51 protein-coding genes (2 of these 51 running past the window's edge) are annotated in these 57,505 nt (G+C 68.1%); 32 read left to right on the top strand and 19 right to left on the bottom strand.

The genetic code is table 11. The annotated features are described in order from the left end of the window. From B7P44_RS03785 to aroG, 4 genes are all read left to right on the top strand, one after another. Positions 1-4,158, top strand: the 3' portion of a protein-coding gene (locus B7P44_RS03785; RefSeq protein ID WP_084900831.1) for a YhdP family phospholipid transporter. It extends 42 nt beyond the left edge of the window; the window shows 4,158 of its 4,200 coding nt (coding positions 43-4,200); its start codon lies off the left edge, out of view; the stop codon is at positions 4,156-4,158. Between the two features lie 42 nt (positions 4,159-4,200). Beyond that, entirely contained in the window at positions 4,201-5,028 is an 828-nt protein-coding gene (locus B7P44_RS03780) for a carbon-nitrogen hydrolase family protein (RefSeq protein WP_084900828.1), read from the top strand. A 110-nt stretch (positions 5,029-5,138) separates the two neighbouring features. After that, a complete protein-coding gene (gene tldD / locus B7P44_RS03775; protein ID WP_084900826.1) occupies positions 5,139-6,605 on the top strand; it encodes a metalloprotease TldD in 1,467 nt (488 codons plus the stop codon). A gap of 362 nt (positions 6,606-6,967) precedes the next feature. Further along, positions 6,968-8,041: a 3-deoxy-7-phosphoheptulonate synthase AroG gene (gene aroG / locus B7P44_RS03765; protein WP_084900823.1), complete on the top strand. Its 1,074-nt coding sequence runs from the start codon at positions 6,968-6,970 to the stop codon at positions 8,039-8,041. A 95-nt stretch (positions 8,042-8,136) separates the two neighbouring features. On the opposite strand, the gene hmpA is transcribed toward aroG, so the two are convergent. Together hmpA and B7P44_RS03755 are read right to left on the bottom strand one after the other, a co-directional pair. Next, positions 8,137-9,345, bottom strand: a complete 1,209-nt coding sequence (gene hmpA / locus B7P44_RS03760; protein ID WP_084900820.1) for an NO-inducible flavohemoprotein — start codon at positions 9,343-9,345, stop codon at positions 8,137-8,139. A gap of 112 nt (positions 9,346-9,457) precedes the next feature. Continuing rightward, on the bottom strand, positions 9,458-10,009 hold the full coding sequence (locus B7P44_RS03755) for a cob(I)yrinic acid a,c-diamide adenosyltransferase (RefSeq protein WP_084900817.1): 552 nt from the start codon (positions 10,007-10,009) through the stop codon (positions 9,458-9,460). Between the two features lie 263 nt (positions 10,010-10,272). Between B7P44_RS03755 and B7P44_RS03750 the strand changes: the two genes are divergently transcribed. From B7P44_RS03750 to proC, 6 genes are all read left to right on the top strand, one after another. Next, positions 10,273-11,691 (top strand): FAD-binding oxidoreductase, encoded by a 1,419-nt coding sequence (locus B7P44_RS03750; RefSeq protein ID WP_084900814.1) that lies wholly within the window; start codon positions 10,273-10,275, stop codon positions 11,689-11,691. Positions 11,692-11,713: 22 nt separating this feature from the next. After that, a complete protein-coding gene (locus B7P44_RS03745; protein WP_084900812.1) occupies positions 11,714-13,204 on the top strand; it encodes an FAD-linked oxidase C-terminal domain-containing protein in 1,491 nt (496 codons plus the stop codon). 164 nt (positions 13,205-13,368) lie between these two features. Then, the gene (glcE, locus tag B7P44_RS03740) at positions 13,369-14,457 is read left to right on the top strand and encodes a glycolate oxidase subunit GlcE (protein ID WP_084900809.1); all 1,089 of its coding nucleotides are present in this window, start codon (positions 13,369-13,371) and stop codon (positions 14,455-14,457) included. A gap of 321 nt (positions 14,458-14,778) precedes the next feature. Further along, positions 14,779-16,005 carry a glycolate oxidase subunit GlcF gene (gene glcF / locus B7P44_RS03735; protein WP_084900806.1) on the top strand — a complete coding sequence of 409 codons (1,227 nt, stop codon included), beginning with the start codon at positions 14,779-14,781 and terminating at the stop codon, positions 16,003-16,005. A gap of 85 nt (positions 16,006-16,090) precedes the next feature. Next, positions 16,091-16,789, top strand: a complete 699-nt coding sequence (locus B7P44_RS03730) for a YggS family pyridoxal phosphate-dependent enzyme (protein ID WP_084906380.1) — start codon at positions 16,091-16,093, stop codon at positions 16,787-16,789. A gap of 22 nt (positions 16,790-16,811) precedes the next feature. Continuing rightward, a complete protein-coding gene (proC, locus tag B7P44_RS03725) occupies positions 16,812-17,624 on the top strand; it encodes a pyrroline-5-carboxylate reductase (RefSeq protein ID WP_084900803.1) in 813 nt (270 codons plus the stop codon). 131 nt (positions 17,625-17,755) lie between these two features. Here proC and ubiA read toward each other — a convergent pair whose 3' ends face one another. The 5 genes from ubiA to recG all read right to left on the bottom strand — a co-directional run bounded on the left by ubiA (position 17,756) and on the right by recG (position 25,100). Beyond that, the gene (gene ubiA / locus B7P44_RS03720; protein WP_084900800.1) at positions 17,756-18,619 is read right to left on the bottom strand and encodes a 4-hydroxybenzoate octaprenyltransferase; all 864 of its coding nucleotides are present in this window, start codon (positions 18,617-18,619) and stop codon (positions 17,756-17,758) included. Between the two features lie 142 nt (positions 18,620-18,761). Further along, positions 18,762-18,926 carry a hypothetical protein gene (locus tag B7P44_RS37065; RefSeq protein WP_088511408.1) on the bottom strand — a complete coding sequence of 55 codons (165 nt, stop codon included), beginning with the start codon at positions 18,924-18,926 and terminating at the stop codon, positions 18,762-18,764. Between the two features lie 110 nt (positions 18,927-19,036). Further along, positions 19,037-21,223 carry a catalase/peroxidase HPI gene (katG, locus tag B7P44_RS03715; protein ID WP_084900797.1) on the bottom strand — a complete coding sequence of 729 codons (2,187 nt, stop codon included), beginning with the start codon at positions 21,221-21,223 and terminating at the stop codon, positions 19,037-19,039. 461 nt (positions 21,224-21,684) lie between these two features. Further along, positions 21,685-22,644, bottom strand: coding sequence for a LysR substrate-binding domain-containing protein (locus B7P44_RS03710; protein WP_084900794.1), 960 nt, complete (start codon positions 22,642-22,644; stop codon positions 21,685-21,687). A 125-nt stretch (positions 22,645-22,769) separates the two neighbouring features. Further along, a complete protein-coding gene (gene recG / locus B7P44_RS03705) occupies positions 22,770-25,100 on the bottom strand; it encodes an ATP-dependent DNA helicase RecG (protein ID WP_084900791.1) in 2,331 nt (776 codons plus the stop codon). Between the two features lie 160 nt (positions 25,101-25,260). On the opposite strand from recG, the gene queA reads away from it, so the two are divergent. The 5 genes from queA to secF all read left to right on the top strand — a co-directional run bounded on the left by queA (position 25,261) and on the right by secF (position 31,387). Next, complete coding sequence (gene queA / locus B7P44_RS03700; protein WP_084900788.1) at positions 25,261-26,325, top strand: tRNA preQ1(34) S-adenosylmethionine ribosyltransferase-isomerase QueA; 1,065 nt, start codon at positions 25,261-25,263, stop codon at positions 26,323-26,325. A gap of 197 nt (positions 26,326-26,522) precedes the next feature. Then, on the top strand, positions 26,523-27,719 hold the full coding sequence (gene tgt, locus B7P44_RS03695; RefSeq protein ID WP_084900786.1) for a tRNA guanosine(34) transglycosylase Tgt: 1,197 nt from the start codon (positions 26,523-26,525) through the stop codon (positions 27,717-27,719). 243 nt (positions 27,720-27,962) lie between these two features. Then, positions 27,963-28,289, top strand: coding sequence for a preprotein translocase subunit YajC (gene yajC, locus B7P44_RS03690; RefSeq protein ID WP_084900783.1), 327 nt, complete (start codon positions 27,963-27,965; stop codon positions 28,287-28,289). Between the two features lie 106 nt (positions 28,290-28,395). Further along, positions 28,396-30,420: a protein translocase subunit SecD gene (gene secD, locus B7P44_RS03685; protein ID WP_084900781.1), complete on the top strand. Its 2,025-nt coding sequence runs from the start codon at positions 28,396-28,398 to the stop codon at positions 30,418-30,420. Between the two features lie 16 nt (positions 30,421-30,436). After that, complete coding sequence (secF, locus tag B7P44_RS03680; protein WP_084900778.1) at positions 30,437-31,387, top strand: protein translocase subunit SecF; 951 nt, start codon at positions 30,437-30,439, stop codon at positions 31,385-31,387. Positions 31,388-31,496: 109 nt separating this feature from the next. Here secF and B7P44_RS03675 read toward each other — a convergent pair whose 3' ends face one another. The 4 genes from B7P44_RS03675 to B7P44_RS03660 form a co-directional block, all read right to left on the bottom strand. Continuing rightward, a complete protein-coding gene (locus B7P44_RS03675) occupies positions 31,497-32,777 on the bottom strand; it encodes an MFS transporter (protein WP_084900776.1) in 1,281 nt (426 codons plus the stop codon). Between the two features lie 204 nt (positions 32,778-32,981). Beyond that, a complete protein-coding gene (locus B7P44_RS03670; RefSeq protein ID WP_084900773.1) occupies positions 32,982-33,575 on the bottom strand; it encodes a YceI family protein in 594 nt (197 codons plus the stop codon). Positions 33,576-33,641: 66 nt separating this feature from the next. Further along, positions 33,642-34,202, bottom strand: coding sequence for a YceI family protein (locus tag B7P44_RS03665; protein ID WP_084906378.1), 561 nt, complete (start codon positions 34,200-34,202; stop codon positions 33,642-33,644). Positions 34,203-34,210: 8 nt separating this feature from the next. Continuing rightward, positions 34,211-34,771 (bottom strand): cytochrome b, encoded by a 561-nt coding sequence (locus tag B7P44_RS03660; protein ID WP_084900771.1) that lies wholly within the window; start codon positions 34,769-34,771, stop codon positions 34,211-34,213. Between the two features lie 253 nt (positions 34,772-35,024). Here B7P44_RS03660 and B7P44_RS03655 point away from each other — a divergent pair, with 253 nt between their 5' ends. The 6 genes from B7P44_RS03655 to B7P44_RS03630 all read left to right on the top strand — a co-directional run bounded on the left by B7P44_RS03655 (position 35,025) and on the right by B7P44_RS03630 (position 42,797). Then, a complete protein-coding gene (locus B7P44_RS03655) occupies positions 35,025-35,687 on the top strand; it encodes a paraquat-inducible protein A (RefSeq protein ID WP_084900768.1) in 663 nt (220 codons plus the stop codon). After that, positions 35,684-36,313 (top strand): paraquat-inducible protein A, encoded by a 630-nt coding sequence (locus B7P44_RS03650; RefSeq protein WP_084900765.1) that lies wholly within the window; start codon positions 35,684-35,686, stop codon positions 36,311-36,313. The genes B7P44_RS03655 and B7P44_RS03650 overlap by 4 nt, the downstream gene beginning before the upstream one ends. After that, positions 36,306-37,925 carry a PqiB family protein gene (locus B7P44_RS03645; protein ID WP_084900764.1) on the top strand — a complete coding sequence of 540 codons (1,620 nt, stop codon included), beginning with the start codon at positions 36,306-36,308 and terminating at the stop codon, positions 37,923-37,925. The genes B7P44_RS03650 and B7P44_RS03645 overlap by 8 nt, the downstream gene beginning before the upstream one ends. Beyond that, complete coding sequence (locus B7P44_RS03640) at positions 37,922-38,638, top strand: PqiC family protein (RefSeq protein ID WP_084900761.1); 717 nt, start codon at positions 37,922-37,924, stop codon at positions 38,636-38,638. Before B7P44_RS03645 ends, B7P44_RS03640 begins: the two co-directional genes overlap by 4 nt. Before the next feature lie 457 nt (positions 38,639-39,095). After that, positions 39,096-41,219, top strand: a complete 2,124-nt coding sequence (locus B7P44_RS03635; RefSeq protein ID WP_084900759.1) for a site-specific recombinase — start codon at positions 39,096-39,098, stop codon at positions 41,217-41,219. 279 nt (positions 41,220-41,498) lie between these two features. After that, positions 41,499-42,797 (top strand): THUMP domain-containing class I SAM-dependent RNA methyltransferase, encoded by a 1,299-nt coding sequence (locus B7P44_RS03630; RefSeq protein WP_084900756.1) that lies wholly within the window; start codon positions 41,499-41,501, stop codon positions 42,795-42,797. 242 nt (positions 42,798-43,039) lie between these two features. On the opposite strand, the gene B7P44_RS03625 is transcribed toward B7P44_RS03630, so the two are convergent. Beyond that, positions 43,040-44,161, bottom strand: coding sequence for an ISAs1 family transposase (locus tag B7P44_RS03625; protein WP_088511407.1), 1,122 nt, complete (start codon positions 44,159-44,161; stop codon positions 43,040-43,042). A 299-nt stretch (positions 44,162-44,460) separates the two neighbouring features. Here B7P44_RS03625 and B7P44_RS03620 point away from each other — a divergent pair, with 299 nt between their 5' ends. Together B7P44_RS03620 and B7P44_RS03615 are read left to right on the top strand one after the other, a co-directional pair. Further along, positions 44,461-44,952, top strand: coding sequence for a type VI secretion system amidase effector protein Tae4 (locus B7P44_RS03620; protein ID WP_084900754.1), 492 nt, complete (start codon positions 44,461-44,463; stop codon positions 44,950-44,952). Further along, complete coding sequence (locus tag B7P44_RS03615; RefSeq protein ID WP_205128703.1) at positions 44,937-45,344, top strand: T6SS amidase immunity protein Tai4 family protein; 408 nt, start codon at positions 44,937-44,939, stop codon at positions 45,342-45,344. The genes B7P44_RS03620 and B7P44_RS03615 overlap by 16 nt, the downstream gene beginning before the upstream one ends. A 53-nt stretch (positions 45,345-45,397) precedes the next feature. Here B7P44_RS03615 and B7P44_RS03610 read toward each other — a convergent pair whose 3' ends face one another. Together B7P44_RS03610 and B7P44_RS03605 are read right to left on the bottom strand one after the other, a co-directional pair. Next, a complete protein-coding gene (locus B7P44_RS03610) occupies positions 45,398-45,871 on the bottom strand; it encodes an SRPBCC family protein (RefSeq protein WP_084906372.1) in 474 nt (157 codons plus the stop codon). Next, positions 45,864-46,196 (bottom strand): ArsR/SmtB family transcription factor, encoded by a 333-nt coding sequence (locus tag B7P44_RS03605; protein ID WP_084900751.1) that lies wholly within the window; start codon positions 46,194-46,196, stop codon positions 45,864-45,866. The genes B7P44_RS03610 and B7P44_RS03605 overlap by 8 nt, the downstream gene beginning before the upstream one ends. Before the next feature lie 162 nt (positions 46,197-46,358). Here B7P44_RS03605 and B7P44_RS03600 point away from each other — a divergent pair, with 162 nt between their 5' ends. The 5 genes from B7P44_RS03600 (at position 46,359) to B7P44_RS36145 (ending at position 49,136) form a co-directional block, all read left to right on the top strand. Beyond that, complete coding sequence (locus tag B7P44_RS03600) at positions 46,359-46,757, top strand: VOC family protein (RefSeq protein ID WP_084900748.1); 399 nt, start codon at positions 46,359-46,361, stop codon at positions 46,755-46,757. Between the two features lie 73 nt (positions 46,758-46,830). Next, positions 46,831-47,517, top strand: a complete 687-nt coding sequence (locus B7P44_RS03595) for a helix-turn-helix transcriptional regulator (protein WP_059533437.1) — start codon at positions 46,831-46,833, stop codon at positions 47,515-47,517. Positions 47,518-47,655: 138 nt separating this feature from the next. Then, positions 47,656-48,240 carry a hypothetical protein gene (locus tag B7P44_RS03590; RefSeq protein ID WP_133118085.1) on the top strand — a complete coding sequence of 195 codons (585 nt, stop codon included), beginning with the start codon at positions 47,656-47,658 and terminating at the stop codon, positions 48,238-48,240. Between the two features lie 79 nt (positions 48,241-48,319). Beyond that, positions 48,320-48,763, top strand: coding sequence for a hypothetical protein (locus tag B7P44_RS36150; protein WP_157721044.1), 444 nt, complete (start codon positions 48,320-48,322; stop codon positions 48,761-48,763). Further along, positions 48,756-49,136: a DUF805 domain-containing protein gene (locus tag B7P44_RS36145; protein WP_157721043.1), complete on the top strand. Its 381-nt coding sequence runs from the start codon at positions 48,756-48,758 to the stop codon at positions 49,134-49,136. The genes B7P44_RS36150 and B7P44_RS36145 overlap by 8 nt, the downstream gene beginning before the upstream one ends. Before the next feature lie 180 nt (positions 49,137-49,316). On the opposite strand, the gene B7P44_RS03580 is transcribed toward B7P44_RS36145, so the two are convergent. The 3 genes from B7P44_RS03580 to B7P44_RS03570 are packed head-to-tail and all read right to left on the bottom strand — an operon-like array spanning position 49,317 to position 52,237. Then, the gene (locus B7P44_RS03580; protein ID WP_084900741.1) at positions 49,317-50,771 is read right to left on the bottom strand and encodes an NAD(P)(+) transhydrogenase (Re/Si-specific) subunit beta; all 1,455 of its coding nucleotides are present in this window, start codon (positions 50,769-50,771) and stop codon (positions 49,317-49,319) included. Continuing rightward, positions 50,768-51,085, bottom strand: a complete 318-nt coding sequence (locus B7P44_RS03575; RefSeq protein ID WP_084900738.1) for an NAD(P) transhydrogenase subunit alpha part 2 — start codon at positions 51,083-51,085, stop codon at positions 50,768-50,770. The genes B7P44_RS03580 and B7P44_RS03575 overlap by 4 nt, the downstream gene beginning before the upstream one ends. 12 nt (positions 51,086-51,097) lie before the next feature. Next, entirely contained in the window at positions 51,098-52,237 is a 1,140-nt protein-coding gene (locus B7P44_RS03570; RefSeq protein WP_084900736.1) for a Re/Si-specific NAD(P)(+) transhydrogenase subunit alpha, read from the bottom strand. 281 nt (positions 52,238-52,518) lie between these two features. Here B7P44_RS03570 and B7P44_RS03565 point away from each other — a divergent pair, with 281 nt between their 5' ends. Next, positions 52,519-53,028, top strand: coding sequence for an NUDIX hydrolase (locus B7P44_RS03565; protein WP_084900733.1), 510 nt, complete (start codon positions 52,519-52,521; stop codon positions 53,026-53,028). Next, entirely contained in the window at positions 53,025-54,173 is a 1,149-nt protein-coding gene (gene mnmA / locus B7P44_RS03560; RefSeq protein WP_084900731.1) for a tRNA 2-thiouridine(34) synthase MnmA, read from the top strand. Before B7P44_RS03565 ends, mnmA begins: the two co-directional genes overlap by 4 nt. A gap of 55 nt (positions 54,174-54,228) precedes the next feature. Here mnmA and B7P44_RS03555 read toward each other — a convergent pair whose 3' ends face one another. Next, entirely contained in the window at positions 54,229-54,603 is a 375-nt protein-coding gene (locus B7P44_RS03555; protein WP_084900728.1) for a winged helix-turn-helix transcriptional regulator, read from the bottom strand. A gap of 74 nt (positions 54,604-54,677) precedes the next feature. Between B7P44_RS03555 and B7P44_RS03550 the strand changes: the two genes are divergently transcribed. Both B7P44_RS03550 and B7P44_RS03545 read left to right on the top strand, forming a co-directional pair. Further along, on the top strand, positions 54,678-55,448 hold the full coding sequence (locus B7P44_RS03550; protein ID WP_084900726.1) for an NAD(P)H-dependent oxidoreductase: 771 nt from the start codon (positions 54,678-54,680) through the stop codon (positions 55,446-55,448). Between the two features lie 211 nt (positions 55,449-55,659). After that, positions 55,660-57,279: an FMN-binding glutamate synthase family protein gene (locus B7P44_RS03545; RefSeq protein ID WP_084900723.1), complete on the top strand. Its 1,620-nt coding sequence runs from the start codon at positions 55,660-55,662 to the stop codon at positions 57,277-57,279. A gap of 120 nt (positions 57,280-57,399) precedes the next feature. Here B7P44_RS03545 and B7P44_RS03540 read toward each other — a convergent pair whose 3' ends face one another. After that, on the bottom strand, positions 57,400-57,505 hold the 3' portion of the coding sequence (locus B7P44_RS03540; protein WP_084900720.1) for a glutathione S-transferase family protein. 509 nt of this gene lie beyond the right edge of the window; the window shows 106 of its 615 coding nt (coding positions 510-615); the start codon falls outside the window, past its right edge; its stop codon occupies positions 57,400-57,402.

Below are 57,505 nucleotides of genomic sequence, written 5' to 3'. Positions count from 1 at the left end.
GGACCTCCGAAGCACGATCATCCGGTATTGCGTCGTGTGTTCAAGGTGACGCTGGCAGTCGGGCTCGGCACCTACTTCGTCGCGTCGGGCGCATTCCTCGGGCTGCGCTATGTGCTGCTGCCCCGCATCGACAACTACCGCCCGGACATCGAGCGTTTCGTCTCCGCCAAGCTCCACGCGCAGCTTTCGATCGGCAAGCTTTCCCCCCATTGGTCCGGCATGCAGCCGGGCGTCGAGGTCGCCGGGCTGACGATCCGCGGCCATGACGGCCGGGTCGCGCTGTCGGTGCCGCACGCCACCGCCGCGCTGTCGTGGATGTCGATGTTGCGACTGAAGCCCGCGCTGTCGAGCCTGATCGTCGACCAGCCGGACCTGGTCGTCGAGCGCACCGCGGACGGCGCGCTGTTCATCGCGGGGGTCGGCGTGCCGACCACCCACGGCGGCAACGATACGTTCAGCACCTGGCTCCTCAAGCAGGAGGCGATCGTGCTGCGCGGCGGCACGCTGCGCTGGCGCGACGCGCGGCACGACGCGCCGGAGCTCGCGCTGTCCGGAATCCGGCTCGCGGTGCTCAACGACGGCCGCGTCCACAAGGCGGCGCTGCAGGCGCCCGCGAACGGCACGCTGCTGCGCGGCCCGCTGGATTTCCGCGCGCGCTTCACGCACAAGGCGCTCGGGCCGATCGGCAAGCCGGCGAACTGGACCGGCGACGCGTACCTGTCGACCGGCCCCGTCGACCTGCCGACCCTCGCCCGCTACCTGAACATGCCGTTCACGATGCACGCGGGCCAGATCGACAACGCGATCTGGGCGACCTTCCGCGACGGCCGCCTGCGCTCGGCGGGCGGCAACCTGCGGGGCGCGGACGTCGCGCTGCGCGTGCGGCCGACGCAGCCGCGGCTCGACGTGCCGATCGCCCGCTTCGGCTGGGACATGACGATGGACCCCGGCCACGACTACACGCTGCACCTGTCGCGCTTTCACGCGGAGCTGGGCCAGCCGCCGCTGCCGGACGGCACGCCGCTCGCCCGCTCGCTCGGCATGGCGACGCTCACCGCGCGCTACCGGGTGCCGTCCGCGAGCCAGGGGCAGCTGATCAGCGTGGCCGGCGACCGCGTCGATCTCGGCATCCTCAGCGAATTCATCCGCGGGCTGCCGCTGCCGGCCCACCTGCGCAACGAACTCGTGCGGATCGACCCGCGCGGGATGGTGTCGAACTATCACATCGAGGTCGAGCGCGCGAAGCCGGCAAAGGCCGAGCTCGCCGAAGAAGAGAAGCGCACCGGCGCCGCGCCGGTCGTCCGCTATCGCTTCCTCGGCGACCTGCAAGGCATCAGCTTCGCCGCGCAGGAGCCGCCGCCCGGCCTGTCCGCGCACGGCCATCCGCGCGCCGGCTGGCCCGGGATCGAAAATCTGTGGGGCCGCGTCGACGCGACCGAGGCGGGCGGCGTCGCGCATTTCGACACGGTCAACGCCGCGGTCACGGTGCCCGGCGAGTTCGACGAGCCGCGCCTCACGTTCGACCGGCTGCGCGGCAACGCGAAATGGGTCGTCACGCCGGCGCCGGGCGAGAAGCACGCGCGCGTCGACGTGACGGTGCCCGACCTGCTCGTGTCGAACCCGGACGCCGAGATCGCGGTGTCGGGCAGCTACACGAACCCGGGCCACGGCCGCGGCGCGCTCGACCTGCGCGCCGAGTTCGCACGCGCCGCGGTCGCCCGCATCCCGCGCTACCTGCCGACCGGCATGGCCGAGCACCTGCGCCAGTATCTCGGCCACGCGCTGCAGGCGGGACAGGTCACCAAGGGCGCGTCAATCGTCGCGCGCGGCCCGCTCGAGACCTTCCCGTACGAGCACGACCCGAGCGGCGGCGTGTTCCGCATCGTCGCGCCGTTCACCGGCGGCCAGTTCGAGCCGACGCCGTTCCCGCCGCACAAGCTCGCGAACGGCACGCAGAGCGTATGGCCCGCGCTCACCGGCATCGACGGCGTGTTCGCGCTCGAGCAGAACAAGCTGCGCTTCGACATCGCGCGCGCGTCCTACAAGCAGGTCGCGCTGACGAAGGTCCGCGGCCGGATCGACGACCTCGGCCACCCGCTCACGTCGCCGCTCGTGATCGAAGGCGACGCGCACGGCCCGCTTGCCGACCTGATCGACTATGCGAACAACAGCACGCTCGGGAGCCTGAGCGGCCACGTCGGCGAACGGATCGACGCGCAAGGGCCCGCGACGCTCGCGCTCAAGCTGACGATCCCGCAGCGGATCGCGCACCAGCACACGAACGTCGAAGGCTCGCTCGCGTTCGGCGGCAACACGCTGTCGACCGACGGCGTGCCGCCGCTGTCCGCGCTGCGCGGCAGCGTGCGTTTCACGCAGTCCGGCGCAACGCTCGACAACCTCTCCGCCCGCTTCCTCGGCGGCCCGGTGCGCGCGAACGGCAGCCTGACGTCGCACGGCCCGTACACGGTCGACGTCGACGGCCGGCTCGCGCTCGACGCCGCGCGCGGCCTGAACCTGCACGGCCCCGCGGCCGCACTGCTCGAGCACGTGGTCGGCGACGCGCCGTACCGGATCGCCGTGCGCGGCGCGCCGGGCCGCCTGCCCGACGTCACGGCCCGCTCGGACCTGACGGGCGTCGCGCTGAACTTCCCGGCACCGTTCGCGAAACCCGCGGGCACGCCGATGCCGTTCAGCTTCACGCTGCAGCAGGCGGCGCCGCCGACTGACGCGCGGCGCCTCGAGCGCGCCGACCTGACGCTCGGCCCGATCGCCGCGACCTACGTGCTCGACGCGACGCCCGGCCAGCCGCTGCGCGCGGTGCGCGGCGCGATGGGGATCCACCGGATGCCCGACGTGCCGCAGGAAGGCGTGAGCGCGGCCGTCGACGTCGGCGAGCTGGACGCCGACGCGTGGCTCGCGCTCGCGCACACGCTGCGCGGCCCGCAGCGCGCAGCGGAGCCGCAGGCGGCCGAGCGCATCGATCTCGCGAGCTTCGCGCCGAAGCGCTTCGCGTTCCATTTCGGCACGCTGAAGCTGCTCAAGCGCAACTGGGAAAACGTGATCGTCGGCGCGTCGCACGTCGACGAGCTGTGGCAGGCGAACATCGCGTCGAACCAGGTTTCCGGCTACCTGTCGTGGGCGCCGGGCGGCGGCAACAACGGCGCGGGCGTGCTGAACGCGCGGCTCGCGAAGCTCGTGATTCCGCAAAGCGCCGAGCAGGACCTCGTCGGCCGCGCAATGAACCTGCCGACGCCGGCCGACCGCGCGATCCCGTCGATCGACCTGGTCGTCGACCAGGTCGTCGAGCGCGGCCACGACATCGGCCGGCTGGTCGTCAATGCGCGCAACGTCGAGGAAGACGGCGTGCCGGTCTGGCAGCTCGACAAGCTGGAGCTGTCGAACCCGGCGGCGAAGCTCACCGCGACCGGCAACTGGCGCACGTCGCGCCGGGCGCTCGCGCGCGGCGTCGACGAAGCCGACGCGCCGCGCCGCACGGTGTTCGACTTCAAGCTCGACATCGGCAATGCCGGCGCGCTGCTCGACCGCGTCGGCCTGCCCCGCACCGTCGGGGACGGCCACGGCACGCTGACCGGCAAGGTCGGCTGGCGCGGCGGGCCGACGGCGCTCGACTACCCGTCGCTCAACGGCCATCTCGCGCTCGACCTCGAGCACGGCGAGATCCTGAAGGTCGATCCGGGCGCGGCGAAGCTGCTCGGCGTGCTGAGCCTGCAGAGCCTCGCGCGCTTCCTGACGCTCAATTTCCGCGAGGTCGTCGGCAAGGGGCTGCCGTTCGAGAAGATCACCGGCACCGGGCAGATCACCAACGGCATCGCGCGCACCGACGATTTCGAGATGACGACGTCGCCCGCGAAGGTCACGCTGAAGGGCTCGGTCGACCTCGGCGCGGAAACGCAGGACCTGCGCGCGCACGTCGCGCCGAAGATCGGCGCCGGCACGGCGGCGATCGCGGCCGCGATCATCAACCCGCTGCTCGGCGTCGGCGTGCTGGCCGCGAACTACGCGCTGTCGGAGACGCTGTCGCGCGCGTTCGCGATCGACTACGCGATCAACGGCTCGTGGGCGCATCCGCACATCGAGCGGGTGCGGGGCGATCAGGGTAAGATGAATCACGACGCGGCCGGCACGTCGCCCCCCTGAGCCCACGGGCCGCACCCCATTTATGACGCAACCCATCCCGCGATGACCGACCCCGCCCTTTCCGCCACACCCGTCCGGGTTGCCGCGCTGCAGATGGTGAGCACGCCGGACGTCGCGCGCAATCTCGCCGAGGCGCGCCGCCTGATCGCGGAGGCGGCCGGCGAAGGCGCGCAGCTCGTGCTGCTGCCCGAGTATTTCTGCTTCATGGGGCATCAGGACACCGACAAGCTCGCGCTCGCCGAGACCTACCGCGATGGCCCGATCCAGCAGTTCCTCGCCGACGCCGCGCGCCGCCACGGCATCTGGGTGATCGGCGGCACGCTGCCGCTGAAGGCGCCGGAGGCGAGCCGCGTGCTGAACACGACGCTCGTGTTCGATCCGTCCGGAACCGAGGCGGCCCGCTACGACAAGATCCACCTGTTCAACTTCGAGAAGGGCGCCGAGTCGTTCGACGAGGCGCGCACGATCCGCCCGGGCGACACGGTCGTCACGTTCGACGCGCCGTTCGGCCGCGTCGGGCTGTCGGTCTGTTACGATCTGCGCTTTCCGGAGCTGTACCGCAAGATGGGCGACTGCGCGCTGGTCGTCGTGCCGTCGGCGTTCACCTACACCACCGGCCGCGCGCACTGGGAAACGCTGCTGCGCGCGCGGGCGGTCGAGAACCAGTGCTACGTGCTCGCGGCCGCGCAGGGCGGCAGGCACGAGAGCGGCCGGCGCACCTGGGGCCACAGCATGCTGGTCGACCCATGGGGCGAAATCGTCCGGGTGCGCGACGAAGGCGCGAGCGTCGTGATCGGCACGCTCGACCCGCAACGCATCGCGGACGTGCGCCAAAGCCTGCCCGCGTGGCGGCACCGCGTGCTCGGCTGACGCCGCCCTCACCGGCCTGCCCCCTTGAAACCCCGGCCCGCGCGAACCATCTGCCCCCTATCCGCACCCGATAAGCACCCGACACTTTTTTGAGAAACCCCGATACCCGCATGAACATCATCGAACCCGGCATCCGCAACCTGGCGCTGGCGAAGGACATCCTGCTCACGCCCTACGGCCTCGACGAGAGCCTCCTGACGCGCACGATCGCCGACATCTTCACGCATCGCGTCGACTACGCGGACCTGTACTTCCAGGCGACCCGCAGCGAAGCGTGGAGCCTCGAGGAAGGCATCGTCAAATCGGGCAGCTTCAGCATCGACCAAGGCGTCGGCGTGCGCGCGGTCGCGGGCGACCGCACCGCGTTCGCGTATTCCGACGACCTGTCGCCCGAGGCGATCGCCCAGGCGGCCGCGGCCACCAAGGCGATTGCGGCCGCGGGCGGCGGCCGGCAGAAGGTCAAGGCGGCCACGTCGCTGAAGGGCATCTCGGGCCGCGACCTGTACCTGCCGTCCGACCCGCTCACGTCGCTCGACGCCACGGCCAAGGTCAAGCTGCTCGAGCGCATCGAGCAGATGGCGCGCGGCCGCGACCCGCGCATCACGCAGGTGATGGCGGGCCTCGCGGGCGAATACGACGTCGTGCTCGTCGCGCGCAGCGACGGCGCGCTCGCGGCGGACATCCGCCCGCTGGTGCGCGTGTCGGTGACGGTGATCGCCGAGCAGAACGGCCGCCGCGAGATCGGCACCGGCGGCGGCGGCGGCCGCTTCGACTACGGCTACTTCACCGACGACGTGCTGTCGCGCTACGTCGACGACGCGGTGCACGCGGCGCTCGTGAACCTCGATGCGCGCCCGGCGCCGGCCGGCGCGATGACGGTCGTGCTCGGGCCGGGCTGGCCGGGCGTGCTGCTGCACGAGGCGATCGGCCACGGTCTCGAGGGCGACTTCAACCGCAAGGGTTCGTCGGCGTTCGCTGGCCGGATCGGCGAGCAGGTCGCCGCAAAGGGCGTGACCGTCGTCGACGACGGCACGCTGCCGAACCGCCGCGGATCGCTCAACATCGACGACGAAGGCAACCCGACGCAGTGCACGACGCTGATCGAGGACGGCATCCTGAAGGGCTATATCCAGGACACGCTGAACGCGCGCCTGATGAAGATGCCCGTCACTGGCAACGCGCGGCGCGAGTCGTATGCGGCGCTGCCGATGCCGCGCATGACCAACACCTACATGCTGAACGGCGACAAGGACCCGCAGGAAATCATCGCGTCGGTGAAGAACGGCCTGTACGCGGTGAACTTCGGCGGCGGCCAGGTCGACATCACGAACGGCAAGTTCGTGTTCTCGGCGTCCGAGGCTTACATGATCGAGAACGGCAAGGTCACGTACCCGGTCAAGGGCGCGACGCTGATCGGCAGCGGCCCGGAGTCGCTTAAGTACGTGAGCATGATCGGCAACGACATGTCGCTCGACACCGGCGTCGGCGTGTGCGGCAAGGAAGGCCAGAGCGTGCCGGTCGGCGTCGGCCAGCCGACCCTCCGGATCGACAAGATGACGGTCGGCGGCACGGCATAACCGCATCGCCGCGCAGACATTCCGCGCATTTTGTGAAAAACGCGCGGAATGTCCGCATTTTCGTCGGACCCCGGTTGCCAGCCGCCCGGCGACCGGGTATAAATTCCGAATCAACTTTTTTGACGCAACGACTTTCCGCCATGTCCGCCAAGTTTTACTTTTACTTTTTTTGGCATCTCAGACCGCTGGCGGATCGAGAGGGTTGATGGCGCGTAAAGCGCAACCAAAATTCCCGAAAAACCGCCGGCGAACCCGGCGGTTTTTTTTCGCCCTTCGCCTGCCGAAACGACTGAATTGCCCGAACTGATGAATTTGCCGCACGCGCACTGACCGAACGGCTAGCCCTATCAAGGAGAAACAGCATGCCCCCGCACAATACCGACGATGTCCGCATTCGTGAACTCAAGGAGCTGACGCCGCCCGCCCACCTGATCCGCGAGTTCGCGTGCTCCGAAACCGCGTCCGAGCTGATCTACAACTCGCGGCAGTCGATGCACCGGATCCTGCACGGGATGGACGACCGGCTGATCGTCGTGATCGGGCCGTGCTCGATCCACGACACGAAGGCGGCGCTGGAGTACGCGGGGCGGCTGGTGAAGGAGCGCGAGCGCTTCAGGAACGAGCTGGAAATCGTGATGCGCGTGTACTTCGAGAAGCCGCGCACGACGGTCGGCTGGAAGGGGCTCATCAACGATCCGCACCTCGACAACAGCTTCAAGATCAACGAAGGACTGCGCACCGCGCGCGAGCTGCTGCTGCACATCAACGAGATGGGGCTGCCGGCCGCGACCGAATACCTCGACATGATCAGCCCGCAGTACATTGCGGACCTGATCTCGTGGGGCGCGATCGGCGCGCGCACGACCGAATCGCAGGTGCACCGCGAACTGGCGTCGGGGCTGTCTTGCCCGGTCGGCTTCAAGAACGGCACCGACGGCAACGTGAAAATCGCGGTCGACGCGATCAAGGCCGCGTCGCAGCCGCACCATTTCCTGTCGGTGACGAAGGGCGGCCACTCGGCGATCGTGTCGACGGCCGGCAATGAGGATTGCCACGTGATCCTGCGCGGCGGCAAGACGCCGAACTACGACGCGGAAAGCGTGAACGCCGCGTGCGCGGACATCGGCAAGGCCGGCCTCGCCGCGCGCCTGATGATCGACGCGAGCCACGCGAACAGCTCGAAGAAGCACGAGAACCAGATTCCGGTGTGCGCGGACATCGGCCACCAGATCGCGGCGGGCGACGAGCGCATCGTCGGCGTGATGGTCGAGTCGCACCTCGTCGAAGGCCGCCAGGACCTGAAGGAAGGCTGCCCGCTGACCTACGGCCAGAGCATCACCGATGCGTGCATCGCCTGGGAGGACAGCGTCAAGGTGCTCGAAGGCCTCGCGGAATCCGTCAAGGCGCGGCGCGTCGCGCGCGGCAGCGGGAACTGATCCCGGGCGGCGCCCGCCGCCCGCTCGCTCGCTGCGAAAAAAAGCCCGGCACAGGCCGGGCTTTTTCCGTTCTTTGGGGGAGAAACTTCAATGCATCACTCGAGCGCGCCCGAGCCGAAAATCTCGGTATTCACGCGTTCCGGCGCGATGCCCAGCGCGACGAGCGCATCGCGTTGCGCCTTCATGAACGCGATCGGGCCGCAGATGTAATAGTCGGCGTCCGGCACCAGCGCATATTGCTTCACGCGCTCCGGCGTCAGCCGCCCTTCGAGATCGTGATCGACGCCCGCGCGGTCGTTCGGCCCGACCAGTTCGTACAGCACGGTCCGCTTGACGTTCGCGTGCTCGCGCACCGTGTCGTTGAGCCAGTCGCGGAACGCGTGCACCGCGCCCGAACGGCATGCATGGATGAAGCGCACTTCGCGCGGGCTGCCTTCCGCGACCAGCGTCGACGCCATCGACACCATCGGCGTCAGGCCGACGCCGCCGGAGATCAGCACGACCGGCGTCTGCACGTCGCGCTTCAGCGAGAACTCGCCCATCGGCGCGGTCACCTCGACGATCGCGCCCTCCTCGACGCCGTCGTGCATCAGCGTCGACACCTTGCCCGCCGGGATCGCCTCGGCCTGGCCCGCTTCGCGCTTCACCGAAATGCGCAGCCACTTGCCGTGCGGCGCGTCGGACAGGCTGTACTGACGCGGCTGATCGACGCCCAGGTCGCCGACGAAGCGCTTCACCGTCACGTACTGGCCGGGCTCGAACTTCGGCGCCTGACCGCCGTCGGCCGGCGTCAGGTAGAACGACGTGATCTCGTCGCTCTCGCGCACCTTGCGCGCGACCTTGAACGGACGGAAGCCGCTCCACGCCGCGCCCGCATACAGGTCCGCCTCGGCGCCGATCAGGATCTGCGCGAGCTGGCCGTACGCGACGCGCCACGCTTCGAGCGTGTCCGCATCGACCGCGTCGCCGAGCACTTCGACGATCGACGCGAGCAGGTTCTCGCCGACGATCGGGTAATGCTCGGGACGGATGTTCAGGCTCGCATGCTTGTGCGCGATGTGCGACACCGCACCACCCAGCGCCCCCAGATTGTCGATGTTCGCCGCATACGCGTAGACCGCCTTCGCGAGCGTCTCGGGCTGGCTGCCGGTCTTCTGGTGCGTCTGGTTGAACAGGTTCTTCAGCTCGGGGTGACGCGCGAACATGCGCCCGTAGAAATGCTTCGTGATCGTCGCGCCGTGCACGGCAAGGACGGGGGCAGTGGCTTTCACTCGGGCCATCTGGTCGGCGGTGATGTGGGTCATGTTCGTTCTCCGTTAAACATGCCTATACGATACATCTTTAAAATCTCGCGCCGGCTTGGACAAATTGTCGCAGCGCATTAATTGGGGTCCGGATGTCCGGGCCCCGCGCCCTTCACGTCGCCCGGCCGCGCTCCCACAGCACGTCCGCGCCGCCGTCCGCGCGGTTCAGCACGCGCGCCAGCACGAACAGCAGGTCAGACAGCCGGTTCACGTACCGGCGCGGCGTCTCCTGCAGCGTTTCGACGCGGCCGAGCGCGACGATCGCGCGCTCCGCACGCCGGCACACGGTCCGGCACACGTGCGCGAGCGCTGCCCCGCGCGAACCGCCGGGCAGGATGAACTCCTTAAGCGGCGGCAGCGTCGCGTTGTAGTCGGCGAGCCACTGGTCGAGGCGCGCGAGATGCGCTTCGCCGAGCACCGTGTGGCCCGGGATGCACAGCTCGCCGCCCAGGTCGAACAGGTCATGCTGGATCGTGACGAGCGCCGCGCGCACGTCGTCGGGCAGCGTTTCGGCGAGCAGCACACCGATGGTCGAATTCAGTTCGTCGACGTCGCCGATCGCGGCGATCCGCACGTCGTCCTTGCCAACGCGCCGTCCGTCTCCCAGGCCGGTGGTGCCGTCGTCGCCGGTGCGCGTGGCGATCTTGCTCAAGCGGTTGCCCATGCGAAGTCCTTTCGTGCTCGGCCGCGGCGCGGCCCGGGTTGCATTGCAAGCCGATTATCGCAGCCCGCCGCTCGGCTCGCAGCAAGTGTTCCAGCGTAGAATGAAAGCAAACCGCCCCGCCGCGGTACCGCCCGGCAAGCTGTCGGACCTTGCACGGGACCAGGCGCAAAACGCGGGATCGGAGTCGGTGCCGAGGCGCTCGCCGCGTTGCATGGGACCGCACCCGGTGCCGCAGCGCCCATGCTGATCGAGAGGAGACTTGCGTGAATCACCCCGCCCCGCCGGCCCCACCGACCGGAACGCGCCGCCCCCTGCCCCCCGCCTTGCTCGATACGCTGCGCGCCGCGTTCGGCGAACGCGTGTCGACGGCCGACGCGGTGCGCGCGCATCACGGCCGCGACGAATCGCCGTTCGACCCGCAGTTGCCCGACGCGGTCGTGTTCGCGCACAGCGCCGACGACGTCCGGCAGGTCGTCGCGCTCTGCGCGCTCTACGGCGTGCCGCTGATCCCGTACGGCGCGGGCTCGTCGCTCGAAGGCCACCTGCTCGCGGTGCGCGGCGGCGTGTCGCTCGACCTGTCCGAAATGAACCGCGTGCTGTCGATCAACGCGGAAGACCTGACCGTGACCGTCGAGCCCGGCATCACGCGCAAGGCGCTCAATGAGGCGCTGCGCGACACGGGCCTGTTCTTCCCGATCGATCCCGGCGCCGACGCCAGCATCGGCGGCATGACCGCGACCCGCGCGTCCGGCACCAACGCCGTGCGCTACGGCACGATGCGCGAGAACGTGCTCGGCCTGACCGCGGTGCTCGCCGACGGCCGCGTCGTGAAGACCGGCTCGCGCGCGCGCAAGTCGTCGGCCGGCTACGACCTCACGCGCCTGTTCGTCGGCTCCGAAGGCACGCTCGGCGTGATCACCGAAATCACGCTGCGCCTGCATCCGCTGCCGGAAGCCGTATCGGCCGCGACCTGCACGTTCCCGTCGATGGGCGACGCGGTGCGCACCGTGATCGAGACGATCCAGATCGGCGTGCCGATCGCCCGCGTCGAATTCGTCGATGCGCTCGCCATCCGCTCGATCAACCGCCATTCGAACCTGACGCTCGCCGAGGCGCCGACGCTGTTCTTCGAATTCCACGGCACCGAGGCCGGCGTCAAGGAACAGGCCGAACTGGTCGAAGCGCTCGCCGGCCAGAACCACGGCCAGGGCTTCGAATGGGCGACCCGGCCCGAAGACCGCAGCCGGCTCTGGGCCGCGCGGCACAACGCGTTCTTCGCGATGCTGCAGCTGAAGCCCGGCTGCCGCGCGGTGACGACCGACGTCTGCGTGCCGATCTCGCAGCTCGCCGCGTGCGTCGAGGAAACCGAGACCGACCTGCGCGCGTCGTCGCTGCCGTGCCCGATCGTCGGCCATGTCGGCGACGGCAATTTCCACGTCGCTATCCTGATCGATCCCGACCGCCCCGAGGAGCTGGACGAAGCGGAGCGCATCAATGACCGGATCGTCGAGCGGGCGCTGCGCATGGGCGGCACCTGCACGGGCGAGCACGGCGTCGGCCTGCACAAGATGCGCTTCCTGCCGAAGGAGCACGGCGACGACGCGATCGACGCGATGCGCGCGATCAAGCTCGCGCTCGACCCGCGCAACCTGATGAACCCCGGCAAAATCTTCACGTGCTAGGTCCGACCACGCAGGAGCCCCCATGAACGCACCCGAACTGTCGGCCGAAATGCGCGCGCAGCGCCAGCGCGAAGTCGTGCAGGCGCTGATGGCCGTGCTGCCGACGCATTGCCTGCTGTATCGCGAAGAAGACACCGCGCCATACGAATGCGACGGCCTGTCCGCGTACCGGCGCCTGCCGCTCGCGGTCGCGCTGCCCGAGACGGAATCGCAGGTGCAGCGCATCGTGCAGATCTGCCGGCGCATGGAAGTGCCGATCGTGCCGCGCGGCGCGGGCACGAGCCTGTCGGGCGGCGCGCTGCCGATCGCGCTCGGCGTCGTGCTGTCGCTCGCGCGCTTCACGCGCATCGTCGAGGTCGACCCGTACGCGCGCACCGCGACCGTCCAGCCCGGCGTGCGCAATCTCGCGATCTCCGAGGCGGCCGCGCCATACGGCCTCTATTACGCGCCCGACCCGTCGTCGCAGATCGCCTGCACGATCGGCGGCAACGTCGCGGAGAATTCCGGCGGCGTGCACTGCCTGAAGTACGGCCTGACCGTGCACAACGTGATGCGCGTGCGCGCGGTGACGATCGACGGCGAGATCGTCGAATTCGGCTCGCTCGCGCTCGACACGCCGGGCCTCGACCTGCTCGCGGTGACGATCGGCAGCGAGGGCATGTTCGCGATCATCACCGAAGTCACGGTGAGGCTGATCCCGAAGCCGCAGACCGCGCAGCTCGTGATGGCGAGCTTCGACAACGTGATCAAGGGCGGCGAGGCGGTCGCGGCGATCATCGCGTCGGGGATCATCCCGGCCGGCCTCGAAATGATGGACAGGCCGGCGACGCAGGCGGTCGAGACGTTCACGCATGCGGGCTACGACCTCGACGCGAAGGCGATCCTGCTGTGCGAATCGGACGGCACGCCCGAGGAAGTCGCCGAGGAGATCGTCCGGATGACGGCGGTGCTGCGCGAGCACGGCGCGACGCGCATCCAGGTGTCGCGCAATGAAAGCGAGCGGCTGCGCTACTGGTCCGGCCGCAAGAACGCGTTTCCGGCCGCCGGGCGGATTTCCCCCGACTATTACTGCATGGACGGCACCGTGCCGCGCCGCGCGATCGGGCCGCTGCTCGCCCGCATCGAGCAGCTGGAGGCGCGCTACGGGCTGCGCTGCATCAACGTGTTCCATGCGGGCGACGGCAACATGCATCCGCTGATCCTGTACAACGCGAACGACCCGGACGAGCTGCACCGCGCCGAGCTGTTCGGCGCGGACATCCTCGAGTGCTGCGTCGAATTCGGCGGCACCGTGACGGGCGAGCACGGTGTCGGTGTCGAGAAGCTCAATTCGATGTGCGTGCAGTTTTCGCCGCAGGAGCGCGATGCGTTCTTCGCGGTGAAGCGCGCGTTCGATCCGCCGGGGCTGCTCAATCCCGACAAGGGCATTCCGACCCGCGCGCGCTGTGCCGAATACGGCCGCCAGCACATCCGCGGCGGACTGCTGCCGCACCCCGACCTGCCGCGCTTCTGAGCCGCCGACGCGGCACACGCGCTGCCGCCTGAGCCGGACCGGTCCGGTTCCGGCGGCGCGGCCGCGCGCCGCCGGAACCCGGCTTAGGGATAGTCGCGATGTGCATTCGCGCGACCCCGGTACAATCGACCGGACAACGACACGAGACGAGACGACAACCGATCATGGAAGAGGACGACATCGTCGCCGGATGGGCCGAGCGCGTTCGCGCGGCCAGCGCCGACGGCCGGCCGCTGCGCCTGCGCGGCGGCGGCACCAAGGACTGGTACGGCCAGGCGCTCGAGGGCGAGATACTCGACACGCGCGCGTTTCAAGGCATCGTGTCGTACGACCCGGCCGAACTCGTCGTCACGGTCCGCGCGGGCACCCCGCTCGCGCAGCTCGAAGCCGTCCTCGGCGAGCGTGGCCAGATGCTGCCGTTCGAGCCGCCGCATTTCGGCCGCGCGGCCACGGTCGGCGGCTGCGTCGCGGCGGGGCTCGCCGGCCCGCGGCGCGCGACCTGCGGCGCGCCGCGCGACTTCGTGCTGGGCGTCGAACTGATGAACGGCCGCGGCGAAGTGCTGCGCTTCGGCGGCCAGGTCGTGAAGAACGTCGCCGGCTACGACGTGGCGCGGCTGATGGCCGGCTCGCTCGGCACGCTCGGGCTGATGCTCGAGCTGTCGATCAAGGTGCTGCCGGTGCCGGTCGCCGAAATCACCCTGAAGTTCGAGATGAGCGCGACCGATGCGGTGCGCAAGCTCAACGAATGGGGCGGCCACCCGCTGCCCGTCAGCGCGAGCGCATGGCGCAACGGCACCCTCGTGCTGCGCCTGTCCGGCGCCGAGGCCGCGGTGAAGGCCGCGAAGACGCTGCTCGGCGGCGAAGTCGTCGACGCGGTCGAGGCCGAGCGCTTCTGGGCCGGCCTGCGCGAACACACCGATTCGTTCTTCCACGGCATTCCGCCGGGCTTCGCGCTGTGGCGCCTGTCGCTGCCGAGCATCACCGAGCCGATGCATCTGCCGGGCACGCAACTGATGGAATGGGGCGGCGCGCAGCGCTGGTGGATCACCGACGCCGATGCGCAGACCGTCCGCATGAGCGCGAAACAGGCGGGCGGCCATGCAACGCTGTTCCGCGCGGGCGAAGCGTACGACCGCAGCGCCGGCGTGTTCACGCCGCTGGCCGCGCCGCTGATGAAAATCCACCGCGGGCTGAAGGCGGCGTTCGATCCGGCGCGCATCTTCAACCGCGGCCGGCTCTACCCCGATCTTTAGGGTCTGTTTACATATGGAACGCACATGCGAATGCCCGAAATCGCTCGTCCCCCAAGGGGACTTCCTTCGGGGCGTATGGCAAGAAGTGAGGAGCGCCCCGTTTGGCCGCGCCAGACAAGCGACGAGCGACGCCGCCATACGGGCGATTTCGGGCATTCCCATGACATGAATTTTTTAATTTGGGGTTGCCACGAGAACGGCCGCTCGCCGCGTTGCGCTCCTTGGCGATACGTCGGTATTCGCGGCGTCGCGCGCCTCGCGAGCGGCCGTTCTCGTGGCAACGCATGTGCGTTCCATATGTAAACAGACCCTAAAAGCTCGATGCAGACGAACCTCGCCGATTTCATCCGCAATACGCCCGACGGCGACGAAGCCGACGCGATCCTGCGCAAGTGCGTGCATTGCGGGTTTTGCACCGCGACCTGCCCGACCTACCAGCTGCTCGGCGACGAGCTCGACGGCCCGCGCGGGCGCATCTACCTGATCAAGCAGATGGTCGAAGGCGCGCCCGTAACGCGCAGCACGCAGCAGCACCTCGACCGCTGCCTCACGTGCCGCAGCTGCGAGACGACCTGCCCGTCCGGCGTCCAGTACGGCCGCCTCGTCGAGATCGGCCGCAAGCACGTCGAGGCGCAGGTGCGGCGCCCGCTGTCGCAGCGGCTCGTGCGCCGCGCGCTCGCGAGCTTCGTGCCGAACAGCGCGCTGTTCTCGCCGGTGATGCGGCTCGGCCAGCATGTGCGGCCGCTGCTGCCGAAGCGCCTGCGCGACAAGGTGCCGCCGCGCACGAAACTGCTCGAATGGCCGAACCGCACCCATCCCCGCAAGATGCTGATGCTGGCCGGCTGCGTGCAGCCGTCGATGCTGCCGAACATCAACATCGCGACCGCGCGCGTGCTCGACGCGCTCGGCGTCGAGACCATCGTCGCGCCGGAAGCCGGCTGCTGCGGCGCGATCCGGCTGCACCTGAACTATCACGACGAGGCGCTCGACGACGCGCGCCGCAACATCGACGCGTGGTGGCCCTATGTCGAACAGGGCGTCGAGGCGATCGTGATGAACGCGTCCGGCTGCGGCGCGACGGTGCTCGAATATGCGCACCTGCTGCGCGACGACCCGGCGTACGCGGAGAAGGCGCAGCGCATCGTCGCGCTGACGCGCGACGTGTCCGACGTGCTGCTCGCATTCGAGGCCGAGCTCGCGACGCTCGCGCGGCGCCGTTCGATCCACACCGTCGCCTACCACCCGCCGTGCACGCTGCAGCACGGCCAGCAGTCGCGCGGCAAGGTCGAGCGGCTGCTCGAGACGCTCGGCATCGACGTGCGCCTGCCCGCCGACAGCCACCTGTGCTGCGGCTCGGCCGGCACCTATTCGCTGACGCAGCCGTCGCTGTCGTACAAGCTGCGCAAGCAGAAGCTCGCGAAGCTGCAGGCGCTCGAGCCGCAGATGATCGTCTCGGCGAACGTCGGCTGCATCGCGCACCTGCAAAGCGGCACGCCGATTCCGGTCGCGCACTGGGTCCAGCTGGTCGAGCACCTGCTGTACGGCTAACGGGCACTGCGTCCGTATAATGATGCGCAACGAAGCGCCGCGCGCCGGCGGCGCGACCGCTCCAGTGCCTGCTCTCGCGCCCGTCATGTCCGATCTCGCCGTCCAACTCGAATCCGTCCACCGCCGCATCGCCGACGCCGCCCGCGCGGCCGGGCGCGACCCCGCCGCCGTCACGCTGCTCGCCGTCTCGAAGACATTTCCCGCCGACGCGGTGCGCGCCGCGCACGCAGCCGGCCAGCGCGCATTCGGCGAGAACTACGTGCAGGAATCCATCGACAAGATCGACGCGCTCGCCGATCTGCGCGCGGCACTCGAATGGCATTTCATCGGGCCGCTGCAATCGAACAAGACGCGCCCCGTCGCCGAGCGCTTCGACTGGGTGCATTCGATCGACCGGCTGAAGATCGCGCAGCGGCTCGCCGAGCAGCGACCCGCGCACCTGCCGCCGCTCAACGTATGCGTGCAGGTGAACATCAGCGGCGAGGCGTCGAAGAGCGGCGTCGCGCCGGCCGACGTTGCCGAGGTCGCGCACGCGGTGGCCGCGCTGCCGTCGCTGCGGCTGCGCGGCCTGATGGCGATTCCCGAACCCGCGGGCGACGCCGACGCGCTGCGCGCGCCGCATCGCGCGCTGCGGGCGTTGTTCGACGCGCTGCGCGCGGACGGGCTGCCGCTCGACACGCTGTCGATGGGCATGTCCGCCGATCTCGAGGCGGCCGTGCTCGAAGGCGCGACGATCGTGCGGGTCGGCACCGCGATCTTCGGCGCGCGCGACTATTCCCATTGATCCACTCCTTATTCCCGACATCATGAAGATTGCATTCATCGGCGGCGGCAACATGGCCGCGGCATTGATCGGCGGCCTCGCCAAGCGCGGCGTCGGCACGGACGGCCTGTACGCGATCGACGTCAACGAAGACGTCCGCGCGCGCATCGCGCAGCAATTCGGCATCCGCACCGGCGCGGCGATCGACGCGACGCTCGCGGACTACGACGCGATCGTGCTCGCGGTGAAACCGCAAGTGCTGAAGGACGTCGCGCAGGCGCTCGCGCCGCATCTGAAATCGCAACTCGTGGTCAGCATCGCGGCCGGCATCCGCGCGACGGACCTGTCGCGCTGGCTCGGCGATTACGCACGCGTCGTACGCACGATGCCGAACACGCCGGCGCTCGTCGGGATGGGCGTGACGGGGCTCGCCGCGCTGCCGGGCGTCGATGCGGCGGGCCGCGAGCTGGCGTCGAACGTGCTCGGCGCGGTCGGCGAGATCGTCTGGTTCGACGACGAGTCGCAGCTCGACGCGGTCACCGCGATCGCGGGCAGCGGCCCCGCGTACGTGTTTTATTTCATCGAAGCGCTGCAGGAAGCGGCGCGCCGCCTCGGGATGAACGACGAACAGGGCCGCGCGCTCGCGGTCGCGACGTTCACGGGCGCCGCGCAGCTCGCCGCGCAATCCGGCGAGCCGGCCGGCGTGCTGCGCGAGCGCGTGACGTCGAAGGGCGGCACGACGGCGGCCGCGCTCGCGTCGTTCGACGCGCAAGGCGTCAAGGAAGCGATCGTGCGCGGCGCGCTCGCGGCCGAGGCGCGCGCGAAGGAAATGGGCGACGAGCTCGGGCGCGCTTAAGCGGCATAGGCGGAACGTGCGGGACGGCTACGGCCGGCGACCGCACCCGCTCGACCCTTCGCGCAAACAGAAAAGCGGCCCGTGGGCCGCTTTCTCTTTTCCGGCGCAGGACGCGCCGCCGTCGCCGGCGCTCAGAGCCCGCCCACCGCGTAGTGCGCGGCGATCCCGGCGAACAGCACGCCGCCGAGCCAGTTGTTGTGCCGGAACGCGGCGAAGCACGGCATCCGCTCGCGATCCTTGATCAGCGTGTAGTGATACACCGCGCAGCCGGCCGCCGCCGCCCACCCCGCCCAGTAGACGAGGCCGAAGCCGAGCGTCAGCCCGACCCACACGTAGATGCCGAGCGTGACCGCATAACATGCCATCACCGCCGCGACGTCGAAGCGGCCGAACGTGAGCGCCGACGTGCGGATGCCGATCCTGATGTCGTCGTCGCGATCGACCATCGCGTATTCGGTGTCGTAGGCGACCGACCAGAACACGTTCGCGATCAGCATGACCCACGCGAGCATCGGCACCGTGTCCTGCACGGCCGCGAACGCCATCGGGATGCCGAAGCCGAACGCGATGCCCAGGTACGCCTGCGGAATCGCGAAGAAGCGCTTCATGAACGGATAGGTGCCCGCGACGATCACCGCGACGACCGACAGCTCTTTCGTCAGCGTATTGAGCGGCAGGATCAGCAGGAACGCGACGAGCGCCAGCCCGACCGCGATCGCGATCGCTTCCCACGCCCGGATCTTGCCGGACGTCAGCGGACGGTCGGCCGTGCGCTTCACGTGGCGGTCGAAGTCGCGGTCGGCGTAGTCGTTGATCGCGCAGCCGGCCGAGCGCATCAGCAGCGTGCCGAGCGCGAAGATCACGAGCAGCGACCAGCGCGGCTGGCCGTTCGACGCGATCCACAGCGCGTTGAGCGTCGGCCAGAGCAGCAGCAGGCTACCGATCGGCTTGTCCATCCGGACGAGCCGCAGATACAGGGGAAAGCGGGCGAGCATGGCGGAGCACCGGGAAGATAACCCCGGCATTTTAGAGCCGGGCGGCGCTTCGCGTCATGTTGAGGCGGCCATACGGCGCACGCGGGCTGCCCGAGCGTAGCCCGGGTCGCGATCCGCCCCCTTGCGCGAAACGGACTCGCGCTCAGTTGCCCGCGACGGCGGCAAGATGTTGCAACGCCTGCGCGACCAGCACGGCCGCGCCGCTGCCGGCGATCGCGAAACCGACGAAGCGCCGCAGTACGGCGGCAGGCGCGCGCGTCACCGGCGCGGCGAGCGCGACGCGCATATCCAGCATCAGCTGCGTCATGATCGTGACTCCTTCAGATAAAACAGATCCCTCAGACGGAAACGGCCGGTCTCGCGACCGGCCGTTTCCCCGTTACCCGCTGTCAGTGCGTCAACAGCGATGCGTCGCGATTACGCGAGGTCGAAGCGGTCGAGGTTCATCACCTTGTTCCAGACCGCGACGAAGTCGCGCACGAACTTCTCCTGCGCATCCGCGCTGCCGTAGACCTCGGCCAGCGCCCGCAGCTGCGAGTGCGAGCCGAACACCAGGTCCACGCGCGTGCCGGTCCACTTCACCTTGCCCGTCGCGCGATCGCGCCCTTCGAACACGTCGTTGTCGGCCGAGACCGGCTTCCACTCCGTGCCCATGTCGAGCAGGTTCACGAAGAAGTCGTTGGTCAGCGCCTCCGGCCGGTCCGTGAACACGCCGTGCGCGCTCTGCCCGACGTTCGCGCCCAGCACGCGCAATCCGCCCAGCAGCACCGTCATTTCCGGCGCGGTCAGCGTCAGCAGTTGCGCCTTGTCGACCAGCAGCGCCTCGGCCGGCACCCGGTACTTGCCCTTCAGGTAGTTGCGGAAGCCGTCCGCGTGCGGCTCGAGCACGGCAATCGCCTCGACGTCGGTCTGCTCCTGCGACGCATCCGTGCGGCCCGGCGCGAACGGCACCGTCACCGTCTGGCCCGCGTTCTTCGCCGCCTGCTCGACGCCCGCTGCACCGGCCAGCACGATCAGGTCCGCGAGCGACACCTGCTTGCCGCCCGTCTGCGCGTCGTTGAACGCGCCGCGGATGCCTTCGAGCGTCGCCAGCACCTTCGCCAGCTGCGCGGGTTGGTTCGCTTCCCAGTCCTTCTGCGGCGCGAGGCGAATGCGCGCGCCGTTCGCGCCGCCGCGCTTGTCGGAGCCGCGGAACGTCGACGCCGACGCCCACGCGGTCGACACCAGCTGCGACACGGACAGCCCCGATGCGAGGATCTTGTCCTTCAGCGCCGCAGCGTCGGCGGCATCGATCAGCTCGTGGTCGACGGCCGGCACCGGGTCTTGCCACAGCAGCGCCTCAGCCGGCACTTCCGGGCCGAGATAGCGTGCGCGCGGGCCCATGTCGCGGTGCGTCAGCTTGAACCACGCCCGGGCGAACGCGTCGGCGAACTGGTCCGGGTTCTCGTAGAAGCGCCGCGCGATCTTTTCGTAGGCCGGATCGAAGCGCAGCGACAGGTCGGTCGTCAGCATCGTCGGCAGGTGCTTCTTCGACGGATCGAACGCGTCCGGAATCACCGCGTCGGCGTTCTTCGCAACCCACTGGTGCGCGCCGGCCGGGCTCTTCGTCAGCTCCCATTCGTAGCCGAACAGGTTCTCGAAGAAGTTGTGGCTCCACTGCGTCGGCGTGGTCGTCCACGTGACTTCCAGCCCGCTCGTGATCGCGTCCTTGCCCTTGCCGGTGCCGTAGCTGCTCTTCCAGCCGAGCCCCTGCGCCTCGATGGCCGCGGCTTCCGGCTCGGCGCCGACGTTCGACGCGGGCCCTGCGCCGTGGGTCTTGCCGAACGTATGGCCGCCCGCGATCAGCGCGACGGTTTCCTCGTCGTTCATCGCCATCCGCGCGAAGGTCTCGCGAATGTCGCGCGCCGCGGCGATCGGGTCGGGGTTGCCGTCCGGGCCTTCCGGGTTCACGTAGATCAGGCCCATCTGCACGGCGGCCAGCGGGTTCTCGAGATCACGGTCGCCCGAGTAGCGGCTGTTCGGGCCGCCGCTCAGCTCCAGCCAGATCTTTTCCGCACCCCAGTAGACGTCGTCCGGTTCCCACGTGTCCGCACGGCCGCCCGCGTAGCCGAAGGTCTTGAAGCCCATCGATTCGAGCGCGACGTTGCCGGCCAGGATCATCAGGTCGGCCCACGATATGTTGCGGCCGTACTTCTGCTTGATCGGCCACAGCAGCCGGCGCGCCTTGTCGAGGTTGCCGTTGTCGGGCCAGCTGTTGAGCGGGGCGAAGCGCTGCTGGCCACCGCCCGCGCCGCCGCGGCCGTCGCCCGTGCGATACGTGCCGGCGCTATGCCAAGCCATGCGGATGAACAGGCCGCCGTAGTGGCCGAAGTCGGCCGGCCACCAGTCCTGCGACATCGTCATCAGCGCGTGGAGGTCCTGCTTGAGGGCCGCGAAATCCAGCTGCTTGAACGCTTCGGCATAGTTGAACGCCTCGTCCATCGGGTCGGACACGGACGAATGCCGATGGAGGATATTCAGGTTGAGCTGCTCGGGCCACCAGTCCTTGTTCGACGTGCCGCCGGCTGCGGTGTGATGGAACGGGCACTTGCTTTCAGTCGACATGCGTCTTCTCCTATGATCATCTGCGTCCGCCTGCTCGGCCCGGAAACCGGCACCGTCGGCGGACGGTCACTGCGGGGAAAAACAGGAGACCCTCTCCCGTGTACTGCGTGGTGCCGGGATCGATGCCCGGCCGGCGTGTTCAGCCGCCGTACGTGCGCTCCGCCAGGTAGGCGAACGCAATCGGGCGCAAGCTCCGGATCGCGGCCCTGGCGCGAATGACGACCTTTCCGCGCGACGGGCTGTTCCGCTGCGCGTGCTGCATCACCGAATGCATCATGACACCCTCCGTTGACGCTTGCATTGAACATGCGGGCCAGTGCGCGGCGCCGCTCGATCCATACAGAGAATTTTATACATCGCTATTGATTTTTTGAAATCAATAAATTTCATCTATACGATAGTCAAAAATAAACGGGGCCGCAAGGCCCCGCCCCTGAACCGCGACCACAGGCCGCGCCCGCTCAGTTCATCGTCGCCGGCATGTCGAGCTTCGCGACGCCCGGCAGGTCGCACGCGGCGATCGCCTCGCTGATCGCATCGATCGCGGGCATCCGCGTGAAGCTCTTGCGCCACACGAGCACGACGCGGCGGTCCGGCACCGGCTCGTTGAACGGCACATACGACAGCAGTTCGGCGTCCGGGCCGTTCGCGCGCGGGCCGATCTCGGCGACCGACATCCGCGGCAGCACGGTGATGCCGACGCCGCTCGCGACCATGTGGCGGATCGTTTCGAGCGACGAGCCCTCGAAGGTCTTCTGGATGCCGTCGGCCGTCTGCGAGAAGCGCATCAGTTCCGGGCACACGCCGAGCACGTGATCGCGGAAGCAATGGCCATTGCCGAGCAGCAGCATCGTTTCCTGCTTCAGGTCCTCCGCGTCGATCTGGTGGCGCTTCTCCCATGGATGGCCGGCCGGCAGCGCGACGACGAACGGCTCGTCGTACAGCGGTCGCACCATCAGGCCCGTTTCCGGGAACGGCAGCGCCATGATCGCGGCGTCGATCTCGCCCTGCTTCAGCAGTTCGAGCAGCTTGAGCGTGTAGTTCTCCTGCAGCATCAGCGGCATCTGCGGCACGCGCTGGATCATCTGCTTGACGAGCGTCGGCAGCAGGTACGGTCCGATCGTGTAGATCACGCCAAGACGGAACGGCCCGATGAGCGGGTCCTTGCCCTGCTTCGCGATCTCCTTGATCGCGAAAGTCTGTTCCAGCACGCGCTGGGCCTGCGTGACGATCTGGTCGCCAATCGGCGTGACGCTCACTTCGCTCGCGCCGCGCTCGAAAATCTGTACGTTGAGCTCGTCTTCCAGCTTCTTGATCGCCACCGACAGCGTCGGCTGGCTCACGAAGCACGCTTCGGCCGCGCGGCCGAAATGCCGCTCGCGCGCGACTGCGACGATGTATTTCAGTTCAGTCAGTGTCATTGCGGGTCAATCAAATATATACAGGCGATAGGTTTATTTTATACACCCTGTGGCACCGGTTCGCCAAGTTTCTCCGCAATCTGACGCGCAAAACGGCGCTTTTAAATCCGGCCCTCAATCTGCAATCACGCTTTCAGATACTGCTCGCGCGCGCCGAGCCAGCGCGCGAGATGCTGCGTGACGACGTCCGGGTACGCGGCGATCAGCCGCGCCGCCGCCTCGCGGGCCGGCTCGATCAGCCAGCCGTCGGTCTCGAGGTTCGCGAAGCGCAGCATTGCGGCGCCCGACTGGCGCGCGCCGAGGAATTCCCCCGGCCCGCGGATCTCGAGGTCGCGCCGCGCGATCTCGAAGCCGTCGGTGGTCTCGCGCATCGTCTTCAGCCGCGCGCGGCCCGCGATCGACAGCGGCCCGCTGTACAGCAGCACGCACACCGACGCCGCGGTGCCGCGCCCCACCCGGCCGCGCAGCTGGTGCAGCTGCGCGAGGCCGAAGCGCTCCGCGTGCTCGATCACCATCAGCGATGCGTTCGGCACGTCGACGCCGACCTCGATCACCGTCGTCGCGACGAGCAGCTGCACCTCGTTGCGCGTAAATGCGTCCATCACCGCCGCCTTGTCGGCCGGCGACAGGCGTCCGTGCACGAGCCCGACCTTCAGCTCGGGCAGCGCGGCGACGAGCGTCTCGTAGGTTTCGACGGCCGTCTGCAGCTGCAGCGTCTCGCTTTCCTCGATCAGCGGGCAGACCCAGTAGACCTGGCGGCCCGTCAGCGCGGCCTCGCGCACCCGCGCGATCACCTCTTCGCGCCGCGCGTCGCCGACGAGGCGCGTCAGGATCGGCGTGCGGCCCGGCGGCAATTCGTCGATCGTCGACACCTCGAGATCCGCGTAGTAGGTCATCGCGAGCGTGCGCGGGATCGGCGTCGCCGACATCATCAGCTGGTGCGGCTGGAAGCCCTGCGCGCCGTCCGCGGCGTTGGCGGCCTTCGCGCGCAGCGCAAGGCGCTGCTCGACGCCGAAGCGATGCTGCTCGTCGACGATCACGAGGCCGAGCCGCGCGAACTCGACCGCGTCCTGGATGATCGCGTGCGTGCCGATCACGAGCTGCGCGGTGCCGAGCGCGGCGGCTTCGATCGCCGCGCGCTTGTCCTTCGCCTTCAGGCTGCCCGCGAGCCACGCGACCGATACGCCGAGCGGCTCGAGCCAGCCGCGCAGCTTGCGCGCGTGCTGCTCCGCGAGGATTTCGGTCGGCGCCATCAGCGCGGCCTGGTAGCCGGCGTCGATCGCCTGCGTGGCCGCGAGCGCCGCGACCACGGTCTTGCCGCTGCCGACGTCGCCCTGCAACAGGCGCTGCATCGGGTGCGGCAGCGTCAGGTCGTGCGCGATCTCGTCGACGACGCGCGACTGCGCACCCGTCAGCGTGAACGGCAGCGCCGCGTAGAACCGCGTCGTCAACGCGCCGGCGTCGCCCGCCGCGCGGCGCGGCATCGCGGGCGCGGCACGCGTGCGGCGCTCCTCGTGCGCGCGCTTGAGCGACAGCTGCTGCGCGAGCAGCTCGTCGAACTTGATGCGCGTCCACGCGGGATGCGAGCCGTCCATCAGCGCGGCTTCGTCCGAGTCGACGCCCGGGTGATGCAGGATCCGCACGGCTTCCGTGAGCGACGGCACGCCGAGCGGCTGCAGGTACGCGCGGTCGATCTCGGGCGGCAGCAGTTCGGGCAGCGGCGTGCGCTCGACCGCGTTCTCGATCGCCTTGCGCAGGTACGCCTGCGATACGCCCGCCGTGCTCGGATAGACCGGCGTGAGCACCTGCGGCAGCGGCGCGTGCTCGTCGACGACGCGCACCGCCGGATGCACCATCTCCATCCCGAAGAAGCCGCCGCGCACGTCGCCGCGCACCCGCAGCCGCTGGCCGATGGCCATCTGCTTGACCTGCGAGCCGTAGAAATTCAGGAAGCGCAGCACGAGCTGCGCGCCGTCGTCGTCCTGGATCTTCACGACGAGCTGGCGGCGCGGCCGGTACGCGACCTCGTTGTCGAACACGATGCCTTCCGTCTGCGCGATGCCGCCGGGCAGCAGCTCGTCGATCGGCGTGAGCGTGGTCTCGTCCTCGTAGCGCATCGGCAGGTGCAGCACGAGGTCGATCGAGCGCGTGAGGCCGAGCTTCGCGAGCTTGTCGGCGGTCTTCACCGGCTTGTCGGCCGCGGCCTTCTTGCGCTTGGGTGCGGCCGGCATAGGTGCGGCCGGCATAGGCGCGGCCGGCTCAACCATCTCGCCCTCGACGGCCGTCACGTCGGGCGCGGCGGCCGCCGGCTGCGCGAGCCGGCCGTCCGCGCCACGACGCGGCGCCGCGCGGCGCGACCCCGTGCGGGGCGCGGGCGGCGCGGCCTCGCCCGCGTCGAACGGGTCGGCGGAATCGTCAACGGCGGCGGCGGTGGAACGGCGTGGTGACACAGGCATCGGATCGGCAGAGGGCTTCGCAAGTACAATAGCGGCTTTCACGTCGTCCGAACGAGCGACGCCGGCCAAGCCGCGACCCCGCCATCATAGCGGCTCGCGCGCCCCATTTACGCGTTTTAGCCTTTCGGCAGCGCGCGCCGGCCGCTTCGAACCAGCCCGCATGTTCACGCTTTCCGATTTCGATTTCAATCTGCCGCCCGAGCTGATCGCGCAAACCGCGCTGCCCGACCGCACCGCGAGCCGCCTGCTCGAGGTCGACAACACGGCCGCGCCGGCCCGCCTCGTCGATCGCCGTTTCGCCGAGCTGCCGTCGTGCATCGCGCCCGGCGACCTGCTCGTGTTCAACGACACCAAGGTGCTGAAGGCGCGCTTCTTCGGCCACAAGGCCAGCGGCGGCAAGGTCGAGGTGCTGATCGAGCGCGTGACGGGCACCCACACCGCGCTCGCGCAGATCCGCGCGAGCAAGTCGCCCGGGCCCGGCACGACGCTGACGCTGGCCGACGCGTTCGACGTGACGGTCGGCGAGCGCGTCGAGCCGTTCTTCACGCTGCACTTCCCGGCGCCGTGCCTGACGCTGATCGAGCAGTACGGCCGCCTGCCGCTGCCGCCGTACATCGAGCACGACCCCGACGCGACCGACGAGACGCGCTACCAGACCGTCTACGCGAGCAACCCGGGCGCGGTCGCCGCGCCGACGGCCGGCCTGCACTTCGACGAGCCGCTGCTCGCGAAGCTCGACGCGATGGGCGTCGAGCGCGCGACGCTGACGCTGCACGTCGGCGCGGGCACGTTCCAGCCGGTGCGGGTCGAGAACATCGCCGAGCACAAGATGCACAGCGAGTGGTACGAATTGCCGCAGTCGCTGGTCGACCGGATCGCCGCGACCCGCGCGCGCGGCGGCAACGTGATCGCGGTCGGCACGACGTCGATGCGCGCGCTCGAAGCCGCGGCGCGCGACGCCGCCGCAGCGGGCCGCCCGCTCGCCGCGACGCAGGCCGAGACCGACATCTTCATCACGCCCGGCTACGCGTTTCGCGTGGTCGACCGGCTCGTGACGAACTTCCACCTGCCGAAATCGACGCTGCTGATGCTCGTTTCGGCGTTCGCGGGCGTCGACACGATCCGCGCCGCCTACCAGCACGCGATCGACGAGCGCTACCGCTTCTTCAGCTACGGCGACGCGATGCTGCTCACGCGCCGCGACACGCCGCAGGCAGGCGCGTAAGCCTCGCGCGCGGCCGCAAGCGCAACGCTGTCGGACACCCGCGCAGCGCGCTACAGTAGCGCACCCCCGTTTTTTTACCGCCGCCGGCGTCCCGGCGGCGTCCTCAACATGCGCCGGACTTGCGATCCGGAGTTGGCGCTTTAGCGCATACTCCGGTCCCATGCAAAGCTTTTTCCGGTGGCAAGGAGCACGACACGATGACCGAAGGCCCTTCCCACGATCACGATATGCACGCCGGGCACGCGCACGCGCGCCCCGACAACGGCCTGAAATTCGACTTGCTGACGACCGACGGCCACGCGCGGCGCGGCCGCGTGACGCTCAACCACGGTGTCGTCGAGACGCCGATCTTCATGCCGGTCGGCACCTACGGCACCGTGAAGGCGATCCAGCCGCGCGAGCTGCACGAGATCAAGGCCCAGATCATCCTCGGCAACACGTTCCACCTGTGGCTGCGGCCGGGCCTCGACACGATCGACGCGCACGGCGGCCTGCACGGCTTCATGGGCTGGAACAAGCCGATCCTCACCGATTCGGGCGGCTTCCAGGTGTTCTCGCTCGGCGACCTGCGCAAGATCACCGAGGACGGCGTCACGTTCGCGTCGCCGATCAACGGCGACAAGCTGTTCCTGTCGCCGGAAGTGTCGATGCAGATCCAGAAGGTTCTGAACTCGGACATCGTGATGCAGTTCGACGAGTGCACGCCCTACGCGACCAACGGCGTGCCGACCACGCACAAGGAAGCGGCCGACTCGATGCGGATGTCGCTGCGCTGGGCGAAGCGCTCGCTCGACGAGTTCAACCGGCTCGGCAACCCGAACGCCCTTTTCGGGATCGTCCAGGGCGGGATGTTCGAGGACCTGCGCGACGAATCGCTCGCGGGCCTCGCCGAGCTGGATTTCCACGGCCTCGCGATCGGCGGGCTGTCGGTCGGCGAGCCGAAGGAAGACATGATGCGCGTGCTGCGGCACGTCGGCCCGAAGCTGCCGGCGCACAAGCCGCACTACCTGATGGGCGTCGGCACGCCGGAGGACCTCGTCGACGGCGTCGCCAATGGCATCGACATGTTCGACTGCGTGATGCCGACCCGCAACGCGCGCAACGGGTGGCTGTTCACGCGCTTCGGCGACGTGAAGATCCGCAACGCGACGCACAAGAATTCGCTGAAGCCGCTCGACCCGAGCTGCGCGTGCTACACGTGCCAGAACTTCTCGCGCGGCTACCTGCACCACCTGCACCGGGTCGGCGAGATTCTCGGCGCGCAGCTCAACACGATCCACAACCTGCACTACTACCTGCAGCTGATGAGCGAGATCCGCGAGGCGATCGAGACCCATACGTTCGACGCGTTCCGCCAGCGCTTCGCGGAGGACCGCGCAAGAGGGGTCGACTGACGGGTCGGCGGGCCGCGCGACACGCCGGCGCGGTCCGCCGACTGAGACAAGTACTAAAAGAGTCCGGAAAACTATCGACCCGGACCGGCAAATATTACAATTGCCTTTCTTAACAAGCCACAATGGCGCCGATTACCGCTTTAACAGCTTGATCCCAAAGCGCATTTGCCACGCCGTTGCGGCTTGGGGCCGGTGGTAGAATAACCGGCTTAATTTTCGATCTTCCCTTACGGAGAGACCAACGTGCCGTTTATTTCCAATGCCTTCGCGCAAGGTGCCGCGGGTGGCGCCGAATCGAGCCTGATGAGCTTCCTGCCGCTCATCCTGATGTTTGCCGTGCTCTATTTCATCATGATCCGCCCGCAGATGAAGCGCCAGAAGGAGCACCGCAACATGCTCTCGGCCATGGCCAAGGGCGACGAGGTCGTCACGAGCGGCGGGGTCGTCGGCAAGGTGACGAAGGTCTCGGAAGCCTACATCGGCGTCGAGATCGCCGAAGGCACCGAAATCACCGTGCAGAAGGCCGCTGTCACGACCATTCTGCCGAAGGGCACGATCAAGTCGCTGTAAGCCCTGGTCCGAGCGTCCGGCTCCCCGCGCCGCGCCCGCCCGAGAAGCGGGCCGCCGCGGCGCCGGACGCGACGCTTTCAAGCCAACTACCCCGTTCGGCCCCCTCATGAATCGTTACCCAATCTGGAAATATGTCGTGATGGTCGTGGCGCTCGCCATCGGCTTTCTGTACACATTGCCCAATTTCTTCGGCGAATCGCCGGCGGTGCAGGTGTCGAGCGGCAAGGCCACGGTCAAGCTCGACTCGGCGACGCTGAGCCAGGTCGAAGCCGCGCTGACGACCGCGCAGATCAAGCCGGACGACGTCACCTTCGAGAACACGGCCGCCAACGCGAACATCCGCGTGCGCCTGAAGGACACCGATACGCAGCTGCGCGTGAAGGACCTGCTGCAGAAATCGCTGAACGCCGACCCGAACGATCCGCAGTACGTCGTTGCGCTGAACCTGCAGAGCGCGTCGCCGCGCTGGCTGACCGCACTGCACGCGCTGCCGATGTATCTCGGCCTCGACCTGCGCGGCGGCGTCCACTTCCTGCTGCAGGTCGACATGACGGGCGCGCTGACGAAGAAGCTCGATTCCGACGCGTCCGACGCCCGCACGCTGCTGCGTGACAAGAACATCCGCGACGGTGGCGTGAGCCGCGTCGATCAATCCGTCGTCGTGAACTTCAGCGACCCGCAAACGGCCGAAGACGCCCGCAAGGTGCTCGCGTCGTCGGTCACCGAGCTGCAATGGGCGACCCAGCCCGGCGGCGGCGGCGTCCAGGTGGTCGGCACGTTCACGCCGGCCGTGCAGAAAGCCGTCGAAGACGCGGCGCTCAAGCAGAACCTCACGACGCTCCACAACCGGGTCAACGAGCTCGGCGTGTCGGAGCCGATCCTGCAGCAGCAGGGCAGCGACCGCATCGTCGTCGAGCTGCCGGGCGTGCAGGACACCGCGAAGGCGAAGGACATCATCGGCCGCACCGCGACGCTCGAAGCGCGCCTCGCCGATCCGATCAACACGCACCCGAACCCGAACGACCCCGTGCCGCCGGGCGAGGAGCTGTTCACGCAGGGCAACCAGGCGCCGGTGCTGCTGAAGAAGGACGTGATCTTCACCGGCGACCGCATCATCGACGCGTCGGCCGGCTTCGACGAGCACCAGCGCCCGTCGGTCAACATCCGCCTCGACTCGGCAGGCGGCCGAGCAGTGCGCGCGGTGTCGCGCGAGAACATCGGCAAGCCGATGGCGATGGTGCTGTTCGAGAAGGGCAAGGGCGAGGTGCTGACGGTCGCGACGATCCAGTCGGAACTCGGCGACCGCTTCCAGATCACCGGCCAGCCGACCCCGCAGGCCGCAGCCGACCTCGCGCTGCTGCTGCGCGCCGGCTCGCTCGCGGCGCCGATGGACATCATCGAGGAACGCACGATCGGCCCGAGCCTCGGCGCCGACAACATCAAGATGGGCGTGCACTCGGTGATCTGGGGCTTTGCCGCGATCGCCGTGTTCATGGCCGCGTACTACATGCTGTTCGGCATGATCTCGGTGATCGGCCTGTCGGTGAACCTGCTGCTGCTCGTCGCGGTGCTGTCGCTGATGCAGGCGACGCTGACGCTGCCCGGCATCGCCGCTATCGCACTTGCGCTCGGCATGGCGATCGACTCGAACGTGCTGATCAACGAGCGCGTGCGCGAGGAACTGCGCGCCGGCCATCCGCCGCAGCTCGCGATCCAGGCCGGCTACTCGCACGCGTGGGCGACGATCCTCGACTCGAACGTCACGACGCTGATCGCCGGCCTCGCGCTGCTCGCGTTCGGCTCGGGCCCGGTGCGCGCGTTCGCGATCGTGCACTGCCTCGGCATCCTGACGTCGATGTTCTCCGCGGTGTTCTTCTCGCGCGGACTCGTCAACCTCTGGTACGGCGGCCGCAAGAAGCTGAAGTCGCTCGCGATCGGCCAGGTGTGGAAGCCGGAAGGCGCGACCGCCGGCGCCGCATCGTTCGACGCCGCGGACGAATCGACCGACACCGCGCGCGCCGCGAAGCTCGCCGCGCCCGCGAAGGGCGACGCGCCGCGCGCCGGCAAGCCGCAGCTGCGCAACCGCGCACAGGCCGGCCTGCCGCCGAAGAAACCGGGCTCGACCCAATAAGGCCCCGGAGACGATCATGGAATTTTTCCGCATCCGTAAAGACATCCCGTTCATGCGGCACGCGCTGGTGTTCAACGTGGTCTCGCTGGTCACGTTCCTCGCCGCCGTGTTCTTCCTGTTCCACCGCGGGCTGCACCTGTCCGTCGAGTTCACCGGCGGCACGGTGATCGAGGTCCAGTACCAGCAGGCCGCGCAGCTCGAGCCCGTGCGCGCGACGCTCGGCAAGCTCGGCTACGCCGATGCGCAGGTGCAGAACTTCGGCACGTCGCGCAACGTGCTGATCCGCCTGCAGCTCAAGCAGGGCCTCACGTCCGCGCAGCAGAGCGACCAGGTGATGACCGCGCTGAAGGCGCAAAGCCCGGACGTGACGCTGCAGCGCGTCGAGTTCGTCGGCCCGCAGGTCGGCCGGGAGCTCGCGACCGACGGCCTGCTCGCGCTCCTGTGCGTCGTGATCGGCATCGTGATCTACCTGTCGTTCCGCTTCGAATGGAAGTACGCGGTCGCCGGCATCATCGCGAACCTGCACGACGTCGTGATCATTCTCGGCTTCTTCGCGTTCTTCCAGTGGGAGTTCTCGCTCGCGGTGCTCGCGGCGATCCTCGCGGTGCTCGGCTACTCGGTGAACGAGTCGGTCGTCATCTTCGACCGGATCCGCGAGACGTTCCGCCGCGAACGCAAGATGACCGTGCAGGAAGTGATCAACCACGCGATCACGACCACGATGTCGCGCACGATCATCACGCACACGTCGACCGAAATGATGGTGCTGTCGATGTTCTTCTTCGGCGGCCCGACGCTGCACTACTTCGCGCTCGCGCTGACGGTCGGCATCTTGTTCGGCATCTACTCGTCGGTGTTCGTCGCGGGCTCGCTCGCGATGTGGCTCGGCATCAAGCGCGAAGACCTGATCAAGGACAAGAAGCTCGCGCACGATCCGGACGATCCGAACGCGGGCGCACAGGTGTAAGCGCGTCGCTGCTTCGGCAAACGGAAAAGGCCGGTTCTCTCGAACCGGCCTTTTCGTTTATCGGGCGCCGCGCATCGCCTGCCGCCCGAACCGCCCCGCCCTCCCCGCTTCACCGGAACCCGAACCGCCTGCGCAGCACGACCAGCGCCGCGAGACTCAGCACCGCCGCGAACATCAGGTAGAAGCTCGGCGCGGTCTTCATCCCGGTCGCGCGGATCAGCCACGCGATGATGAACGGCCCGAAGCCGCCGAAGATCGTCACGCCGACGTTATACGCGAGCGACATCCCCGTCGTGCGTGTCTGCACGGGGAACACCTCGGACAGCAGCGCCGGCAGCCCTGCGAAATAGCCCGTCATCAGGAACGCCAGCACGATCTGCACCGCGATCAGCGTGCCGAAGTCCGGATGCGCGACCAGGTACGCGAACGCCGGATAGATCAGCACGAGGATGCCGATGGCCGGCACGATCATCACGCGCACGCGGCCGTAACGGTCCGACCAGTGGCCGACGAGCGGCGCGAACGCCATCTGGATCACGCCGACGACGAGGATCGCCGCGAACGCGGCCGACGGCGAGAGGCCCAGTTCCTTCACGCCGTAGGTCGGCATGAACAGCACGAGATAGGTCGCGACGGTGCCGACCACGATCGTGCCGATCGATGCGACCAGGCGCGCCTTGTGCGACGCGAACGTGTCGCGCAGCGGACTCGCGGCGCTCCCGGCCGCGAGGAATTCGGGCGTCTCGTCGACCTTGGCGCGGATGTAGTACGCGACGGGTCCGATCAGCAGCCCGAAGAAGAACGGAATCCGCCAGCCCCATGCGGCCATCTGCGCGGCCGTGAGCTGCGCGTTCAGCACGGTGCCGAACCCGGCCGCGAGCAGCGTCGTGAGGCCCTGGCTCGCGACCTGCCAGCTGGCGAAGAAGCCGCGCCGCTCCTGCACATGCTCCGCGAGGAACGCGGTCGCGCTGCCGAACTCGCCGCCCGCCGAAAAACCCTGCAGCAGCCGCGCGGCGACGAGGATCAGCGGCGCGGCGACGCCGATCGTGCCGTAGGTCGGCAGCACCGCGATGATCAGCGTGCCGGCCATCATCAGCAGGATCGACAGCGTCAGCGCCGCCTTGCGGCCCGCGCGGTCGGCATACGCGCCGAGCACGATCGCGCCGAGCGGCCGCATGAAGAACGACACGCCGAACGTGCCGAGCGTGAACAGCAGCGACACGGTGTCGTTGCCGGCCGGGAAGAACAGCTTCGAGATCGTCACCGCGAAGAAGCCGTAGACGACGAGGTCGAACCACTCGAGCGCATTGCCGATCGACGCGGCGACGACCGCGCGCCACACGCGCGGCGACGAGGCGATGGAACGAGACGGCGTGACAGCGGCATGCATGGGCAATCTCCTTGTCCTTGTTGTTCGTTCGCGTTCGCGCGGCGGCGCGGCCCGCGCGCCGGCATCGACGTTCGGGCGATTATAGACGGCCCGCCGGCGCTGCCGGCACGCCGGCGGCGCGCAATAAAAAACCGCCGCGCCCCACAAGGGAGCGCGGCGGTTTCTCGCAGGCGGCCGGCGCGACCGGCACCGGCGCGGCCCGGCTTACTGCTTGGCGGCGTCCTGCTTGACCGCTTCTGCCGTGATCAGCAGCTTGGTCTGCATCTTGAAGCCGTACTGCTTGCCGTAGTCGAGGCCGAAATCGTCGCGGCTGAACTCGCCGACCGCGTCGATGCCGCACACTTCGCGCTTGAGCATCGGGTGCGGCATGCACTTGAACGAATCGATCTTCAGCGTCAGCGGCTTGGTCACGCCGTGCATCGTCAGGTTGCCGACCACCTCGACCGGCTTGTCGCCCTTGAACTTCATGGTGCCCTTGTAGACCGCGTCCGGGTACTTCGCGACGTCGAAGAACTCGTTCGTCTGCAGGTGCTCGTCGAGCTTCGCGTTGCCGGTGCTGATCGACGCGAGCTGGGTCGTCACGTCGACCGTGCCCGTCTTCGCGGCGCGATCGAGCGTCACCGTGCCGCTCGACTTGTCGAACTTGCCGCGCCACACCGACAGGCCGCCGAAGTGGTCGGCCTCGAAGCTCGGGTACGTGTGGGTCGGGTCGAACTGGTACGTCGACACGTCGGCGAATGCCGGGAACGACAGGGCGGCGGCGAGCGCGCCCGCCGCGATCATCAGATGCTTGCTCAATTCAATCTCCTTGGAACGTCGCCGCACGCCAGTGCGGCTTCGGGTTGCGATACCACGCCGCCGCGCTTACTTCGCGGAAACGATGTGAAACTTGATCTGCACTTCGTCGGCGACGATCGACGTGTCCTTCCATTCGCCGGTGCCGACGTTGAACGCCGAGCGCTTGATCGGCAGCACGCCGTCGAAGGCCTGCGTCGCACCGCTCTGCGTGACGGTGACCGGCACGGTCAGCGTCTCGGTCTTGCCCTTGATCGTCAGCTTGCCGGTCACGTTGTACTTGTTGCCGCCGGCGGGCGCGATCGCGGTCGACTGGAAGGTCGCCTGCGGGTACGCCTTCGCGTCGAACCAGTCCTTGCCGGCGACCTGGTCGTTGTACATCTTGTCGCCGAGATCGTAGCTCGCGATGTCGATCGCCACTTGCGCGCTGCCCTGCGCGGCCTTCGCGGGATCGAACTTGATCTGCGCGCTGAATTTCTTGAACACGCCTTCGGTCGGCACGTTCATCTGCTTCGACACGGCGGACACCTTGCTTTTCGCCAGGTCGACGTCGGCATGCGCGGCGCCCGATGCGGCGAACGACGCCGCGGCGATCGCGGCCAGCACGGAGCGGGAGAACGATACTTTCATGGGATCCTTCATTTGGCAAAGGGGAGCATCCGCGACAGCACGCCGTCACGGTCCAACAACTGATGCTTGACCACCGCGAGCACGTGCAACGCGACGAGCGCAAGCAAAATGTAATTCAAAGACACGTGGAGCGTCTTGAAGGTTTCCTTCAGCGCCGGATCGGGATCGATCAGGCGCGGCAGCGGCACGATGCCGAGATACACGACCGGGATGTTCGACGCGGAGCTGTACAGGTAGCCCGTCACCGGGATCACGATCATCAGCACGTACAGCAGCATGTGCACGCCGTGCGCGGCGATGCGCTGGAGCGCGGGCATGCCCGCGGGCGACGGCGGCGGCATGTGGGTCGCGCGCCACAGCACGCGCACGGCGGCGAGTGCGAACACGGTCACGCCGATCCACTTGTGCCACGAGAAATACTTGAGCTTCGTCGGCGTGAAGCCGGGGATGTCGGTCATCACCCAGCCGAGCGCGAAGCCGCAGACGATCAGCAGTGCGATCAGCCAGTGCAGCGCGATCGCAGTACTCGTATAGCGGGCCGGCGCGGCCGGCAGCGAATTCGATGCCATGGATTCCTCAATTCAGCGAACAGCCGCGCCGTCAATCGTCCGACGCATGCCAAGGGCGCCATGCTACCGCAACCTTTTGTCGCGCGCGGGCTCTCACCACGCACCCGGCCGCCCGCGCGGCCCCGCCCCCGGCGTGACCGACCGGTCACATCCGATCCCGGTGTTGACACCGCAAAAATCGCCTTTTGGTAAGATTGGCGCGGGTTCCGGCCCTGTCGACGCGTGTCCCTGCCGTCGCTCAATCGCTTTCCCCATGCAACGAAACGACCTGATTGCCTGTCACGAGTGCGACGCACTGTTGCACAAACCGCGTCTTGGCGGCCGCGACGTCGCGCATTGCCCGCGCTGCAACGCGGTGCTCTACCGCAGCAGCTCGGCCCAGCTCGAGCGGATCTGCGCGCTCGCGCTCGCAGGGCTGATCACGTTCGTGATCGCGCAGGCATTCCCGATCCTCGAGATGGACGTGAACGGCAACCGCGTGCAGACGACGCTGCTCGGCGCGATCGAATCGCTGTGGCGCCAGGACATGGCGCTCGTCGCCGTGATGGTGTTCTGCTCGACCGTGCTGTTTCCGCTCGTCGAGATGGCCGCGTTGCTGTACCTGCTGTTCCCGATGCAGCGCGGGCACGTGCCGCCCGGGTTCAACGTCGTGCTGCGCGCGATCCAGCTGGTGCGCCCGTGGGGGATGATCGAGGTGTTCATGCTCGGCATCGTCGTGACCATCGTCAAGATGGTCACGCTCGCGCGCGTCGTGCCGGAAGCCGCGCTGTTCGCGTTCGCCGCGCTGACGCTGATGATCGCCGTCGTGCTGATGTTCGATCCGCAGATGCTGTGGGACATCGCCGACGACCTGCGCGCCGGGCGCGCGCCGTCGCGCGACCGCAGCGACGCAGCATCGTCGGAGGCGCGCCGATGACCACGCCGACCGCCGCCCGCGAGGGCCTCGCCAGCTGCCACACGTGCGGGCTCGTGCAGCCGCTCGGCCACGCGCATGCGCATTGCGCACGCTGCGGCGGCGCGCTCCACTTCCGCACGCCGAACAGCATCGCGCGCACCTGGGCGCTGCTGATCGCCGCCGCGATCCTCTACATACCGGCAAACCTGCTGCCGATCATGCGCACCGCGTCGCTCGTCGGCTCGCAGGAGGACACGATCATGAGCGGCGTGGTCCTGTTCTGGGTATCGGGCGACTGGCCGCTCGCCGTCGTCGTGTTCGTCGCCAGCATCCTCGTGCCGATGCTCAAGCTCGGCGTGCTGCTGATCCTCGTGATCAGCGCGCAGCGCCGCTCGTCGTGGCGGCCGATGCAGCGCACGCGCCTGTTCCGGATCGTCGAGCGCATCGGCCGCTGGTCGATGCTCGACATCTTCGTCGTGACGCTCACCGTCGCGCTCGTCCACTTCCGATCGCTCGCCACCATCACGGCCGGCCCCGGCGCGCTTGCGTTCGGCTCGGTCGTGATCCTCACGATGCTCGCGTCGATGCAGTTCGATCCCCGCCTGATCTGGGATCCTGTCGAAACCTCAGGGAAACACCATGAATAGTCCGCAAGGCCCGCAGCACGACCAGCCCCGGCCGCCCGATCCGGCGATCTCGTCGAAAAGCGGCTGGCTGCCGTCGCTCGTCTGGCTCGTGCCGCTGATCGCCGCGCTGATCGGCATCGGCCTCGTGATCAAGTCCGTGCGCGAGCGCGGCCCGGAAATCACGATCAGCTTCCACAGCGCCGAGGGCCTCGAGCCCGGCAAGACCCAGGTCAAGTACAAGGACGTCGAGATCGGCATGGTCAAGACGATCTCGCTGTCGAAGGACCTGGTGCGCGTGCTGGTCGACGTGCAGCTCAAGAAGGAAGCCGAGAACTTCGCGGTCAAGGGCTCGCGCTTCTGGGTCGTGCGTCCTCGGATCGGCGCGACCGGCGTGTCGGGGCTCGGCACGCTGCTGTCGGGCGCGTACATCGGCGTCGACGCCGGCCGCTCGCCGGAAGGGGAAAACGCGTTCACGGGCCTCGAGACGCCGCCGGCCGTCACGGCCGACCAGAAGGGCACGCAGTACGTGCTGCGCGGCGCGTCGCTCGGCTCCGTCGACATCGGCTCGCCGGTCTACTACCGGCGCGTGCAGGTCGGCCAGGTGGTCGGCTTCGCGCTCGACAAGGACGGCACGGGCGTGACCTTCAACGTGTTCGTCAACGCGCCGTACGACCAGTACGTCGGCATGAATTCGCGCTGGTGGCAGGCGAGCGGCGTCGACCTGCGGCTCGACTCGAGCGGCTTCAAGCTGAACACGCAATCGCTCGCGACCGTGATCCTCGGCGGCATCGCGTTCCAGGCGCCGCCCAACCAGAGCAACGGCACGAGCGCGCCGAACAACACGGTCTTCCACCTCGGGTCCGACGAGAGCGACGCGATGCGCGAGCCGGACGGCCCGCCGCTGCAGGTCGTGATGGACTTCAACCAGTCGCTGCGCGGGCTCGCGGTCGGCGCGCCGGTCGACTTCCGCGGCATCGTGCTCGGCGAGGTCACGAACATCGGCATCGACTACGATCCGAAGGCGAAGAACTTCACGATGCCGGTGACGATGAACCTCTATCCGGAACGGCTCGGCCGGCGCTTCCGCGAGACGATCGAGAGCAAGGGCGAGGCCGCCCGCCGCGGGATCGTCGAGCGGCTCGTCGAGCGCGGGCTGCGTGGCCAGCTGCGCACCGGCAACCTGCTGACGAGCCAGCTCTACGTCGCGCTCGACTTCTTCCCGAAGGCGTCGGCCGTGAAGATCGACCCGGCGCGCCAGCCGCTCGAGCTGCCGACCGTGCCGAACGAGCTCGAGGAGCTGCAGGTGGTGGTCGCCGACATCGCGAAGAAGCTCGACAAGGTGCCGTTCGAGCAGATCGGCGCGAACCTGAACAGCACGCTCGCGAACGCCGACAAGCTGTTCAAGCAGCTCGACACGCAGGTCGCGCCCGAAGCGCGCGACACGCTGTCCGCCGCGAAGCAGACCTTCTCGGCCGCGGAGGCGACGCTGCAGCAGGATTCGCCGCTGCAGTCCGACGTGCGCGGCGCGCTGAAGGAACTCACGCGCACGCTGCAATCGCTGAACGCGCTCTCGGACTATCTGGAGCGCCACCCCGAATCTCTGCTCAAGGGCAAGCCAGGAGACAAGCAATGACGACACGCGTGAACGGTTTCGCGAGCGGCGCGGCGATGGTGCTCGCCACGCTGGCGCTCGCCGCGTGCAGCTCGCCGCCCGCGCGGTTCTATACGCTCACCCCCGCCGACGCGGCGCTCGCGGTGCGCACGGCGCCCGCCAACCCGGCGTTCCTGATCGAGGTGCCGTCCGTCGGCGTGCCCGAGCAGGTCGCGAAGAGCCAGCTCGTCGTGCAGAAGAACGCCGCGCAGGTCGACGTGCTCGAGCAGGAGCGCTGGGCGTCGCCGCCCGCCGACGAGATCCGCCGCGCGCTGTCCGACGACCTCGCCGCGCAGCTCGGCACGATCGACGTCGCGAACTCCGCGTCTCCGGCAGGCGTGCCGGTGTATCGGGTGAGCGTCAACGTGCAGCGCTTCGAGTCGTGGCCGGCCAAGCGTGCGGCGATCGACGCGGTGTGGAGCGTGCGCGCGGTCGGCACGCAGGTTGTGATGACCTGCCGCACGAGCGTCGCCGAGCCGGTCGGCGACGGCTACGACGCGCTCGTCGCCGGTCATCGGCGCGCGCTCGACGCAATCGCAACGCAAGCCGCCGCCGGCGTGCGCGCGCTGGCCGCGCGGCGGGGCGGGGCAGCCGCGACGGCCTCCGGTGGCAAGACCACCGCGCCGCTCGTCCCCTGCCCGGCGAACCCGACGTCCGGCGACGCCGCCGGCGCCACCGGCAAAGCGGGGACATAACCAACTGACCGGCCACGGCGTGCGTACCCTTCACCGCGCGCGCATCGCCGTCCATCGAGCCCCACCTGACGCGCGGACCGCCGGCGCCCGACCGTTCTTGCATTCTTTGTCATAATCCGCCGGAACCGGCGACAGGCAATCCGGTCGGCTTGCATTTTTGAGACTGATTGACGATCCTACGCAGGTTCCCTGCTTGCGCCGGCCGTCGATCCGCCCTTCGCCGGAGCCGGGCCGTGCCGCCGGCAAGCCGCAGCGCCCTTCGCCCGCGCCCGTGACGCCGCGCGAGCCGCATCGAACGGGCCGCTTGCGGGTCGCCCAAGGGCCACCGCACCCTGCCGGGCGACCCGGTCACCCAGCCAGCCGTCACACCGGTATTCCAAGGCGCCGCGCCCGCTTCGCAGCCGGCGCCGGCGCCGTATCCGAAACCCGCCCGTCCAGGGCTTTCGCTATCCTGTTTATGTTTCGTTCCCTGACGACCCTGATCAAGAAGTGGCGCGCGTCGCGCAGTGCGAGCCACCAGCTCGACGCGCTGCTCGCGCACGCCGACGCCGACGCGCCCTACGCCGAGCGCAGCGAATGGCTGATCGAGCTCGCGCACTGGCTGCGCCGCAGCGGCGCGATGCAGGCCGCGGCGCAGGACGCCGCCGAACGCGACGACGACGCGCGCACGTTCCCCGCGCATGCGCGGCTGCGCTACCTGTTCCACGTGCTCGACCGCAACCCGGCGTGGAAATCGCATGCCGCGCGGACCCTGCGCGGCATCCTGCGCGAATGCGACGGCATCTCGCTGCTGTGCGACGCGGGCATGCCCGTGCACTCGGGCTTCTTCGGCGCGCTGTTCGAGCGGCTCGACTCGTCGATGATCCCGCCCGCGCCGAACCGCCGCGAACTGTCCGCGCTGTTCACGCTGATGTTCCCGGCGCAGGAAGACGCCCAGTGGATCGGCGCGCTGCCCGACGACCTGCTCACTCGCCTCGCCGACCTGCTGTCGTTCGACGTGACCGACGACGAACGTCACGAACCCGGCTCGCTTTCGCGCGACCTGCTCGCGGCGCTGCACAACCTGACCTGCCAGATCAGCTCGACCGGCCTGTCGCAGACCGTGCGCAGCCGCCTGTCCGACGACGACGCGCCCAAGCCGCTCGAAACGCAGCCGTTCTACCGGCTGACGGGCGCGATGCTTGCGGTCGAAACCGCGCACGCCGCGGTCGAGGAAGGCGGCGACCCGAGCAAGCTGCTGCACGAGGTCAACTACCTGCGCATGCTGCTCGACGAATGCCGGACCGCGGTCGACGACGTGTTCGCGCACCTGTACCGCAACGGCGTGTCCGTCGACATCGTGTTCCAGGTCGAGCGGATGCGGATGCGCATCCAGCGCGCGGAAATGCTGCTGAACGCGTGGATGGCGCGCGACGACCTGCACGGGATGGCGCGCCTCACGGCCGAGCTCGTCGATGCCAACCAGAACAGCCAGAGCGTGTCGCACCTCGTGCGCAGCAATTTCTCGCTGTTCGCGCGCAAGCTCGTCGAGACCAACGCGGACACCGGCGAGCACTACATCACGCGCGGCCGCGCCGAGTACCTGAAGATGCTGCGGATGGCGGCGGGCGGCGGGCTCGTCACCGTCGCGACGGTCTGCCTGAAGTTCGCGATCACCGGCGCACACCTGCAGTCGATGCTCGAAGGGCTGCTGGCCGGCGTCAACTACGCGGCGAGCTTCATGGTGATGCACTTCCTGCACTTCACGCTCGCGACCAAGCAGCCGGCGATGACCGCGCCGACGCTCGCGCGCGAGCTCGACGGCACGAACCACGACGACGGCGTGAAGCAGTTCGTGTCGTCGGTGATCGCGCTGATCCGCACGCAGGCGGCGGCGATCAGCGGCAACGTGCTCGTCGTGCTGCCGGTGTGCCTGCTCGTGCAGCTGTTCTCGAGCAACGTGCTGCACGCGAACCTGATCTCGCCGCAGAAGGCGCACGCGACGCTGCAGTCGTTCTCGCTGCTCGGCCCGACGCCGCTCTATGCGGCGCTCACGGGCGTGCTGCTGTGGTCGTCGAGCCTGCTCGCCGGCTGGGCGGACAACTGGTTCGTGCTGCATCGGGTCGGCGACGCGCTCGCGTACAACCGCCGGCTGCGCCTCACGCTCGGCGCGGCCGGCGCGGCGAAGCTCGCGCATTTCTGCCGCTCGAACGTCGCCGGCGTGGTCGGCAACGTCGGCCTCGGCCTGATGCTCGGCCTCGTGCCGGCGATCGTCAGCGCGGTCGCGTTTTCGTTCGAGGTGCGTCACGTGACGCTGTCCGCGGGCTCGATCGGCATCGCGCTCGGCGTGCTCGGCAAGGGCACGCTCGGCTCGCCCGAACTGTGGTGGGCCGCGGCGGGCGTGCTCAGCATGGCGATCCTCAACGTCGCGGTGAGCTTCGCGCTCGCGTTCACGATGGCCGTGCGCTCGCGCAGCCTGCGTCCGACCAAGGTGCGCGCGCTCGTCGCCGCGATCGGCCGCGCGGTGCTCGCGAATCCGCTCGTGCTGGTCTGGCCGGCAGGCGGCGCGACGGCCCGCACGGGCCAGTCGGGGTCGCACTGACGGCGGCGGGCAGCGCGGCCCGGCAGGCCGGGGCGCGCGCCGCCGCACGCCGAGCGGATTCCACCGGCGGCCGGCCATCCCCGACCAGCCGGCCGTGACGGACCGTCCATCCGTCGCGCCGGCGCGCCTCCATCGCTGGCGGGCCTTCAGCTCGCGGCCCCGCGCGCCGGTCGGCAGACCGGCCGCTGCCGGCCGGCGGCGGCCCCGCCGGCACGACGCGCCGGCCCCATCGCCCGCGCCGCGTACAATAGTGCTCTTTTGTCCGTCTTCCCCCGCCTTATGTCCTCGCCCACCCAGTACGAATTCTTCGCCCCCTGCCCGCGCGGCCTCGAAGCGGCGCTTGCCGCCGAGCTGGCCGAGATCGCCGGCAGCCATCTGAACGGCGCGCCGTTCGCCGCGGGCGCGCAGGTGCCGGGCGGCGTCCATTTCCAGGGCGGCTGGGCCGCCGGGATGGCCGCGAACCTGCATTCGCGGATCGCGAGCCGCGTGCTGCTGAAGATCGCGCACCGCCCGTACCGCAACGAGCAGGACGTCTACGCGCTCGCGCTCGAGCAGCCGTGGGAGCGCTGGTTCGCGGCGACGCAGACGCTGCGCGTCGACATCACCGCGATCAAGTCGCCGCTCAAGAGCCTCGAGTTCGCGACGCTGCGCGTGAAGGACGCGATCTGCGACCGGATGCGCGACAAGACCGGCGCGCGCCCGAGCATCGACACCGGCGCGCCCGACGTGCGCGTGTTCGCGTTCCTGACCGCCACCGACTGCACGCTGTACCTCGACACGTCCGGCGAGCCGCTGTTCAAGCGCGGCTGGCGCCTCGACAAGGGTGCGGCGCCGCTGCGCGAGAACCTCGCGGCCGGCATCCTGCGCCTGACCGGCTGGACGCCCGCCACGCCGCTGTACGACCCGATGTGCGGCAGCGGCACGTTCCTCGCGGAAGCGGCGCAGATCGCGCTCGGCGTGGCGCCGGGCGTCGAGCGCCGGTTCGGCTTCGAAAAGCTCAAGCAGTACGACATCACCGCGTGGCAGGGCCTGAAGGTTGCGGCGCTGGACGCGAAGCGCGCGGCGCGCGGCAAGCGCGACGATCTGCTGGTCTACGGCAGCGACATTTCCGGCGACATGCTGGAGAAGGCGCGCGCCAACCTCGAACGCGCGGGCGTGCCGTCGCTGTGGCTCAAGCAGGTCGACGCGCGCGCGATGACGCCGCCGTGCGACGCGCCGGGGATCATCGTCGCGAACCCGCCGTACGGCGAGCGGATCGAAGTGCGCGGCCGCGGCCCGCGCGGCGACGCGCGCGAGACGGGCCGCAATCGCGGCAACGACGACGCGTTCCGCCGCACCCACGCCGACGCGCCCGACAGCGAGTTCTTCAACGCGCTCGGCGATGCGCTGAAGCAGCGCTTCGCGGGCTGGCAGGCGTTCCTGCTGACGTCCGACCGCGCGCTGCCCGGCCAGCTCCGGCTGCGCGAATCGGCAAAGACGCCGCTCTTCAACGGCGCGCTCGAATGCCGGCTGTTCCGCTTCGACCTGATCGCGGGCAGCGTGAAGGCGCGCCCCGCCGCGCCAGAAGGGGACGCGTAAGCAACGCATCATGTGCCGGCCGCCTCTGCGCGGCCGGCTGTCGCCGTCCCCTGCCTGCCCGGCGAACACGCCGGGTTATTCTCCCCCGGTTCTCCCTTCCCTACTGTTTGCGTCGCCGTGTTCCGGTGATGCCGACGGGCGCGCCGGCCAGCGCGCCCGTCGAACGACACCCTCGCAACCGTCATGAGTCGGCCCCGCCACGACTACTGACGGCATGAAATCCAGGGCAATCGCATGAACTGTCACAAACGGAGAACGGCGACGCGGTAGGCGTCATTGACTCCCGCTTTGAGCCGTCGATTCTTGATGCCGGCCTTCGTCGTCGTATCCGCTTTGAGCAGGTTCAGGCAGATGCGCCGCAGGATCGCAAAGTTCTGGGCGGCGTTGTTGACGCGAACCCTGCATTGGTCTTCACCGAAGGCCATGTCCAGCACCCAGTGCATGCTGTTCTCGATACGCCAATGCGCCCGCACGGCCTGCGCAATTCGCGCTGCGTCGGGAGGCAGGCTCGACACGTAGTAACGCCGCTCGGTCGTCTTGGTATCGCCGATTTCCCGAGTGGCCTCGACCATCACGATCGAACGCAGGCCGGGCCATAAGTCCGGATCAGGCTCCCAGCACGCTAGGACATCACTGGCGATACACCGGCGCGTTTCGATACGGCCGTGATCCTTGTCGATTTCCTGATGTTCGGTGGTGTGGTCCTGATAGGCGTGCGGCACACGCTCGATGGCCTCAAGTGCATAGCGGATCCGCTCCAGCAGCGTCGATTGATTGTCCTTGACCGCCAGCACGTAGTCCCCGCCTGCTTTGACGATACGCTCGGCAATCTGGCGCTGGCACCCCATCGCATCGAGCGTGACGATTGCGCCCTTGAGCAGCAGTACGTCGAGCAATGCCGGGATGGCCGTGATTTCGTTGCTCTTGTCGGCGATCCGCACTTGCCCCAGCGACATGCCCATTTGGCTTGCCCATGCCGAGACGAGGTGGATGCCATGCTGGTTCGCGCTGCGTGAGCCTCGCACGGTTTTGCCGTCGATGGCGACCACTTCATCGGCCAGCGCCGGGCAGAGTCCGCGCATCCAGCGAACGAAACAGGCTTCGAATTCCAGCGGATCAAGTGCCGCGAATACCCGACCGAACGTATCGTGCGATGGAATCCCGCGCTCCAGCGGCACGTACCGGCGCAACCAGTCGAGCTTCGATTCGCCCCAGATCTGAATCGCGACCCAGCTGTCTGCCCCCGACAGAATCGCGCACAGCGAGACAAACAGGATCTCCCGCAAATCATGGGGAGACGGCCGGCTACGTGGATCCGTCAAACCTCCGAATGCTTCTTCGATACTCAACACATCCTGCTGCAAAACGGACTGTCGCACGGGCTTCTCTCCGGGGGAAAAACCGTCACTACATCCTGCTTCGGACAGGCTTTCAAGCAAACGGAAGCCTTCTTTAACGATTTACACATTTCGTGCGATTGCCCTGGCATGAAATCGCGCTGCCGCAATTTTTCATACTGATCCTATTTCCTCAGCTGTCAGCGCTGTCCACAATAAAGCTCGTTTGCATATCTATTTTCAGAGGCAAGATCAATCCGTGATCCTGATGGTTCGAGGATTCGGATTCGGTTCACGCTTTAGTCAATCCAGATTGGATCAAAATCATGTCCAGACCATCATTCTCGGGTGCATGGCACGCCTTCATGAAAGTCAGAGTTTCGGTCAAGGAGGTCGGGAAACGAATCGGCGGAAACGTCCAGAAAAATATTGAATTGTCAGACGGCGGATTCAAGAACGCATGCCCAATTCGGATTAGCTACGTTCTGAATGCAACCGGCTTTGCAATTCGCAAAAACACGCGATACGCGATGGTGAGCGGAGGAGAAAAGCATCAGTACATCTATCGCGTGGCTGACATGGTCGCTTATCTTGAAAGTGCATTTGGCAAGCCGGACAAGACAGTTCGGAACCCAAAGCCGTCTGATTTTGCCAACATGAAAGGAATCATTGCGGTAAAAGGACATGGATGGAGCAATGCAATCGGGCATGTCACACTCTGGGACGGGGCACGATGCGCGGATAGCTGCCATCTCTCCGACGACCCCGACAACGGCACCTTCATCCCGGAAACCGCATCGATATGGGTATTACGCTGAAAAGCCTGCTGCTGGCCCTCTTCATGGTCCTCGCGAACGGCTCGGCCACGGCGGCATCCCAAATCACGGTCGCGGGCCCCGATGCTCGCAACCCTGTCGAACGGTATTCGCAAAAGACGTTGCTGAAGAACTGGGCACTCAGCGTCTGTCTCGCGCAAGTCGCGCATGGCGCCCGCGACCGTGATGACGCCAATGCCGCAGCAAGCGCATATCTGGAGTTCGGCCATCAGCCAATCGAGGCCTACGACGCGCTCCGTACGCTCGCGCAACGATACGTAAACCGGAAATACAGCGGCTCGATTCCGGCGTCGTTCAATACGATGAAGTGCATCGACCTCTTCCACAGCCAGGAACTCGACACGCTTGCCGATCGGCTGGCAAAAGCGCGCTAGCGCCGCACACATCGCCGCCCGAACCGCGCTCGCGAACCGGGCGGCGATGCGTTTCAGTGCTTCGACTTCGACCAGCGCGCCATCGTGAACGGCAGCGCCTGCCCCGTCTCGAGCAGCGTCTTGATGCTCGACAGCACGACCGGCCATCCGCCGCGAATCCCGCGATCCATCTCCGAGCCCGGCACGAGCCCGTCGTGTGTGACGGTCAGCTTCACGACGCCTTCGTGCGGCTCGACGACGTAGGTCACGCGCGATTCCTCGCCCTCCCCCGACGGCGCGCGCCACGTGACGACGAGCCGGCGCGGCGGATCGTGCTCGACGACCTCGTCGACATCGTCGACGAGGTCGACGCGCGACGGATCGTCGTAGTCCTGATGCTCCCAGCGCGAACCCGGTCGCCAGTCGGGCGACGCGTTGCGATGCCGCACCCAGTAGTCGTTCGTCAGCTCGGCATTGGTCAGCGCATCGAACACGCGCTCGGGCGTCGATGCAATGAACCTCACGTACACAAAAGCGGGGTTACTCATCATCTGTTCCCGTTTCGCGGGCCGCTTCGAGCCCGCGCTTGAGATCCGCCAGCGCCCGCAGACGCTGACGCTCGAACTTGCCGATCCAGCGTTCCGCGATGTCGTGGATCGGCACCGGATTCAGGTAGTGCAGCTTCTCCCGGCCACGCCACACCGTCGCGACCAGATTCGCGGCCTCGAGCAGCGCGAGATGCTTGCTCACTGCCTGGCGGCTCATCGCTAGGCCGTCACACAGCTCGGACAGCGTCTGGCCGTTCGTCGCATGCAGCAGGTCGAGCAGTTGACGGCGCGTGGTGTCGGCCAGCGCCTTGAAAACAAGATCCATTCCGCTCCTGGGTCGTTGCGTTTATTATGCAACCAAATGGTTGCATGTAAAGGGTGACAACACTACTGACAATACGGTGTCAGCAGCCCCCGCTCACACTGCAATCCCGGCGCAATGCAAGGCTGGTTTCCACACAGAACCCGAACGAACAAGGAGCTCGTCATGACGTCAGCAACCGCAACCCTGGAACGCGCAATCGCCTGGTTCGACATTCCGTCCATCGATTTCGACCGCGCGATCCGCTTTTACGAAACCGTGCTGCAGACGACGCTGCATCGCGACGTGATCGGCGGCGTGCCGATGGCCGTGTTCGGCCATGAAGCGTCGGCCACCGGCGGCAGCATCGTCTACGACCCGCAGCAGATGAAGCCGAGCGCGACCGGCGTGCTCGTCTACCTGAACGCGGGCGATTCGGTCGTCGCGGCGCTCGACCGCGCGAAGCGCGCGGGCGGCATCGTGCAGGGCTCCGTCGTCGAGCTGCCGAACAACTACGGTTACATCGGGTACCTGATCGATACCGAAGGCAACCGCGTCGGCCTGCACGCGCCGAAATGCCACTGACGGCGTCCACCGGGCGGCGGGCGCGGCGCTATCATCGCGGTGTCGCCGCTTTTGACGGAATAGAGGTGCAGCCATGACGCGTCGTGCCGATCGCCTGTTCCAGATCGCCGAGCTGCTGCGCGGGCGTCGCCTGACGACCGCGCAGCAGCTGGCCGACTGGCTGTCGGTGTCGCCGCGCACCGTATACCGCGACGTGCGCGACCTGCAGCTGTCAGGGGTGCCGATCGAAGGCGAGGCCGGCATCGGCTACCGGCTGAACCGCAACGCGAGCCTGCCGCCGCTCACCTTCACCGCGGAGGAGCTCGCGGCGCTCGCCGCCGGCGCGCGGATGCTCGAGACGTGGGGCGGCGCGCGCTTCGCGGGCGGCGCCCGTTCGGCGCTCGCGAAGATCGCGTCGGCGATGCCGGCCGACAAGCGCACCGCGCTCGACCGCCTGCCGGTGTTCGCGCCGTCGTTCCACATCGACGCGGCGTTCTGCGCGAAGGTCGATGCGATCCATCAGGCGGTGGACACGCGGCACGTCGTCAGCTTCGCGTATCGCGACCGCCTCGGCGCGAACACACAGCGCCGCGTGTGGCCGCTCGGGCTCGTGTACTGGGGCGGGCGCTGGACGATCGGCGCGTGGTGCGAGCTGCGCGACGACTTTCGCACCTTCGACATCGCGCGGATGGGCGACATCACCGTGCACGAGCAGTTTCCGGACATGGAAGGGCGCCGGATCGCGGATTACATGCGGATCGCGGAAGCGCCGATGAAGTGACGCGTTGTGACGTCACGAGATGAAAGCCGGCGCCGAGCAATCGGCGCCGTCACTTTCGAATCTGTCCCATGTCATTCGATCGCGAAACCTCTTATAAGGAACGACCCGATTCCTTCGACCGCACGGGTCTTTTCCTTCGTGACATCCAATATCCGCTACGGCACCCCCACCGGGTGGTATCTGATCATCGAACAAGTGCATGCCAAGCCCGGCATGCCGTCGTTCGGCAATACCATCGGCCCCAGCATCACGCAAATCTATCGCGTCATCCTGCAGATACACGACCTGCATGACACCTATCTGGACGGCAAGCCGGTCACTGGCAAGTCCCTATCACCGTGGCAGCTCGTCAAAGGCTCACTGGGCATCGGCATTTCAACCCGCCCCAACGGCACCCGCTCCGTGAAACTTGAGTACGCCGGATTCACCAACCTCGTCCAGCCGCTGCCCGCGCTCGGCGACCTGATCCCCGAGACGCTGACGAAACAGCGCGCGTTCGCCTCCCGCTCACCGTACATCTTCGGCGTCGATCCGCTGCCGGCGGTTACGCTGCATGGCAATACGCGAGCGGTATTCTTGCAACGTGACGGCGGCTTGTCGCCGTCGACCTCCATCGCCAAGTACAACAGCACGACCCGCGAGCTGGTGCTGCTGAATACGATTGAGCAGGTCGATCGAACCTTGTGCGAGCTGAATGCGAAGCTTCCCGTGTTGCGGTTCTGATCGACCCAAACGCTGCGAGACCGCCATGACCCAATCTAATCGATGGGCGTCCGCGCTCATTCCCATTGCACTCGCCACCTTGTTTGCGCTGGCGGGAAACGCGTTGTATGACTGGCTGCTCGCAGCCGTCGTGAATGCCGACGCCAATTCGGTGTCGCTCGTTGCCGACGAGCCAGCCAGCGCATTCGCGCATCGCGCGGCCACGGCAGCGTCGCTCGGGTTCTTCGGTCTCGCGGTCGGCATCGGCCTCGCCGCATGCAAGCGGCTTGCGCTGTCCGCTGTCGCAGCAGCCAACGCACGCACGTGGCTCGCGATCATCGCGATCGCCACGCCTGTTTTCTCGTTCCTGGCCGTGCGCATGCGCACGTCGACATTCACCGGCCTCGCGGACGCAACAGGCATCAGCGTGGCGTTACCGCTGGCAGACATCCCGCTCTATCAGATCGGCGTGCTCCCGGGGTTGGGTGTGCTGGCCTACACGATCGCGCTGGACGTCATCCGTCCGCACCGGAATCATGCCTAGCTCGGCGCTGCACCGCATCCTTGGCGCCTGGCTGCGCGGCTATCGCGACGCGCTGACATTTCACGGACGGGAGACGCGCCGGGATTTCCTGGCGTTCCTCGTGCTTCACTACGCGCTTGGCTATGCGCTCGCGCATTGGATCATGTACGCATTCGATCGTCATGACATCCCGCTGTTCGCGCTGAGCCTGCTCACGCTGGTCGCGACGTTGTCCTACAACGTGCGCAGGCTGCATGACAGCAATCGCTCGAGCCTGCTTTGCGTCGGCTACTTCCTGTTCGTCGCACCGGTCGTGATCGTCGTATCGCTGGCGCTCGCCCCGGTCGACCCCGGCAACCGGTACGGGCCCGATCCACGCACGCGGCGGCGCTAATGCTAATTCGAGACGACGAAAAGGCGATGAATCGCTTCGGCCTCGTTGCACTCACGATCAAGATTTCGATTTCCGCAATGACTGCTCTGCGAAGCAAAGTAGCTGGATGAAACCGTTCGTCGCGAGATAGACAAAAGGGCACGCGCAGCCCAGCCACCGCCGCGCGCGCCCGCTCCGAGTTCAATCCACCGACTTCACCATGTCCTCGATGACCTTCTTCGCGTCGCCGAACACCATCATCGTCTTGTCCATGTAGAACAGGTCGTTGTCGAGGCCCGCATAGCCGGCCGCCATCGACCGCTTGTTCACGATCACGGTGCGCGCCTTGTACGCCTCGATGATCGGCATCCCCGCGATCGGCGACTTCGGATCGTTCTTCGCGGCCGGGTTCACCACGTCGTTCGCGCCGAGCACCAGCACCACGTCGACCTGGCCGAACTCGCCGTTGATGTCCTCCATCTCGTGCACGATCTCGTACGGCACCTCCGCTTCCGCCAGCAGCACGTTCATGTGCCCCGGCATCCGCCCCGCGACCGGGTGGATCGCGTACTTCACGTCGATGCCCTTCTCGACCAGCTTGTCGGTCAGCTCCTTCAGCGCATGCTGCGCACGCGCCACCGCGAGACCGTAGCCCGGCACGATCACGACCGTCTCCGCGTTGCCGAGCATGAACGACGCGTCCTCCGCCGAGCCCGACTTCACCGGCCGTTGCTCCTGCGCGCCGCTCACGGCGCCCGCCGACGCCTCGCCGCCGAAGCCGCCGAGGATCACGTTGAAGAACGAGCGGTTCATCGCGTGGCACATGATGTACGACAGGATCGCGCCCGACGAGCCGACCAAGGAGCCTGCGATGATCAGCATCGCGTTGTTCAGCGAGAAGCCGATGCCCGCCGCCGCCCACCCCGAGTACGAGTTCAGCATCGACACGACCACCGGCATGTCCGCGCCGCCGATCGGGATGATGATCAGCACGCCGAGCACGAACGCGATCGCCGTCATGATCACGAACGGCAACCACGACTGCGTGAGGACGAACAGCACGCCGAAGCCGAGCATCGCGAGCGCAAGCATCAGGTTGATCAGGTGCTGGCCCGCATACACGACCGGCGCGCCCTGGAACAGCCGGAACTTGTACTTGCCCGACAGCTTGCCGAACGCGATCACCGAACCGGAGAACGTGATCGCGCCGACGAACGTGCCGATGAACAGCTCGACCCGGTTGCCGTACGGGATGAAGTTCGACACCGTCGCGTCCTGCGGCACGAGCCCGAACGCTTCCGGCTCGGCCACCACCGCATACGCGATGCACACCGCCGCGAGACCGATCAGCGAGTGCATCGCCGCGACGAGTTCCGGCATCTTGGTCATCTCGACGCGCGCGGCGACCACCGCGCCGACCGCGCCGCCGACCACCAGCGCGCCGAGCACGAGCCCGAGGCCGAGCGGCAGGTTCGCGTCGAGCGACGCGGCCTGCTTGAAGATCAGCGCGACCGTCGTGAGGATCGCAATCCCCATCCCGACCATCCCGAACAGATTGCCGCGCCGCGCGCTCTTCGGGTTCGACAGCCCCTTCAGCGCCTGGATGAAGCAGACCGACGCGATCAGGTAAAGGAGCGTAACGACGTTCATGCTCATCGCGCGCCCTCCTTCGCCGCCTTCGGCTCCTTCTTGCGGAACATCTCGAGCATGCGTCTCGTGACGAGGAACCCGCCGAACACGTTGACCGCCGCGAGCACGACCGCGAGCGTGCCGAACACCTTGCCGGCCGTGCCGACCGTCAGCGCGGTGGCAAGCATCGCGCCGACGATCACGATCGCCGAGATCGCGTTGGTCACCGCCATCAGCGGCGTGTGCAGCGCGGGCGTCACGTTCCACACCACGTGGTAGCCGACGTACACCGCCAGCACGAAGATGATCACGTTGATCACCGTGTGATTGATGACTTCCATGGTCCCCTCCGGTTATTTGCGCGCGACTTCGCCGTCGCGGCACAGCAGCGTCGCGGCGACGATGTCGTCGGTCAGGTCGATGTTCAGCGCGCCTTCCTTGTTCACGATCAGCTTCATGAAATCGAGCAGGTTGCGCGCGTACAGCGCGGACGCATCCGACGCGACCATCGCTGCGAGGTTGGTATGGCCCGCGATCGTCACGCCGTTGTGGACGATCACCTGATCGGCGACCGTCAGCGGGCAGTTGCCGCTCTTCCTGCCGTCGAATTCCGGCCCACGGCCGGCCGCGAGGTCGACCAGCACCGAGCCGGGTTTCATCGACTGCACGGTCTCGACCGAGATCAGCGTCGGCGCGGGACGGCCCGGGATCAGCGCGGTGGTGATGATGATGTCGGCCTGCTTCGCACGCTCGTGCACGAGCGCCGCCTGCCGGCCGAGCCACGACGCGGGCATCGGCCGCGCATAGCCGCCGACGCCCTGCGCGGCCTCGCGCTCCTCGTCGGTTTCGTAAGGCACGTCGAGGAATTTCGCGCCGAGCGATTCGATCTGCTCCTTCACCGCCGGACGCACGTCGGACGCCTCGATCACCGCGCCCAGGCGCTTGGCGGTCGCGATCGCCTGCAGCCCCGCCACGCCCGCGCCGAGGATCAGCACGCGCGCCGCCTTCACGGTGCCGGCGGCCGTCATCAGCATCGGCAGGAAGCGCGGATACAGTTCGGCGGCAACCAGCACCGCCTTGTAGCCGGCGATGTTCGCCTGCGACGACAGCACGTCGAGGCTCTGCGCGCGCGTGGTGCGCGGCGCGGCTTCCAGCGCGAAGCCGGTCACGCCGGCCGCCGCGAGCTGCGCGGCCTGCTCGCCGTTGAACGGATCGAGCATGCCGACCAGCACGGAGCCGCGCTTGAGCGATGGAATCTCGGTTTCAGTGGGCGCCTGGACCTTCAGCACGATGTCGGCGTCGAAAGCGGCCGACTGGTCGGTCAACTCGGCGCCGGCGTCCGCGTACGCCGCGTCGGGATAGCTGGCCGCGACGCCCGCCCCCTTCGCCACGCTCACGCGGTGGCCGGCGGCCGCGTATTTCTTGACGGTCTCCGGCGTCGCAGCCACGCGCGCCTCGTTCGCCCGCGTCTCAGCAGGCACTCCGATATGCATTGTCGATTCCTCCAGTCATTACAGTAATTAATTCTTTAATTCGTTTCTTACTGCGACGGCGAGCCGGACAGGCTTGCATACCGGCTCACGAGCAACGGCTATTACGCTGCACTTTAACCGAAAGCGGGGGCCGCGCCAGCAGTTTCCGCACGATCGTGCGGCACTGTTGCGTTGCAGCACTTGACAAGCGCGCGCCGCCCCCGCCGACGATCCAGCGGGGTCGGAACGTCCATCGTGGCGTACCCGGCAGTGTCCGGGCGCAACCGGTAAAATGCGATCCCATGAAACCCGAAATCTGGACCCCGCACGTGACCGTCGCGGCGATCGTCGAGCGCGCCGGCCGCTTTCTCGTGATCGAGGAGGAAACCTCGGCGGGCCTGCGCATCAACCAGCCCGCCGGCCACCTCGAAGCCGGCGAATCGCTCGCCGACGCCGTGATCCGCGAAACGCTCGAGGAAACTTCGCATCCGTTCGAGCCCGACGCGCTCGTCGGCGTGTACCTCGCCCACTACGACCGCCCCGGCAATGCCGGCGCCACCTATCTGCGCTTCACGTTCTGCGGCGCGGCGGGCGAGCCGCTGCCCGGCCACCGGCTCGACGACGGCATCGTCCGCACGCTGTGGCTGACGGCCGACGAACTGCGCGCCTGCAGCGAGCGTCACCGCTCGCCCGCGGTGATGCGCTGCGTCGACGACTATCTCGCCGGGCGGCGCATTCCGCTCGATTTCGTGCATACGCATTCGGTCGCGCCGCGGCCGGACGCATTCGATCGTCAGGTGGTGAACAAATGAGCAAGCGACGTGTCGTGGTGGGCATGTCGGGCGGCGTCGATTCGTCGGTGACCGCGTGGCTGCTGAAGGAACAGGGGTATGACGTCGTCGGCCTGTTCATGAAGAACTGGGAAGACGACGACGACGGCGAATACTGCTCGACGCGCCAGGACTGGATCGACGTCGTGTCGGTCGCCGACCTGATCGGCATCGACGTCGAGGCCGTCAACTTCGCCGCCGAATACAAGGACCGCGTGTTCGCCGAGTTCCTGCGCGAATACTCGGCCGGCCGCACGCCGAACCCGGACGTGCTGTGCAACGCCGAGATCAAGTTCAAGGCGTTCCTCGATCACGCGATGACGCTCGGCGCGGAAACGATCGCGACCGGCCACTATGCGCGCGTGCGCGAGCGCGACGGCCGCTTCGAGCTGCTGAAGGCATTCGATCATACGAAAGACCAGTCGTATTTCCTGCACCGGCTGAACCAGGCGCAGCTGTCGAAGACGATGTTCCCGCTCGGCGAGATCCCGAAGACGAAGGTGCGCGAGATCGCCGCGCAGATCGGCCTGCCGAACGCGAAGAAGAAGGATTCGACGGGCATCTGCTTCATCGGCGAGCGGCCGTTCCGCGATTTCCTGAACCGCTATCTGCCGACGAAACCCGGCCCGATGAAGACGCCCGATGGCAAGACGGTCGGCGAGCACATCGGCCTCGCGTTCTACACGTTCGGCCAGCGCAAGGGCATCGGCCTCGGCGGCAGCAAGGACGGCAGCGGCCAGCCGTGGTTCGTCGCCGCGAAGGACATCCCGTCGAATACGCTCTACGTCGTGCAGGGCCACGACCATCCGTGGCTGCTGTCGCACGAGCTCGTCGCCGGCAACGTGAGCTGGACCGCCGGCGAGCCGCCGGCCGACGGCTTCGCGTGCGGCGCGAAGACCCGCTACCGGCAGGCGGACGCGGGCTGCACGTTTGCAAAGGCCGGCGGCGAACGCTTCTCGCTGACCTTCGGCGACGCGCAATGGGCGGTCACGCCCGGCCAGTCGGCGGTGCTGTACGACGGCGAGATCTGTCTCGGCGGCGGCATCATCGAGTTCGCGGCGACCGGCCAGCCGGGCCACGCAGCGCCCGCGGAGGCCGGCGCGCCGGCGCTCGTCGAAGCACGCTGAGCGGCCTACCGGCCGCTCCCGGCCCTCCCCCCGAACCACCCCGCGCCGCCGCCCGTCAGGCCGTGCGGCGCAACACGGCGTCGTAGCGCTCGCGCGCCGCGTCGAGTTCGGGAAAATGCCGCTCGGCCCACCGGTCGAGCGCGATCAGCGTCGCCACCAGCGATTCCGCCACCGGCGTCAACCGGTACTCGACGCGCGCGGGCCGCGCGCGAAAGTCCTCGCGCGCGATCAGCCCGTTGCGCTCCAGCTCGCGCAAATTCTGCGTCAACACCTTCTGCGAAATGCCGCCGATGCGCGCCAGCAGCTCGCCGTTGCGCAACGGCCCCGCCGCCAGCGCGGGCAGGATCAGCAGCGTCCATTTGCCGGCGACCAGCGTGAGCGCGTCGCGCGCCGAACAGTCGGCCGCGTAGACGTCGCCGGGGAATGCCATGGTTACCTCCGGGTGCGTAATTGCGCGGCCGGCAGCCGCGGGCCATCATCGTCGCACATCGTCGGAGCCCGTTCATGCATGCACTGATCCTCCTCGCCCATCCGGAACCCCGCTCGTTCAACGCACACCTGGCCGGCGCGGCGGCAGCGGCCTGGCGCGAACAGGGACATGCCGCGACCGTCGTCGACCTGTACGCGGACGGCTTCGACGCGCGCGAGGCGCCGTGGCATCACGCCGACCGGCACGATCCCGCGCATTTCGACGCGCAGCGCGAGCAACGCCATCACTGGCAGCGCGGCTCGCTCGCCCCCGAGATCCGGCAGCACGTCGACATGCTGCATGCGGCCGACGCGCTGGTCCTGCAATTCCCGTTGTGGTGGTTCGGCGCGCCCGCGATCCTCAAAGGCTGGATGGACCGCGTGTTCGTGTATGGCGGCCTCTACGACAGCCGCCGGCGCCACGAACGCGGCGTCATGCGGGGGCGCCGCGCGCTGCTGAGCGTGACGACCGGATCGTCGGCGACGGCCTGTGCGCCCGACGGGCGCGAAGGCGATACGCGCCTGCTGCTGTGGCCGCTCATGTACGCGCTGCATTATGTCGGCTTCGACGTGCTCGAGCCGCACCTGATCCACGACGTGCGCGACGATCCCGACGACGCAGCCGCCCGGCGACGGGACGCCGCCCTGCGGGAGCGGGCCGACGCCTATCGTGCGCGGCTGCGCGACTGGTCCGCGTGGCCGCGGATGCCGTTCAACCGGGACGAGGACTTCGACGGCGGCGTCACGCTGAAGCCGGACGCCCCCGTGTACAGCCCGTTCATCCGCCACGCGCGACGCGAGGGCTGACGCGCGCGGCCATGCGGCACGTCAGCGCAGGCCTGGCGGTTCCCGTAGTAGACTCTGGCCCAGCATCGGCGCCGGTCGCAGCGCGCATGCGCGGCCCCGCGAGACGGATGTCGCCGCGCACCCGGCACAGGCGGCCGCCGGCTGTTGAGCACGCCGCCGCGCCGACGCATGGCGCACCGCGGCGATCCAGAAAATGTATAGGGAGTCCCCAATGTTTTCCCGACGCTATCTCGCGATGTGGTGCGCCGTCGTCCTGTTCGTGGCGGTCGCGGCCCTCGCCGCCGGCCATGCGATCGCGTGGCTCTGGCTTGCCATCCCCGCCGCCCTCGTCGCCCTCGGCCTATACGACCTCAACCAGGACCGTCACGCGATCCTGCGCAACTACCCGCTGTGGGGCCACCTGCGCTTCCTGTTCGAATTCATCCGGCCGGAAATCCGCCAGTACTTCGTCGAGGACGACACCGACGAGAAACCGTTTTCACGCGCGCAGCGCAGCCTCGTCTACCAGCGCGCGAAGAACGTCGGCGACAACCGCCCGTACGGCACCGAGCTGAACGTGAAGGCGGTCGCGCACGAATGGATCAGCCATTCGCTCGCGCCGACGAAGCTGCCGAACCATGATTTCCGCGTCCGCGTCGGGGCGAGCCGCGCGCAGCCGTACGACATCTCGATCTTCAACATCTCGGCGATGAGCTTCGGCTCGCTGTCCGCGAACGCGATCCGCTCGCTGAACCTCGGCGCGAAGAAAGGCGGCTTCGCGCACGATACCGGCGAAGGCTCGCTGTCGAAATACCACCGCGAAAACGGCGGCGACATCATCTGGGAAATCGCGTCCGGCTACTTCGGCTGCCGCAACGACGACGGCACGTTCAGCCCGGACAAGTTCGCGAAGCAGGCGGCCGACCCGCAGGTGAAGATGATCGAGGTCAAGCTGTCGCAGGGCGCGAAGCCCGGCCACGGCGGCGTGCTGCCGGCCGCGAAGATCACGCCCGAGATCGCCGAGACGCGCGGCGTGCCGATGGGCAAGGACTGCATCTCGCCCGCGACGCATTCGGAATTCTCTACGCCGCGCGGGCTGCTCGAATTCGTCGAGCGGCTGCGCACGCTGTCCGGCGGCAAGCCGACCGGCTTCAAGCTGTGCATCGGCCATCCGTGGGAATTCTTCGGCATCGCGAAGGCGATGCTCGAGACCGGCATCGTGCCGGATTTCATCGTCGTCGACGGCGCCGAGGGCGGCACCGGCGCGGCGCCGCTCGAATTCACCGATCACGTCGGCGTGCCGCTGCAGGAAGGGCTCCTGATCGTGCACAACACGCTCGTCGGGATCGGCGTGCGCGACCGCGTGAAGATCGGCGCGAGCGGCAAGATCATCACCGCGTTCGACGTCGCGCGCACGCTCGCGATCGGCGCGGACTGGGTGAACTCGGCGCGCGGCTTCATGTTCGCGGTCGGCTGCATCCAGGCGCAGACCTGCCACACCGGCCGCTGCCCGACCGGCGTCGCGACGCAGGACCCGGTGCGCCAGCGCGCGCTCGTCGTGCCGGACAAGGCGGACCGCGTGTACAACTTCCACCGCAACACGCTGCACGCGCTGCAGGAGCTCGTGCAGGCGGCAGGCCTCGCACATCCGTCCGAGCTGCGCGCGCATCACATCGTGCAGCGCATCGCGCCGCACGAGGTCCGGCTGATGTCGCAACTGCTCAAGTACGTGAAACCCGGCGCGCTGCTCGACGGCGGCCACTGCGGCTACACGCTGTATGAAAAATGGTGGCCGCTCGCGCGCAGCGATTCGTTCGCGCTCGGCGACGACGTCTACGCGTCGATCGACTGACGGCGCCGGCCGCTTCGGCCGTTTCGCTCGGCCGCCCGACCGGCAAAAAAAACGCGCCCCGAGGGGCGCGTTTTTCATCTGCTCGATGCGCGGGCGGCAGCGGCGCCTGCGCCGGCCGGGTCAGCCCTGCGGCACCGTGTCGATGAACGACTGGCGCTGCATCAGCTTCACGAAGTGCTTGTCGAGGTTCGGGTGACGCTCGCGCCAGTTCAGCTCGGACATCCGG

The sequence above is a fragment of the Burkholderia ubonensis subsp. mesacidophila genome (assembly GCF_002097715.1).
Taxonomy (GTDB): Bacteria; Pseudomonadota; Gammaproteobacteria; order Burkholderiales; family Burkholderiaceae; genus Burkholderia; species Burkholderia mesacidophila.
Note: the sequence above shows the minus strand (reverse complement) of the source record. Positions and strands in the feature narration are given on the sequence as shown.

Coding starts and splice junctions, on each gene's coding strand:
- ubiA (WP_084900800.1), bottom strand. CDS start 18,619: ATGCTCGCCCGCTTTCCCCTGTATCTGCGGCTCGTCCGGATGGACAAG.
- mnmA (WP_084900731.1), top strand. CDS start 53,025: ATGAGCAAGCGACGTGTCGTGGTGGGCATGTCGGGCGGCGTCGATTCG.
- aroG (WP_084900823.1), top strand. CDS start 6,968: ATGCCCCCGCACAATACCGACGATGTCCGCATTCGTGAACTCAAGGAG.
- queA (WP_084900788.1), top strand. CDS start 25,261: ATGTTCACGCTTTCCGATTTCGATTTCAATCTGCCGCCCGAGCTGATC.
- tgt (WP_084900786.1), top strand. CDS start 26,523: ATGACCGAAGGCCCTTCCCACGATCACGATATGCACGCCGGGCACGCG.
- B7P44_RS03635 (WP_084900759.1), top strand. CDS start 39,096: ATGTTTCGTTCCCTGACGACCCTGATCAAGAAGTGGCGCGCGTCGCGC.
- B7P44_RS03665 (WP_084906378.1), bottom strand. CDS start 34,202: ATGAAAGTATCGTTCTCCCGCTCCGTGCTGGCCGCGATCGCCGCGGCG.
- B7P44_RS03730 (WP_084906380.1), top strand. CDS start 16,091: ATGTCCGATCTCGCCGTCCAACTCGAATCCGTCCACCGCCGCATCGCC.
- B7P44_RS03600 (WP_084900748.1), top strand. CDS start 46,359: ATGACGTCAGCAACCGCAACCCTGGAACGCGCAATCGCCTGGTTCGAC.
- B7P44_RS03605 (WP_084900751.1), bottom strand. CDS start 46,196: ATGGATCTTGTTTTCAAGGCGCTGGCCGACACCACGCGCCGTCAACTG.
- B7P44_RS03755 (WP_084900817.1), bottom strand. CDS start 10,009: ATGGGCAACCGCTTGAGCAAGATCGCCACGCGCACCGGCGACGACGGC.
- secD (WP_084900781.1), top strand. CDS start 28,396: ATGAATCGTTACCCAATCTGGAAATATGTCGTGATGGTCGTGGCGCTC.
- B7P44_RS03710 (WP_084900794.1), bottom strand. CDS start 22,644: ATGACACTGACTGAACTGAAATACATCGTCGCAGTCGCGCGCGAGCGG.
- glcF (WP_084900806.1), top strand. CDS start 14,779: ATGCAGACGAACCTCGCCGATTTCATCCGCAATACGCCCGACGGCGAC.
- katG (WP_084900797.1), bottom strand. CDS start 21,223: ATGTCGACTGAAAGCAAGTGCCCGTTCCATCACACCGCAGCCGGCGGC.
- B7P44_RS03550 (WP_084900726.1), top strand. CDS start 54,678: ATGCATGCACTGATCCTCCTCGCCCATCCGGAACCCCGCTCGTTCAAC.
- B7P44_RS03565 (WP_084900733.1), top strand. CDS start 52,519: ATGAAACCCGAAATCTGGACCCCGCACGTGACCGTCGCGGCGATCGTC.
- B7P44_RS03675 (WP_084900776.1), bottom strand. CDS start 32,777: ATGCATGCCGCTGTCACGCCGTCTCGTTCCATCGCCTCGTCGCCGCGC.
- B7P44_RS03620 (WP_084900754.1), top strand. CDS start 44,461: ATGTCCAGACCATCATTCTCGGGTGCATGGCACGCCTTCATGAAAGTC.
- B7P44_RS03640 (WP_084900761.1), top strand. CDS start 37,922: ATGACGACACGCGTGAACGGTTTCGCGAGCGGCGCGGCGATGGTGCTC.
- B7P44_RS03660 (WP_084900771.1), bottom strand. CDS start 34,771: ATGGCATCGAATTCGCTGCCGGCCGCGCCGGCCCGCTATACGAGTACT.
- B7P44_RS03780 (WP_084900828.1), top strand. CDS start 4,201: ATGACCGACCCCGCCCTTTCCGCCACACCCGTCCGGGTTGCCGCGCTG.
- B7P44_RS03595 (WP_059533437.1), top strand. CDS start 46,831: ATGACGCGTCGTGCCGATCGCCTGTTCCAGATCGCCGAGCTGCTGCGC.
- proC (WP_084900803.1), top strand. CDS start 16,812: ATGAAGATTGCATTCATCGGCGGCGGCAACATGGCCGCGGCATTGATC.
- B7P44_RS03645 (WP_084900764.1), top strand. CDS start 36,306: ATGAATAGTCCGCAAGGCCCGCAGCACGACCAGCCCCGGCCGCCCGAT.
- secF (WP_084900778.1), top strand. CDS start 30,437: ATGGAATTTTTCCGCATCCGTAAAGACATCCCGTTCATGCGGCACGCG.
- B7P44_RS03655 (WP_084900768.1), top strand. CDS start 35,025: ATGCAACGAAACGACCTGATTGCCTGTCACGAGTGCGACGCACTGTTG.
- B7P44_RS03555 (WP_084900728.1), bottom strand. CDS start 54,603: ATGGCATTCCCCGGCGACGTCTACGCGGCCGACTGTTCGGCGCGCGAC.
- B7P44_RS36145 (WP_157721043.1), top strand. CDS start 48,756: ATGCCTAGCTCGGCGCTGCACCGCATCCTTGGCGCCTGGCTGCGCGGC.
- B7P44_RS03570 (WP_084900736.1), bottom strand. CDS start 52,237: ATGCATATCGGAGTGCCTGCTGAGACGCGGGCGAACGAGGCGCGCGTG.
- B7P44_RS03650 (WP_084900765.1), top strand. CDS start 35,684: ATGACCACGCCGACCGCCGCCCGCGAGGGCCTCGCCAGCTGCCACACG.
- B7P44_RS03575 (WP_084900738.1), bottom strand. CDS start 51,085: ATGGAAGTCATCAATCACACGGTGATCAACGTGATCATCTTCGTGCTG.
- B7P44_RS03610 (WP_084906372.1), bottom strand. CDS start 45,871: ATGAGTAACCCCGCTTTTGTGTACGTGAGGTTCATTGCATCGACGCCC.
- recG (WP_084900791.1), bottom strand. CDS start 25,100: ATGCCTGTGTCACCACGCCGTTCCACCGCCGCCGCCGTTGACGATTCC.
- B7P44_RS03630 (WP_084900756.1), top strand. CDS start 41,499: ATGTCCTCGCCCACCCAGTACGAATTCTTCGCCCCCTGCCCGCGCGGC.
- hmpA (WP_084900820.1), bottom strand. CDS start 9,345: ATGACCCACATCACCGCCGACCAGATGGCCCGAGTGAAAGCCACTGCC.
- B7P44_RS03580 (WP_084900741.1), bottom strand. CDS start 50,771: ATGAGCATGAACGTCGTTACGCTCCTTTACCTGATCGCGTCGGTCTGC.
- glcE (WP_084900809.1), top strand. CDS start 13,369: ATGGAAGAGGACGACATCGTCGCCGGATGGGCCGAGCGCGTTCGCGCG.
- B7P44_RS03745 (WP_084900812.1), top strand. CDS start 11,714: ATGAACGCACCCGAACTGTCGGCCGAAATGCGCGCGCAGCGCCAGCGC.
- tldD (WP_084900826.1), top strand. CDS start 5,139: ATGAACATCATCGAACCCGGCATCCGCAACCTGGCGCTGGCGAAGGAC.
- B7P44_RS03545 (WP_084900723.1), top strand. CDS start 55,660: ATGTTTTCCCGACGCTATCTCGCGATGTGGTGCGCCGTCGTCCTGTTC.
- B7P44_RS03615 (WP_205128703.1), top strand. CDS start 44,937: ATGGGTATTACGCTGAAAAGCCTGCTGCTGGCCCTCTTCATGGTCCTC.
- B7P44_RS37065 (WP_088511408.1), bottom strand. CDS start 18,926: ATGACGCAGCTGATGCTGGATATGCGCGTCGCGCTCGCCGCGCCGGTG.